45 protein-coding genes and 1 pseudogene are annotated in these 57671 nt (G+C 46.5%); 33 read left to right on the plus strand and 13 right to left on the minus strand.

Annotated features, from left to right (window positions below):
- Positions 1-373: 373 nt before the first annotated feature.
- From PBN151_RS17375 to PBN151_RS17395, 5 genes are all read left to right on the plus strand, one after another.
- On the plus strand, positions 374-1327 hold the full coding sequence (locus PBN151_RS17375; RefSeq protein ID WP_021255485.1) for a nucleoside hydrolase: 954 nt from the start codon (positions 374-376) through the stop codon (positions 1325-1327).
- Positions 1327-2283, plus strand: coding sequence for a nucleoside hydrolase (locus PBN151_RS17380; protein ID WP_072730024.1), 957 nt, complete (start codon positions 1327-1329; stop codon positions 2281-2283). The genes PBN151_RS17375 and PBN151_RS17380 overlap by 1 nt, the downstream gene beginning before the upstream one ends.
- Positions 2284-2383: 100 nt before the next feature.
- Complete coding sequence (locus PBN151_RS17385) at positions 2384-3598, plus strand: NupC/NupG family nucleoside CNT transporter (protein ID WP_072730025.1); 1215 nt, start codon at positions 2384-2386, stop codon at positions 3596-3598.
- Positions 3599-3819: 221 nt separating this feature from the next.
- The gene (locus PBN151_RS17390; RefSeq protein WP_072730026.1) at positions 3820-5169 is read left to right on the plus strand and encodes an Nramp family divalent metal transporter; all 1350 of its coding nucleotides are present in this window, start codon (positions 3820-3822) and stop codon (positions 5167-5169) included.
- A 243-nt stretch (positions 5170-5412) separates the two neighbouring features.
- On the plus strand, positions 5413-5940 hold the full coding sequence (locus PBN151_RS17395; protein WP_072730027.1) for a DUF4241 domain-containing protein: 528 nt from the start codon (positions 5413-5415) through the stop codon (positions 5938-5940).
- A gap of 170 nt (positions 5941-6110) precedes the next feature.
- Here the strand turns inward: PBN151_RS17395 and PBN151_RS17400 are convergent, their stop codons facing one another.
- Positions 6111-6515 carry a winged helix-turn-helix transcriptional regulator gene (locus tag PBN151_RS17400; protein ID WP_021255478.1) on the minus strand — a complete coding sequence of 135 codons (405 nt, stop codon included), beginning with the start codon at positions 6513-6515 and terminating at the stop codon, positions 6111-6113.
- A 195-nt stretch (positions 6516-6710) separates the two neighbouring features.
- On the opposite strand from PBN151_RS17400, the gene ahlS reads away from it, so the two are divergent.
- Entirely contained in the window at positions 6711-7559 is an 849-nt protein-coding gene (gene ahlS, locus PBN151_RS17405; RefSeq protein WP_072730028.1) for an AhlS family quorum-quenching N-acyl homoserine lactonase, read from the plus strand.
- Between the two features lie 106 nt (positions 7560-7665).
- Here the strand turns inward: ahlS and PBN151_RS17410 are convergent, their stop codons facing one another.
- A complete protein-coding gene (locus tag PBN151_RS17410; protein WP_072730029.1) occupies positions 7666-8097 on the minus strand; it encodes a VOC family protein in 432 nt (143 codons plus the stop codon).
- 183 nt (positions 8098-8280) lie between these two features.
- Here PBN151_RS17410 and PBN151_RS17415 point away from each other — a divergent pair, with 183 nt between their 5' ends.
- Together PBN151_RS17415 and PBN151_RS17420 are read left to right on the plus strand one after the other, a co-directional pair.
- Positions 8281-9513, plus strand: a complete 1233-nt coding sequence (locus tag PBN151_RS17415) for a copper amine oxidase N-terminal domain-containing protein (protein WP_072730030.1) — start codon at positions 8281-8283, stop codon at positions 9511-9513.
- A 179-nt stretch (positions 9514-9692) separates the two neighbouring features.
- On the plus strand, positions 9693-9869 hold the full coding sequence (locus PBN151_RS17420) for a DUF3934 family protein (RefSeq protein WP_072730031.1): 177 nt from the start codon (positions 9693-9695) through the stop codon (positions 9867-9869).
- Positions 9870-10118: 249 nt separating this feature from the next.
- Here the strand turns inward: PBN151_RS17420 and PBN151_RS17425 are convergent, their stop codons facing one another.
- From PBN151_RS17425 to PBN151_RS17445, 5 genes are all read right to left on the minus strand, one after another.
- The gene (locus PBN151_RS17425; RefSeq protein WP_072730032.1) at positions 10119-10898 is read right to left on the minus strand and encodes a response regulator transcription factor; all 780 of its coding nucleotides are present in this window, start codon (positions 10896-10898) and stop codon (positions 10119-10121) included.
- Positions 10876-12591 (minus strand): sensor histidine kinase, encoded by a 1716-nt coding sequence (locus PBN151_RS17430; RefSeq protein ID WP_072730033.1) that lies wholly within the window; start codon positions 12589-12591, stop codon positions 10876-10878. The genes PBN151_RS17425 and PBN151_RS17430 overlap by 23 nt, the downstream gene beginning before the upstream one ends.
- Positions 12592-12809: 218 nt before the next feature.
- The gene (locus PBN151_RS17435; protein ID WP_021261118.1) at positions 12810-14465 is read right to left on the minus strand and encodes an ABC transporter permease; all 1656 of its coding nucleotides are present in this window, start codon (positions 14463-14465) and stop codon (positions 12810-12812) included.
- Complete coding sequence (locus tag PBN151_RS17440) at positions 14462-15568, minus strand: ABC transporter ATP-binding protein (RefSeq protein WP_021255469.1); 1107 nt, start codon at positions 15566-15568, stop codon at positions 14462-14464. The genes PBN151_RS17435 and PBN151_RS17440 overlap by 4 nt, the downstream gene beginning before the upstream one ends.
- 103 nt (positions 15569-15671) lie before the next feature.
- On the minus strand, positions 15672-16691 hold the full coding sequence (locus tag PBN151_RS17445; protein WP_021255468.1) for an ABC transporter substrate-binding protein: 1020 nt from the start codon (positions 16689-16691) through the stop codon (positions 15672-15674).
- Positions 16692-17032: 341 nt separating this feature from the next.
- Between PBN151_RS17445 and PBN151_RS17450 the strand changes: the two genes are divergently transcribed.
- The 4 genes from PBN151_RS17450 to PBN151_RS17465 all read left to right on the plus strand — a co-directional run bounded on the left by PBN151_RS17450 (position 17033) and on the right by PBN151_RS17465 (position 18975).
- Complete coding sequence (locus tag PBN151_RS17450) at positions 17033-17575, plus strand: DUF2975 domain-containing protein (protein WP_072730034.1); 543 nt, start codon at positions 17033-17035, stop codon at positions 17573-17575.
- 13 nt (positions 17576-17588) lie between these two features.
- The gene (locus PBN151_RS17455) at positions 17589-17798 is read left to right on the plus strand and encodes a helix-turn-helix domain-containing protein (protein ID WP_044353654.1); all 210 of its coding nucleotides are present in this window, start codon (positions 17589-17591) and stop codon (positions 17796-17798) included.
- Between the two features lie 6 nt (positions 17799-17804).
- On the plus strand, positions 17805-18413 hold the full coding sequence (locus PBN151_RS17460) for a CPBP family intramembrane glutamic endopeptidase (RefSeq protein WP_083545197.1): 609 nt from the start codon (positions 17805-17807) through the stop codon (positions 18411-18413).
- Between the two features lie 184 nt (positions 18414-18597).
- On the plus strand, positions 18598-18975 hold the full coding sequence (locus PBN151_RS17465) for a hypothetical protein (protein WP_072730035.1): 378 nt from the start codon (positions 18598-18600) through the stop codon (positions 18973-18975).
- 166 nt (positions 18976-19141) lie between these two features.
- On the opposite strand, the gene PBN151_RS30775 is transcribed toward PBN151_RS17465, so the two are convergent.
- Together PBN151_RS30775 and PBN151_RS17470 are read right to left on the minus strand one after the other, a co-directional pair.
- Positions 19142-19291, minus strand: coding sequence for a hypothetical protein (locus PBN151_RS30775; RefSeq protein ID WP_175560741.1), 150 nt, complete (start codon positions 19289-19291; stop codon positions 19142-19144).
- Positions 19278-20633, minus strand: a complete 1356-nt coding sequence (locus tag PBN151_RS17470; protein ID WP_072730036.1) for a helix-turn-helix domain-containing protein — start codon at positions 20631-20633, stop codon at positions 19278-19280. Before PBN151_RS17470 ends, PBN151_RS30775 begins: the two co-directional genes overlap by 14 nt.
- 385 nt (positions 20634-21018) lie before the next feature.
- On the opposite strand from PBN151_RS17470, the gene PBN151_RS32005 reads away from it, so the two are divergent.
- The 6 genes from PBN151_RS32005 to bcaP all read left to right on the plus strand — a co-directional run bounded on the left by PBN151_RS32005 (position 21019) and on the right by bcaP (position 32115).
- The gene (locus PBN151_RS32005) at positions 21019-22518 is read left to right on the plus strand and encodes an LVIVD repeat-containing protein (protein ID WP_227774802.1); all 1500 of its coding nucleotides are present in this window, start codon (positions 21019-21021) and stop codon (positions 22516-22518) included.
- Between the two features lie 180 nt (positions 22519-22698).
- Complete coding sequence (locus tag PBN151_RS17480; RefSeq protein ID WP_072730037.1) at positions 22699-23637, plus strand: AraC family transcriptional regulator; 939 nt, start codon at positions 22699-22701, stop codon at positions 23635-23637.
- 30 nt (positions 23638-23667) lie between these two features.
- Positions 23668-24561, plus strand: coding sequence for an aminoglycoside phosphotransferase family protein (locus PBN151_RS17485; protein ID WP_227774803.1), 894 nt, complete (start codon positions 23668-23670; stop codon positions 24559-24561).
- Between the two features lie 98 nt (positions 24562-24659).
- A complete protein-coding gene (locus PBN151_RS17490) occupies positions 24660-25235 on the plus strand; it encodes a GNAT family N-acetyltransferase (protein WP_072730038.1) in 576 nt (191 codons plus the stop codon).
- A gap of 294 nt (positions 25236-25529) precedes the next feature.
- Positions 25530-30254 (plus strand): S-layer homology domain-containing protein, encoded by a 4725-nt coding sequence (locus PBN151_RS17495; protein WP_072730039.1) that lies wholly within the window; start codon positions 25530-25532, stop codon positions 30252-30254.
- Between the two features lie 478 nt (positions 30255-30732).
- Complete coding sequence (gene bcaP, locus PBN151_RS17500; protein WP_072730040.1) at positions 30733-32115, plus strand: branched-chain amino acid transporter BcaP; 1383 nt, start codon at positions 30733-30735, stop codon at positions 32113-32115.
- A 217-nt stretch (positions 32116-32332) separates the two neighbouring features.
- Here bcaP and PBN151_RS17505 read toward each other — a convergent pair whose 3' ends face one another.
- Both PBN151_RS17505 and PBN151_RS17510 read right to left on the minus strand, forming a co-directional pair.
- Positions 32333-33727 carry a tryptophanase gene (locus PBN151_RS17505; protein WP_072730041.1) on the minus strand — a complete coding sequence of 465 codons (1395 nt, stop codon included), beginning with the start codon at positions 33725-33727 and terminating at the stop codon, positions 32333-32335.
- A gap of 155 nt (positions 33728-33882) precedes the next feature.
- Positions 33883-35169 (minus strand): hypothetical protein, encoded by a 1287-nt coding sequence (locus tag PBN151_RS17510; protein WP_072730042.1) that lies wholly within the window; start codon positions 35167-35169, stop codon positions 33883-33885.
- A 221-nt stretch (positions 35170-35390) separates the two neighbouring features.
- Here PBN151_RS17510 and PBN151_RS17515 point away from each other — a divergent pair, with 221 nt between their 5' ends.
- From PBN151_RS17515 to PBN151_RS17560, 11 genes and pseudogenes are all read left to right on the plus strand, one after another.
- Entirely contained in the window at positions 35391-37040 is a 1650-nt protein-coding gene (locus PBN151_RS17515) for a glycoside hydrolase family 19 protein (RefSeq protein ID WP_072730043.1), read from the plus strand.
- Positions 37041-37333: 293 nt separating this feature from the next.
- Positions 37334-38716: a S41 family peptidase gene (locus PBN151_RS17520; RefSeq protein ID WP_072730044.1), complete on the plus strand. Its 1383-nt coding sequence runs from the start codon at positions 37334-37336 to the stop codon at positions 38714-38716.
- Between the two features lie 185 nt (positions 38717-38901).
- Positions 38902-39363 (plus strand): GNAT family N-acetyltransferase, encoded by a 462-nt coding sequence (locus PBN151_RS17525; protein WP_227774806.1) that lies wholly within the window; start codon positions 38902-38904, stop codon positions 39361-39363.
- A gap of 161 nt (positions 39364-39524) precedes the next feature.
- A complete protein-coding gene (locus tag PBN151_RS17530) occupies positions 39525-41201 on the plus strand; it encodes an extracellular solute-binding protein (RefSeq protein ID WP_227774828.1) in 1677 nt (558 codons plus the stop codon).
- A gap of 256 nt (positions 41202-41457) precedes the next feature.
- A complete protein-coding gene (locus PBN151_RS17535; RefSeq protein ID WP_072730046.1) occupies positions 41458-42363 on the plus strand; it encodes an ABC transporter permease in 906 nt (301 codons plus the stop codon).
- Between the two features lie 19 nt (positions 42364-42382).
- A complete protein-coding gene (locus PBN151_RS17540; protein ID WP_072730047.1) occupies positions 42383-43261 on the plus strand; it encodes a carbohydrate ABC transporter permease in 879 nt (292 codons plus the stop codon).
- A 37-nt stretch (positions 43262-43298) separates the two neighbouring features.
- Entirely contained in the window at positions 43299-45029 is a 1731-nt protein-coding gene (locus PBN151_RS17545) for a sensor histidine kinase (RefSeq protein ID WP_072730048.1), read from the plus strand.
- Positions 45030-45043: 14 nt separating this feature from the next.
- Positions 45044-46780 (plus strand): response regulator transcription factor, encoded by a 1737-nt coding sequence (locus tag PBN151_RS17550; RefSeq protein ID WP_072730049.1) that lies wholly within the window; start codon positions 45044-45046, stop codon positions 46778-46780.
- A gap of 360 nt (positions 46781-47140) precedes the next feature.
- Positions 47141-47845: a hypothetical protein gene (locus tag PBN151_RS17555; protein WP_072730050.1), complete on the plus strand. Its 705-nt coding sequence runs from the start codon at positions 47141-47143 to the stop codon at positions 47843-47845.
- Between the two features lie 200 nt (positions 47846-48045).
- Positions 48046-48132, plus strand: a pseudogene (locus tag PBN151_RS30785) (ABC transporter ATP-binding protein); the annotation flags it as partial.
- Positions 48133-48157: 25 nt separating this feature from the next.
- Positions 48158-49102, plus strand: a complete 945-nt coding sequence (locus PBN151_RS17560; RefSeq protein ID WP_072730051.1) for a VanZ family protein — start codon at positions 48158-48160, stop codon at positions 49100-49102.
- A gap of 221 nt (positions 49103-49323) precedes the next feature.
- Here the strand turns inward: PBN151_RS17560 and PBN151_RS17565 are convergent, their stop codons facing one another.
- The gene (locus PBN151_RS17565) at positions 49324-50076 is read right to left on the minus strand and encodes a class I SAM-dependent methyltransferase (protein WP_072730052.1); all 753 of its coding nucleotides are present in this window, start codon (positions 50074-50076) and stop codon (positions 49324-49326) included.
- Between the two features lie 439 nt (positions 50077-50515).
- Here PBN151_RS17565 and PBN151_RS17570 point away from each other — a divergent pair, with 439 nt between their 5' ends.
- Complete coding sequence (locus tag PBN151_RS17570; RefSeq protein WP_072730053.1) at positions 50516-51463, plus strand: serine/threonine protein kinase; 948 nt, start codon at positions 50516-50518, stop codon at positions 51461-51463.
- Positions 51464-51720: 257 nt separating this feature from the next.
- Here PBN151_RS17570 and PBN151_RS17575 read toward each other — a convergent pair whose 3' ends face one another.
- Entirely contained in the window at positions 51721-53778 is a 2058-nt protein-coding gene (locus tag PBN151_RS17575) for a VWA domain-containing protein (protein WP_072730054.1), read from the minus strand.
- Positions 53779-54246: 468 nt separating this feature from the next.
- Between PBN151_RS17575 and PBN151_RS17585 the strand changes: the two genes are divergently transcribed.
- The 3 genes from PBN151_RS17585 to PBN151_RS17595 all read left to right on the plus strand — a co-directional run bounded on the left by PBN151_RS17585 (position 54247) and on the right by PBN151_RS17595 (position 57582).
- Positions 54247-56415, plus strand: coding sequence for a hypothetical protein (locus PBN151_RS17585; protein WP_028531936.1), 2169 nt, complete (start codon positions 54247-54249; stop codon positions 56413-56415).
- A gap of 131 nt (positions 56416-56546) precedes the next feature.
- Positions 56547-56972, plus strand: coding sequence for a hypothetical protein (locus tag PBN151_RS17590; RefSeq protein WP_021255435.1), 426 nt, complete (start codon positions 56547-56549; stop codon positions 56970-56972).
- A 148-nt stretch (positions 56973-57120) separates the two neighbouring features.
- The gene (locus PBN151_RS17595; protein WP_072730056.1) at positions 57121-57582 is read left to right on the plus strand and encodes a J domain-containing protein; all 462 of its coding nucleotides are present in this window, start codon (positions 57121-57123) and stop codon (positions 57580-57582) included.
- Positions 57583-57671 lie beyond the last annotated feature (89 nt).

Genomic DNA, 57671 nt, shown 5'->3' on the forward strand with positions numbered 1-57671 from the left:
AAATCATATACACTCTTAGTGTCCAAGTTCATTAAGGGGCTTATGAGCTATTATGATAGATCATGTACGGATGTCCTCTCTTCGCGGTGAGGACATTTCTTTGCAATAAGCGAGGGATGTACGGGACTGGGGAGAGGAAGTATCGTTTGTTAGATAGGAATAAGTGACAATTCTCCCTATTAATACTTTAGAATCGAATATTTTTTTCTTTTAACTATATATTTTTAAAAGAAAATTTAGTATTATTTATAACGGAATCCGAATAATACGATAAAAATCATTTTTGTTTGTTCGGTTTTGCGACACTTTGTACGGACATAACATAGAATACATTTACTTCACATGAAGTGTTGATGTATGGAATGGAGACAAGATGAAGAAAAAGATTTATTTTAACCACGATGGCGGCGTTGATGATTTGATTTCTTTGTTTTTGTTATTGCAAATGGATAACGTTGAGTTAACAGGTGTATCCGTTATTCCAGCGGATTGCTACTTAGAACCAGCGATGTTTGCAAGCCGTAAAATCATTGATCGCTTCGGAACAGGCGGGCTAGATGTAGCTGCGTCTAATTCGCGTGGGAAAAATCCTTTCCCGAAAGACTGGCGCATGCATGCATTCTATGTGGATGCTCTGCCGCTCTTGAATGAATCTGGCAAGGTCGTAACTCCGGTTGCGGACAAGCCGGCACATGAACACATTATTGATACGCTGCGTGCAACGGAAGGCAAGACGACCTTATTATTCACAGGTCCGCTGACTGATCTTGCTCGCGCATTAGATATGGATCCAACAATTGAAGAGAAGGTAGAACGCCTTGTATGGATGGGCGGTACATTCCGCGAAGCGGGTAATGTGCATGAGCCTGAGCATGATGGAACAGCAGAATGGAACGTATTCTGGGATCCGGATGCTGCTGCTCGCGTGTGGGAGAGCGGAATCGAGATTGATCTCGTAGCGCTGGAAAGCACGAACCAAGTACCGCTTACATTGGATGTTCGTGAACGCTGGGCTGCAGAGCGCAAGCATATCGGGGTTGATTTCCTCGGTCAATGCTACGCAATGGTGCCGCCGCTCGTTCATTTCTCTACGAACTCGACGTACTATCTGTGGGATGTATTAACGACTGCCTTCGTTGGCAAGAGCGATCTTGTGAAGGTACAGACGGTGAATAGCAAGGTAATTACCGAAGGTGCTAGCCAAGGCCGTACGGTAGAAACGGCAGACGGTCGTCCGGTACAGGTCGTATACGATGTAGACCGCGATGCATTCTTCGATTACATGACAGACCTAGCGAAAAAAGCAACAGAGAAGAGGGAGTCATAATGTCAGAGAAGAAACGCGTCATTATTGATACCGACACAGCAGGAGACGATACAATCGCGATCTTAACGGCCCTTCACTATTTCCAAGTCGAAGGCATTATGATTACAGGCGGTAATGTGCAGTTCGATCAACAGGTGGAAAATGCACTGTATACGGTTCAAGTTGCAGGACATAGCGGCAAGGTTCCGGTGTACAAAGGATATGAAGGCCCACTTATGGGACTTGGCCATAAAGAGCATCGTACTGTTGAGGATGTTCACGGCAAGGACGGGATGGGCGATTCCTTTTTCGAAAAGGCGATTCAATCCCCTGCAACTGGACATGCGGTTGATTTCTTAATTGATACGGTGCATAACAATCCTGGGGAAATCCATCTGCTGGCGATTGCGCCGCTGACGAATATTGCGATGGCGATCAAGAAGGACCCGACAATTATACCGTTAATCCCGCATCTGTATATTATGGGCGGCACGAACAATGCGCTCGGCAACATCACGCCGACGGCAGAGTACAACTTCTATGTTGACCCAGAAGCGGCTAAGATCGTGCTTCACTCAGGTATTCCAATCACGATGGTTGGCTGGGAAATGTGTACGCAATATTCCATCATGGACGACAACGACCATGCGGAAATCGAGCAGCTCGGCACAAAGGGTGCGAAATTCTTCAAGGACGTGAACAAGGTCGTCATGCGCTTCAACAAGACCGTTCACCGTCTGAATGGTACGACGCATCCAGATACATTGCTGGCCGCAGTTGCGGCAGATGAGTCGATTATGACGAACTCTCATCTCTATCATGTTGATGTAGAGACGGTGGGCGAGCTGACTAGAGGCTACAGCCTAGTCGACATCAACAATCGATTGGAGCGTACGCGCAATGTTCGTGTATGTGAAGCGATCGATCGCGATGCGTTTAAGGGAATGCTAGTTGATGTATTAAAATCCATAAACTAACATAGAATATTCGAATTCATGCAAGTGAAAATGAAGAGGTCTATCCGACCCTTTCGTATTACAATCTTGGCCATAGACTCGATGAAGAAAGGATCTGTATATGCAATACATTTGGGGGCTTCTAGGAATTTTAGGCATTCTCGTTATAGCGCTGGCATTATCTAAAAATCGCAAGTCGATTAACCCGAGAACGGTCATTGGCGCGTTCGCGATTCAATTCATCTTTGCGTTAATCGTACTGAAGTGGGAATTCGGCAAGACGATGTTGAACTACTTATCCAAAGTTGTACAGAGCATCATTGATTCCACGAATGCGGGGATTCAGTTCTTGTTCGGCGGGATACTCGGGGCAGAGAAGGCGGGCTTTACGTTCGCACTGCAGGTGCTGCCGATCATTATTTTCTTCTGTTCCTTAATCGCAGTTCTGTATTACCTCGGCATTATGCAGTGGGCAACAAGAATCATTGGCGGATTTCTATCTAAAGTACTCAAGACGAGCGAAACGGAATCCATGTCAGCGGCAGCGAATATTTTCCTCGGTCCAACCGAAGCGCCGCTTGTTGTTAAGCCTTATATCGAGAAAATGACCAAGTCGGAGCTGTTCGCGATTATGGTCGGCGGGCTGGCGTGCGTATCCGGCTCCGTCCTTGGCGGATATGCGATGCTCGGCGTACCGATCGAATACTTGCTTGCGGCAGCATTCATGGGAGCACCAGGCGGCTTGTTGATGGCCAAGATCATGATGCCGGAAACTGATCACCATCTTCGAGTGGAAAAGGTTCAGATGGTCAAGGATACGGAGTCCCGTAATGTGATCGACGCTGCTGCTCGCGGTGCCTCAGACGGTCTGAAAATTGCTGCCGGGGTAGGAGCGATGCTTCTGGCGTTCATCTCGCTCATCTTCCTAGTGAACATGATCATCGGCTGGGTTGGCGGCGTGTTCGGCATTGAAGCATTGACGCTCGAGCAAATTCTCGGCTACCTGTTCGCACCGATCGCCTTCTTGATCGGCGTTCCATGGAGCGAAGCACTGCAAGCAGGTTCCTTCATCGGGCAGAAGTTCGTCTTGAATGAATTCGTCGCGTACACTTCGTTCGCGCCTGAGATTGCAAGCTTGTCTCCGAAGAGCGTAGTCATCATCAGCTTTGCGTTGTGCGGCTTTGCCAATCTGGCGGCTATCGCGCTGCTTATTGGAGGACTGGGCGGTATAGCTCCTTCCCGCAGGCAGGATCTCGCTGAGCTGGGCTTCCGCGCGATCATTGCTGCAACACTGGCAAACTTGCTGAGTGCAGCCATTGCGGGTATGCTCGTGTAGTGTGAGTGTGTGCGAGGCTAATAGTCAAATAACAATAACATATCGTTAGGAATCAAGAGGCGGTCGCTTCCCTGGATTGAACCAGGGAACGGCCGCCCTTTTCATATAAAAAGAGTGGCAGGAAGCATGTCTAACACTTGAAATTTTCAGAAAAAGGTATAAAATGATTAAAAGTTGATGTAGAGAAACATTTTTGGGAGTGGAAAAAAGGTGGGCTGATTATGGAGTCAGGAAAAGGCAGATTCTTTCACAAAACACAAAATGGCTCAAGCTTAGAGGAAATAAATAATACGGTTCCGATACCTCAAGATGCAGGTTTCTGGAGGAAGCTGCTAGCTTATTCAGGGCCGGGTGCATTAGTCGCAGTAGGATACATGGATCCTGGCAACTGGGTTACCTCCATTGCGGGTGGGGCGCAGTTTGGTTATTTGCTGTTGTCGGTCATTCTCATCTCCAGTCTGATTGCCATGCTATTGCAGAGCATGTCTGCGAAGCTAGGAATTGTAACTGGAATGGACTTGGCGCAAGTAACCCGGTTGAAAACGGGCAAAAAATGGGGCTTTGCCCTATGGATGATTACAGAGCTGGCCATTATGGCTACAGATATAGCTGAGGTTATTGGTAGTGCGGTGGCACTGAATTTATTGTTCAATATCCCTTTGCTCGTCGGTGTATTTATTACCGTACTTGATGTATTTTTACTATTGATATTAGCGCGGTTTGGTTTTCGGAAAATTGAAGCCATCGTCGTTACCTTGATTGCAACGATTCTTGTTGTTTTTCTGTATGAAGTCATTATCGCTCAACCAGATGTGGCTCAAATGCTTGGAGGATTCATCCCAAGAACGGAGATCGTTTTTAATGACGGGGCATTATTTATCGCGCTAGGCATCGTTGGCGCCACGGTAATGCCGCACAATTTATATTTGCATTCGTCGATTGTGCAGGCACGCCAGTATGATCGTGGAGATCGGAAATCACTCAAAGAAGCAGTCAAATTTGCGACGATCGACTCCAATATACAGCTAACTGTCGCGTTTGTGGTGAACTGCTTACTGCTTATTCTAGGTGCATCCTTGTTCTTCGGTTACAGTGGCTCCTTGGATACACTGGGGCAGTTATACCGTGCACTGAATGACAGCTCGATTGTCGGTGCGATTGCCAGCCCTGTACTGAGCGTACTGTTTGCCGTCGCCCTGCTGGCATCAGGCCAGAATTCAACGATTACAGGAACCTTATCCGGGCAGATCATTATGGAAGGCTTCATTCATATGAAAATGCCGATGTGGGCTAGACGGATGATTACTCGTCTTGTTGCCATTATTCCCGTCGTAGTATGTATCCTGGTGTTCGGGAGTACGGAATCTGTAGTCGAGAAATTATTGATCTATTCACAAGTATTTCTAAGCGTCGCATTGCCGTTTTCCATCATTCCTTTGACCCTCTTTACGAGCGATGAGAAACTGATGGGCGAATTTAAAAATAAATTATGGGTCGTTATTCTCGCCTGGGTCACTTCCGTAGTATTAACGATTCTCAATATCTGGCTTATTATTACGACATTCCAATAATATTGCATAACATGAAGGCTGCAAGCCTATGAACCCGAGTGGTGACACGATAAAGCGTGCTCCTCTCGGGTTCTTTGTGTTTAGGTTGCATAAGAGGAGAAAAAAGAAGGAATAGAAAGGACGAAAGAGTTAATCTCCAACTGAGATTTCCTCATTTTCTTTTGAAAAGGATACGCCTATCAAGTATCGAATATATGACGTAATAACAATATACATACAGAGGAATTTGAGGGAGGAGAAACGATGTACAAATCATTAGGGCAATTTGAAATCACCTCCGGGAAACTGGTTGTATCCGATCCATGCTATGACTTGAATGAGAATACGATCATTATGGGTGTGCTGGACGATGTGCTGAATGGAGCATGGAGCGCATATGTAAGCAAGACGGAGGTTCAAGATTGGGGAGAAGCTTGTGCCAAGCTCATTGCTTGTCATAGCTCGGTTGCCGATAAGCTGGAGACCCTTGAATGGGTGAAAGGGAACTTCATTGTAGGTGTAGATAGCGGACAGGCCGGAATCTTTGACGCAAGCAAATATCGAATTCCCGATGCCGATACAGATAGTACAGAACCCAATGATACGGACAGCGAATGGTATTACGCTTGCTGCGATATTACAGGGAGCGGTGAAGAGGCCGGTGTGCTGGATGGTGGAGTAGTTTCTCGCACAGGATTTGGCGATGGAGCTTATGCGGTGTATTATGCCGTCAACGGGCAGACTCAGGTGATTGGAGTTAAGATTATTTTCATTAAAGACGCAGATTTATGAGAAACAACGGCAGAACTACTTGAACGGGTCATCGAGAAATGTCTGCTGTTAAAGGGTAAGGGTACTAACAAAGAGCAAGCATAATGATATTCCGAAGGAGATGGAATGTCATTATGCTTGTTTTTTCATATCTTTATCTTACGAATCTTCCAGCAATAATTTATATAACTTTAATTTGTGGAAGATTGAGGGGCTTTTTCATTCGCCAGATCATACGCAGCTCTTGACGCTTCGACACTTGCATAATGAGCCCTTGCCCATTGCCTCAGCTCTTTCATTGGCTGAAGCAAGGATTCGCCTAGGGGCGTTAGCGAGTATTCAACGGCTGGAGGCACGGTTGGTGTAATATGTCGTTGAACCAGCCCATCCCGTTCCAGCTTCCGTACTGTCTGCGTCAGCATTTTTTTGGAGATCCCCTCGATTCTCCTTCCCATTTCCCCATATCGGATGCTTCCGTTCTCCAATGCATAAATGACGAGTGAAGTCCATTTGTTCGAAATGATTTCAAGTACTCTGCTATAGCCGCACCCTGCCAACGAGATGTCAGGGTGCTTTGTTGTGGGTGAAGATGTCAAATGATCTCCCTCCTATGCACCTTGAAGTATCCTGGACACCAAAAAGTGCCTACTTTTGTAATTTTAGTTTATAAAATATATTATTGTATGTCTATATCAACGGAATAGGCGTCATTCTTAGTCATAAAGTAATAGGGACTTCGAATGAAAACACATGTAGGTGAAAACTTAGCTGTTTAATGGGAGGAAATGAAGATGACAAATGTGATCAAGGCTCGTCCAAAGCTGTATGTGATGGATAATGGCCGTATGAGCATGGATAAGAACTGGTTGCTTGCCATGCATAATCCGGCTACGGTTCTGAATCCGAATGCGGCGACCGAATTTGTGGAGTTTCCTGTCTATACGGTGTTAATTGATCATCCAGAAGGCAAGATTTTGTTCGATACAGCTTGCAATCCGAATGGAATGGGCAAGGAGGGCCGGTGGGCTGAATCGATACAAATGCTTTTTCCGTGGAAAGCCAGTGAGGAATGTTATCTGCATAATCGACTGGAACAGTTGAACGTATCTCCTCAGGATATCAAATATGTCGTGGCTTCTCATTTGCATTTGGATCATGCAGGATGTCTGGAGTTGTTTACGAACGCGACCATTATCGTTCACGAGGACGAACTGAACGGAGCTTTGCAAACATATGCCCGCAACGAAAAAGAAGGGGGCTACATATGGGCCGACATCGATGCTTGGATCAAGAATAACCTACAGTGGAAAACGATCAAGCGGACAGAGGATCAACTGGAATTGGCCGAGGGCATTACGCTGCTGAACTTCGGAAGCGGGCATGCTTGGGGCATGCTGGGCTTGCATATCAACATGCCGGAAACGGGTGGGATCATCCTTGCTTCCGATACCATTTATACGGCGGAGAGCTATGGTCCACCGGTGAGACCGCCAGGCAATCTGTATGACTCGGTTGGATACCGGAATACGGTAGATCGTATCCGCACGCTTGCCACACGAACAAACTCCCAAGTATGGTACGGGCATGATGCCAATCAGTTTAAGGGATTTCGTAAGTCAACAGAAGGATACTATGAGTAAGTGGTTGCCAATTTAGGATTCATCCTTTAATGAAATGATGAAGGTATCAGTCCCCATAAAAGCTAGTAAAAAAGGAGTTCATCCGCTGATGAACTCCCTGCTTCTTTTAAAAGGTCAACATTGCCCCTCGCTCGTCAAACACGGAATCTGGATTCCAAGCGACTTCCCAATAGTTGTTCTCCGGATCTGCGAAGTAAGCAATTCTTCCTCCCCAGAAGGCATCGCTCGGTTCGCGGAGAATGCGTGCACCTGCAAGTCTAATTTGCTCAATGGTGGAATCGACTTGTTCAGGGGCATCGACATTGATAGCGAACGTGACTCCACGGAATACATTTGTCTGCTTCGGCACTTCAACTCCTGCATCTTCCGCCAGCTTCTCAATTGGGAACAGTGAGAGAATAACCCCTGACGTCTTGAATACGGCATATTCATCCGAACTTATTTCCGTTTCTGCCCATCCTAACCGCTGATAAAAGGCTCTCAGGGAAGGCAGATGATATGCGCCAATCGTGAGAAGACTTACTCGTTGCGGTACCATATGTACGCCTCCTAGCAAGGTAATAGATTTCCTCATTGTATCCCAATCACAAATTCAACTTCAATCCTAGGACCTTAGGTGATATGCACCATACAGAAATGGGTCTTGTTGCCAATTGCTCTGCACTTTATAATCTCCTTGTATGTCAGAACTACAAAGAGAAAAGCCGAGGTCATATATCATATGAAGAGATTGCTTTTGTACATGACAGTTATATGTATAGGGATGAGTGTTGGATTCAATATTCCTAACGTCTATGCTTCTTCACTTCGAGTCGAGGTGGATGGAAGGGAAGTAGCCTTCCCGGACGAACTCCCTTATGTGGACGCTGCTACCAACCTGACTATGGTTCCTGCCAAGTTCGTGTCCGAGAAGCTTGGCGCAACAGTGAAGTGGAACAGGCCGCAGAACCAGATCCTATTTACCTATAAAAATGATACGATTGCGCTGGGGCTTGGAGAAAATCATGCCATTGTAAACGGGGAAACCGTAACATTCGGTGGGGGCGCTCTGGTCAAAAACGGACGCACCATGGTTCCGCTGCGCTTCATTAGCGAGGCCTTTCATGCTCAAGTGGAATGGCAGCCGAAGCAGAATCAGGTCAGCATCATGACGGCCGTCAGCAATGTGCCGAAGGGGACATGGATATGGGACAGCCAAGTGATCGTAAGGGATTCAGACAAGGCGATAAGCTTGGCTAAAGAGCGCAATGTGACTACCATCTACCTTCAAATTAATACTGATATGGCCCCGGCGATCTATGAAAGCTTTGTTCGCAGCGCCAAGGAACAGGGGATTCAAGTAGAGGCACTAGAGGGACGACCCGAATGGGCTTATAAGAAAAACCAGGATAAAATAAAAAAATTCATTGCTTGGGTCAACGCCTACAATGCGTCCGTCGAAGCGGAGGCAAGGTTTGCGGGACTACATTTCGATATCGAGCCTTACCGCTTAAGCGAATGGAAGAAAGACAATAAGGTGCTTTTGGAAGGCTGGATGGACAACTTGCGACTGATCGAGAAGGAAACCAAGGAGAACGATCTCAAAATTACGATGGACGTTCCGTATTGGCTGAATACGATCAAAGTGCCGGGGACGGATTACAGCATGAGCGCATGGCTTTTGGAAAAATTCGATTGCCTGGTAATCATGAATTATCGCAATCATGCGTTAGGCAAAAATGGGATCGTGGAAAATGCGCAGGCGATGCTGAGAGAAGCTTCCACGCTGAAAAAGAAAATTGTCATTGCCGTGGAGACAGTAAAAAGTTCGGAGGGTCCACGGACATCATTCTACTCCATGAGCAGCGAAACGATGGAAAAGGAACTGCAAGCCGCCCATAACCAATTAACACGCTATATGAGCTATGCTGGATTTGCTGTTCATGATTTTAAAAGTTGGCAGGCTATGAAATAAGAACTACCTTTGACAGGGTTATTATTACGTATCACTTCCATATATTTCAATGGCGAGAGAACTTTGATTCTAATGCTTAGCTTTGATATAGTTAGCTCTTAGGTCGCAAATTAAGGATTAAGGATTAAAACCACCCAGGTACAGGGAACTCTATATACAAACAATCGTGGAGTGATTATATGAGCAAAGCTAAGGGTAAGGGCGGAACAGGTAGAGGAACGGATAAAAAGGGTTGGACTAGATGGCAAGCTAGTGAAAGAAGAGCAAAAAACAAACCAAAACCTTACACAAGCAAAGGTACTAAAAAAGCGAATGGGCCAAAGTCGGATGGCGCAAAGAGCACAAGCAGTAAGTAATAAAGGATAAAGGGTATGGTTCGTTAGACAGAAACGTGCACTTTTATTAGAGTCATCAGCAATTTTCAAAATGTGATTACAACATCTAAATGAAAAAATGAGAGAACACCTCTTTTTCTAGCATGGTTTGCACGTAGCAATTCCGAGCTGGCTGAATCACTCTCTCCTGAGTGGAAGAGAAGCAGCGCGTGCCTGTAAGAACGGCATGCGCTGCTTCTTTGCTTGTTATTCGTCATTCTTTGATTCAGCCTAACTGCCATAGAATTCTTGATACTGGCTCGGCGTGACGTGGGCGTACTTTTTGAAAATGCTGATGAAGTACTTGTAGTCGCTGAAGCCAATATCGTGAGCAATGTTGTAAACTTTGTTGTCGCCTGATTTCAGCAGGTCGATTGACTTTTGGATACGATAGCGATTCAGGAATTCGTTGAACGTATAGCTCGTCTCAGCTTTGAATTTCTGATTTAAGTAGTAGGCACTCAAGTCGAGCTGCTCCACAAGATCGTGGATGCTGATTTTCTTCGCATAATTCTCCTGCACGTACGCGATCATTTGCGATACATACTTCGAAGTCTTCGTTTCTTTCTCCATAAATTTGCTGTTCAGTATCTCTTCGGTTTCTTGCGGATGATTCGAAATGACCTCATATTTGCGCTGCAAATCGACCTTCGTCTTGGCCGATTCTAGGGCGGCGATCAATTGATCATCCTCCAGCGGCTTCACGAGGAACTCGGTTACCCCCAATTGCAGTGCCTGCTTGGCAAGATGGAACTCATTATAGCCGGAAATAATAATGCTGCTGAACGTATGCTGCTGCAAACCCTCGCGAATCATGGAGATGCCGTCCATAATGGGCATGTTGATATCCGTGATGACGATATCCGGCTTCAGCTCGCAAATTTTCTCATAACCGTCCTGTCCGTTCAGCGCTTCTTCCATCACGATGCAATCATACTGCAGCCAATCAATGCTGAAGCGTATGCCTCTGCGTATCATATCTTCATCTTCAACTAGCAGAACCTTGAACATCGTCTTCACTCCATTCGTAAGGAATTGTTAGTGTTATACAAGTGCCAGTCCCTTGCTTGCTGTTGATGTGGATGCCGGATTCCTCGCCGTAGAGCAGCACTAAGCGGCGGTGAACATTGTAGAGCCCGATATGCTGTGTCGTATTGTTTTGGCTGTGTAGGATTCGGTTCACCTTCAGCAGTGTCTCCGCGTCCATGCCTTGTCCGTTGTCGCATACCTCCAGCATCAGCTTCCCGTCAGAAGGGTAGATGCGGATTTCGATAAGCACATTGCTTTGATTTTGGTAACCATACTTGATAGCGTTTTCAATGATTGGCTGCAGCAGCAGCTTAGGTACGTATACATGATTGGTTTCCTCTTCGACGGTAATGCGGTATTCCAACCGCTCATTGAACCGGATTTGCTGCAGCTTCAAATAATCCCGTACATAATTCATGTCATCCTTAAGCTGAACGCTCCGATCATTGCCGATGCTGTATCGCAGCAGTCGCGACAGCAGAATAACGATTTGCTGCGCTTGATTGGCGTCCATCTTAATGGCGTATCGCAGCGTCTCCAAAACGTTGAAAATGAAATGCGGATGGAACTGCGATTGCAGCTGCTTGACCTCGATAATCGTGCGTAGCTCGGACAGCTCTTTATTTTTCATCATCAATTCCTTCAACCGATCCAGCATCACATTGTACTCATCGCCGAGTATCTCGAACTCATCATTCGTGTGAATATCGACATAGCCGTTGAAATTCCCTTCGCGAAGTTGGGCCAAGGCCAGAATTAATTTATCGACGGATTCAGAATTGCGGGCAGACATTTTGTTCGATAGGAAATGAATGATGACCCACAGCAGCAGGCTGGCAGCGAGAATAAAGACAGACACCGTGTAGTAGGTGTATTGCTCTGACTTGTAGGAATTGAGCGTGACCACTTGAATCGGTGTGCCCGGTATGCGCTTGGTATACATGTAGTACGTACCGTCGTTCAACAGAACATGTCCTTGCTTGTCCAGCTTAGGACTGAATTTGTTCAATACGCCCTTGGTGACATTGCTGGTAGTGGCAATGATCGTGTTATGCTCGTCCGTGATCATCGCAATCTCATTGTTCTGTTCGAAAATGAGCTTCTGCATGTCAGATTCGTAGAGCTGGTAGATGATATAGCCAATCGTCTGCTCATCCTTGACGATCGCTTTGCCGAACGTGTAGCTTGTGTCGCGATCATGGGAATAGCGGAAGCTGTTCATTTCAGTCAGCGTGTTGCCGGATTTCTGATCAATCCGGTTGATGAGATTGCCGAAGGCGAAGCTGTTGTAGAGTGCATCCGGCGAATCGGAGCTGGCTCGGAAGATGCCGTCCGTGTCGACGATATGGAAGATGCTCTTCACCTTTTGCCGATTATTGAAGTCATAGAATTCGGAATACACCTTGTCGCTGCCTAAGCGTGTAGTCACATATTTCGTCACGGCAGGTGAGATAGCCATCCGATTGATTTCCTCGTGATACTGTTGAAACACCTCCGCCATAGATTTACTGATCGACTCGGCGGCCTCCGTCGTTTTTTGCGTCAAATTCATCCTTCCGTTAATGATCGTAAAGATGAAAAACAGCACAATCAAAATCAAAAATGGAATCACCGCATACAGCTGAAATAAGTGACGGGTTGACTCCTTGAAGGTGCGAATCTTCTTCTGTTCCATGTCTCCCTCCAGTGTCGGTAAGCCCTTTCATTCCATATTATACTGGTTCGTTGTTGAAAGAAGATCATCCAAATACAACCAAGCCGGCCCTCCAGATGAGGTACCGACTTGGTGTGGATGAAGCATTCAAATATGTTGTTCAAGAAGTTTGGTTTTCAGTACCGAGTTACTTCCTGTGCAACTTCGTGATCAAAGGCGGACTTTTTGAATTTCCTCTCTTATAGGGAGACTTCTTTTTGTCCGGACAACTTCAGGAAGACGAGCAGCGATATGACTGTGATGACGGTCAGGATTGTAGATAGTGCTGCTGCCACGCCATAGTTACCGCGAATAACTTCGGTATAAATGGCTACCGTAACGGTCTTCGTCTTACCTGTATACAAGATGATCGAGGTACTTAATTCAGTAATGATTGTGATCCAGCTTAGAATTGCACCAGAGACAACGCCCGCGAGCATCATCGGCAGTGTAATCTTGAAGAATGTTTTCATCTGGGAAGCGCCCAAGCTGATTGCGGCTTCCTCAATACCGCCGTTAATTTGATGCAAAATGGCTGCACTGGAACGAATCGTATAAGGCAAACGCCGAATGACGAACGAGATAATCATAATGAATGCTGTTCCGCTCAGTGCCAGCGGCTTATCGTTGAACGTAATCAACAAGGCGATACCTAAGATAGAACCAGGAACGATGTAAGGGAACATCGTGAAAATATCGATTGTGTTCGTTAATGCATTCTTTCTGCGAACGGTTACGTAAGCAATCAGAATCGCAAGCAGGATAATGATGACGAGCGACACGATAGCTAGGATGAACGTGTTCGTAATGACACCACCGATGCTACTGAAAGCATTCTGATAGCTTTGCAGTGAGAAGCCATCAACGAAGACGCGGCCGTTCGATTTCAAGAATGAAGTATAAATGACGTACAATTGCGGCAGCAGCGCGATTAACGTATACAGATAGATGACAGCATGCGCCGCGATGTTGCCGATGCCTTTCTTCTTCTTCGCTTCAAGCGGGTGCAAAGCACTCATTGTGATGGATTTGCGATTGGCGATAAACTTTTGCATCAGGAAGACTGCTGTTGCGAACAATACAACGATGACACTGATTGCGGCAGCAAAGCCGTCGTCGCCGCCGACTTCACTGATGAACTCGGTAAAGATCAGGACAGGAACGGTCTTGTAGCCTTCACCGATCAGCATCGGCGTACCGAAGTCAGCCAGCGCGCGCATGAACACGAGCAGACCGCCTGCGAGCAGGGTTGGTGTGATGAGCGGGAGCAGTACCTTGCGCATCTTGTTGATGCCCTTATAGCCCATGCTCTCTGCTGCTTCCATAAGCGATTGATCCACATTTTTGAGTGCCCCGGATACGTACATGAAGATAAGAGGCACCATTTGCAGGGTCAAGACAACTAAAATACCGGTAAATCCATATATGTCAGGCATTTGGAAGCCAAATGTATTGCTGACGAATTTGGTAATGACGCCGTTTCTTCCGAGTAGAAGAATCCAAGAGTAAGCACCGATGAATGGGGCCGACATGGACGAGAGCAGAATCAAAATCCGAATCGTTGAGTCCCCTTTAATCTTAACGGTAGCCATTATATAGGCTAGCGGTGTTGCGATGAGCGCCGCAAGGGCGGTTACGCTGACGGTAACTTTAATACTGTTGAATAGTGCATTGGTGTAATACGGCTTGCTGAAAAACTTCACGAAGTAGGCGAGTGAGAAATCGCCTGTTGTACCGTTGAAAAAGCTTTTGAACAGCATCGTAAACAAAGGCAAGGCTAGGAACAAAAGATAGAAACCAAATATCAGGAACGAAATGTTAGTCCAGACGTCAAATCGTTTGCGCGTCCCCCTCATAGTTGACCGCCCCTTGTATAGTTCAATTCACCTGCAGCATCGTATACATTGATTTTTTCCTTTTTCACCTTCAAATGAACGACTTGGCCAGGATCAAGAATCTGTGTTGTCTTCGATTCCTGTGTAATTTCCACGCGCTGACCGGATTCCAGATCGACGAAGTAATGCGTGTTCTGACCCAAAAAGACGCTGTGTACGATGGTTGCCTTCATACCCGTCTGATCCTCAGTAATGACGAATTCCTCTGGTCGAACCGAGATTTTGACATTCAATTCATTTTGCTTCGCTGAAGCCGGAAGCTGAATGTTAGGAAGCTCCTCAGCATAGCCGGAACCGAAGTTCACCTTATAGTTGTCGCCCTGACGCGTTAAGCTGCCTTCGATAATGTTCGTGCGGCCGATGAATGTAGCTACGAATACGTTGGCTGGACGTTGGTAGATTTCCTGCGGTGTGCCCAAGTGCTGAATGACGCCTGACTTCATAACGGCGATGCGATCGGATACAGCCATAGCCTCTTCCTGATCGTGTGTTACATACACCGTTGTAATGCCGACTTCGCGTTGAATTTCCTTAATCGCGTTCCGCATATCGACGCGGAGCTTCGCATCAAGGTTGGACAACGGTTCGTCCATGAGCAGTACATCCGGGTGGATGACGATTGCACGGGCAAGCGCGACGCGCTGCTGTTGGCCACCGGACAGGTTCTTCGGCATGCGATCTTTATATTGCTCGATTTGTACGACCTTGAGGATATCTTCTACTTTGTCGTTGATTTCGGCCTTGGACAGCTTCCGGTTCTCTAGACCGAACGCAATATTTCCCTTAACGGTAAGGTGAGGGAAGATCGCATAGCTCTGGAACACCATCCCGATATTCCGCTTGCCTGGCTCAACCTGATTAATGACGCGTTCGTTGAAGTTGATTGTTCCGCCTTCAATGCTGTTGAAGCCAGCAATCATGCGCAGAAGTGTCGTTTTTCCGCACCCGGAAGGACCGAGAAGCGTGAAGAATTCGCCTTTCTTGATCTCCAAGGACAACTCTGGGATGACGGTCGTATCGCCGTATTTCTTGACTAGGTCTTTTATTTTTATTGTTACGCTCATTGTTGTCACCTAACCTTTTTATAGGTAGTCAAAAAGTCCGATAATCAAAAGTGGTGCTGAGAACCGGACTTTTTGACACGCATATTTTGATTCTGAAAACCGATTATTTGCTTGTGAATACAGAGATGTAGCGCTCTACGATTTCAGATTTATGTGCACTCACGTAGTCTGTATCTTCGTCAATCATGTTTATCTTGTCGAGTGGCGTCATGTAGTCGCCGAGCTGTGTATCTTTGCGAAGCGGACGGTTCGTCAATTGCGTGCCGAATGCATCTTGCGCTTCCTTGGACAGGATGAAGTCGATAAATTTCTTCGCATTTTCCATGTGTGGTGCGTCTTTAATAATGGCGGATGCTGCATCCAAGAATACTGCGCCTTCCTTCGGATACACGACTTCTACCGGTGCACCGTTTCTGACATATGTGCTAGAAGGATCTTCGTATGTCAAGCCAACGATGTACTCGCCGTCTGCGACACTCTTATGAACCGCACCAGAGCCGCTTGCAATTTTGCCGTCGAGATTCTCAATCAGCTTGCTGACATAATCCCAGCCCTTTTGATTTTCATAGTCGCCGCCCATAGCTTTCAGCATGTTCGTAAGCTGAGCGAAGGCGGAGCTGGAGCTTGCCGGGTCAGCGGATGCAATTTTGCCTTTCAGCTTCGGATTGAGCAAATCTTCATAACCCTCAATTTTGATATCGCCGATCAGGTTCTTGTTCACGAGCAGCACGCTGCCGTCTGAAACAAACGGAGTTGCGAACCCTGTCTTATTGCGATGGCCTTCAATCAAGTTCGCATCTTCTGGAGATACGTAAGGCTCATACAGGTCAGCATGCTCGCGGTAGCCCGCCATGGAGCCGCCGAACATAACGTCCGCGTAAGGATTTTTCTTTTCGGACTGTAGACGCTTAACAATTTCGCCTGTACCGGCTGTTACGAGCTCAACCGTAATGCCTGTCTTCTTTTCAAACATTGGGATGATCGTCTTGATGATTTCTTCGCTGTTCGGACTGTAAATGACCAATTTATTGGATGAACCCGAATCCGATTCACTGCCGCCACAACCGCTTAACACTCCGACAAACATCATGCAAGCCGCTAGCATCAAAGAAAGCCTTTTCATTTGTATATTCCCCCTTGAGCAATGTTCATTGCGTTGTGAGTCTATTGTAGCAAGTATGGTACCGCTTACAAATCCTATAATCCGCAAACATCGTCTAAAATTCGCAAGTGTATTTTGGAGGGGAGGACCTAAAGTAGAAACAGCGAATAATGCGTTTTCTTTGACTTCGAATGAAAAAAATAGAGACTATGATTAGTTTAATTCGAGACATGGTTAAATCCTTTCATAAGTATTAGTTGTTAATTATCAATAATAATTTAACGATAAACATTAAATTATTATTGAAATACATAAACATCCCTGCTATGCTCTAGTCATCATAATAAAGGAGCAGGAAACATATGAGCACCCTTAAAATTCAGAAAACGAGCAAAATATTGGCTGTTTGTTTACGAATGCTGTGTATCATGCTGTTGCTAGTAACGATTGTGGAAATTGTCGCAATCCTATGGCTTTCTCAGATGTCAGGGGATGAAATTCCAGCAGCAATAAACACTATGAGCTCTATATTCTTACATATCGACCATAGTGATTACGCCAAATCGGATCTGATTATTACATTCAGTGGGGATGTAGTGAGGCTATGTCTAATCATGGTGATACTATTTATTGCCGGGGGGATTTTTAAAGATATTAGTAAGGATTATACACCGTTTGTTGCCAAGCATATGAAGCGTTTGAAACGGATATCCTTGCTCATAGCTGGGATCGCCATTATTCCTGGATTTGTTGAAATAGCAATGATTCAAATGGTCACGCCAGCGGCAAGGGTTAATGTGTCGTTTGAGCTGTTTTATATTTTGGTCGCGGTCGTATTCTTTTGTCTAGCTCAAATATTCGATTATGGTAGAATGCTGCAACAGCAATCCGATGAAACTCTGTAAGGATGTGTGTATTATGGCTATTGTTTTGAGGCTGGATCGTGTGATGGCAGACCGTAAGATATCTCTGAACGAGCTTGCGGCTAAGGTAGGAATATCAAATGTTAATCTCTCGAATATAAAAACGGGGAAAATAAGTGCGATTCGTTTCTCTACACTTGATGCGATTTGTAAAGTCCTTGATTGCCAGCCTGGCGACATTTTAGAGTACAAGGGAGAGGAGTAATAAGAGATGACTGTTCCCATGTTGGTTTCATCACTTATTCAAGTAATCTTATTTAGTGTAATTCCACTGGTATGTTGGTTCCTATTCGCCAGAAAGAAGCAGTCTTTTTTTGAATGGATTGGATGTAAACTTCCTGTTATCGAGAAAAGAAACAGCTTTTTCATCCTGTTCTTCTTAGCGCTTCTCTTGTTCATATCTCTTGGGTGGATAATTATTTTGTTTTTCACTAATGACACCGATGTTGCTGCATCGCAATTTTATGGAGTAGGCGTTTCAGGTATAGCTGCGGCTTTGTTGTATGCTTTCGTACAGACCGGTTTATCTGAGGAAATTTTATTCAGAGGTTTTATCGGGAAGAGATTGATTTCTGCGTTTGGATTTGCAACAGGGAACACGGTTCAGGCGTTATTGTTTGGTTGTTTGCACGGAGTTATGTTTTTTTCAAGAACCGGAATTATCAATGCTGTTATCATAACGTTATTTACTGCTTTAATTGGCTGGTTTATGGGGTACATAAACGAGAGATTAGCAGGAGGATCGATTATTCCAAGCTGGATGATGCACGGATTGGCCAATTCGTTCTCAGCGATGACGATGATGTTCCAATTGGTGTAGTAAGATGATATGCCATGCGGCTCTTCCATTGGATGGATTCTAATCCCTAGATACTCTTGATATTTTGGATATTATCCTAATTAAGAAAGCGACCCTTGAACTCAAGAGTCGCTATCTGTATGTTTTGAACCTATACCTTAATATTACGCAGTTTAGTAATTTTCTACATAAAGGAGGGCTGTGTATGAAATCAGTAAAACTTCTCATCATCATGCTTTCATGCGTATTACTTATTAGCTGTTCTAAAAAAGATGCCGTGGAAGGAGTTGATTTTACAAAGGTATTTGATGAGGTTATTGGTTATTTATATATAGATGATAAGCTCTACAGTCTGAAAACCAGAGATAATTTCCCGGAAGAGAATTTAGGCGAACAAATCGGTGAGGTTCATGAAATCGTTGAGAAGCCCGTAACTGAAGGAGATGTGGTGTATCCGGAGGCCACTCGTACCTATGAAATTCGCAAGGGCGATAAAATATTCAGGGTAAAGGATGGCGATAAACTTCTAGTTGTTATCCAAACGAAGGATGGCTATATATTAGGTGTCATTTTTCCCACTTAAGTTGCTCTCTATTATTATGTGCCAGATTGGGTACCTTTGATCACTGAACAAAATAGGATAGCAACCCTTGAACTCAGGAGTTGCTATCCTGTATTACCTTGAATTTATACACCATTCCTTACTTCTACAACGCTGCCCGACGGGCTCTATCTCGAGCCGATGTTGCTTACCACCCTGATCCAATGTCCAAAGTTGACCATCCTGACCCGTTGTCACTTTTCGCTGGAGACCATCCCGAGCCGATGTCACTGACTGACCAGCCTGAACCAATATCACTTAACGGAGACCATCCTGATCCGATGTCAGCTAGATTCACTCCCGAAGATGCTCCTGTAGAACCGAACAAGAAAAGAGCCATGGACATCGTGATTAATATTTTTTTCATTTGAATCCACCTCATTTAATAGAATGTGTGTGAAACGACTTTTGTGCTCTTCAGAAGCATGGATCTCATACTCTTGAAAGGTGAGAACAGCCATTCCGACATACTGCATATTTTTAAGTGAAAGTGCCAGTTCCAACGATAATGCATTGTAGTCAAATCCTAATTCATGTTGGGTTGTTTTCAAGTAGTATTGCGCCATTGCATGTGCAAGGCGTAATTTATGCTTTTCGTGGAAAGGATCTTTTCTAGATAATAGATCGTCGATCTGAGCTTTGTATTTCTCGATATATATTGTGGCGGCTTGGAAAGCTTCATTGCTGACATAACATTCTAAAGCAACAGGAACTACAAGAAGGAGTTGGTCACCTTCGAGCATAGCCATGAGCTTCTCAATAGACTCTTCTTGCTTCATTTCAATAGATATATATAGACGATTACATTGAGACAGCCATGCATAATGATCTCCATATGAGGCATATTGCTGTGTTGCTTTTAAAGCGACTTCAAAGTTTTTCATTCCCTTAAGTGCAAACGATTCATACAACCAGCCTTCTGCCACGAAGTCATTTTGCCCTACCTCAAACGCAACAGCGCGCAATTCCTTGGCATACTGGAGCAGCTTTGCCCAGTTCTCTACGACATTGTAGTATGTAAGAATACGATAATAGGCGTCGAGCCTTAGTGAATCAGGCAGTATAGGCAGATATTCAATCAGCTGGCATAAGGCTTCGTTGCCGGCTCCACTCGTATCCAAGTCTCTCAAGATGAGGAATCTTCTGAAGTAGGAGATGGCTATTTTCTCGCTGCGGCTGTATCCATTGCGAATGATGATGTCGTAGAACGGGAGTGAGTAGTTGCGTTTCGGTGACTGGAAGATGCGTTCGGCGATTTTGAAGGCGGTGTCGATCAGTTTGGAACGATTGGTTTCTTCATAGAGGAGTTGTACTAGCTGTTTGACCAAGTCATACTTTTCTACTTCAATACAGTGGAGAATAAAATCGCTTGTCTTATCAGGCCGCAATCGGCCCAGTTCGTTGCAGCATTCCCCTATGAATTCTTCATAGAAGGTGTCTATTGGTAATCCGAATGCATGATTGATCGCGTGGAGCTGAGGCAGCATAAGTGATTGCTTGTTGTTGAAAATGTAACTAATGGTTGAACTGTCGATGCCGGATGCCTCTGCTAACTCTTTCTGCTTCCACCCCCTTATGCTCAATTCATCTTGTAACCTGTGGCGGAGTTCCATCGGAGCTACATGAAGATTGCTTGTCATGTCGAATCCTCCTTATTTAGTAATTCAGCATAACAATTCGAAATCCTTCCTGAATTGACAATTTATTTAAATTTCTGTTGGTTTTTAGTATAAATGAAGATGAAGTAAATGGCAAATTGACATCTGGTTGAATTTCTATACTATTTTTGTCGAAAAATGGAGAGTCCTACTTCGATCAGGTTGGCACGCAATAATTATCTATTGATGGCATATGCACAAGCAGCCTCACCTATAGGTTCATAGGATAGGAGGACAAATTACAGATGAAGCATTTATCGGGGAATCCATGCTGTAAGCGGTACTAAGTATAAGGGGAGTAGCGTTTGCAACCGGGCGTCCCTTACACTCTCTTGTACCTCCTATCTTCTCACAAAAAGGTGATGACATGTCCATAGAAGCGTTTCAAAGGCTGGTCAGCAATGCGACTTCTGTCTTTGTGGGTACGAACATGGATCAAGCTGCGCTGAATGCGGCCAACGGTACAGGCACGAATGCTGACCAAGTAGCCCGCACCCTTGCTCCTGTAGCGTGGCCACTATTGGAGAAGTACGATAATGATAACAGCCTGCAAGCGTATTCTCCATTCGGAGGCGTTCCCAATCCGGAATACGTATGGAAGCTGCCGGTATCTGATGGTCAGACATCGGCTTTTGCAGCAGCTTCCGCACCATTTCTGATTCCTGCGGGTGCAAGTGTCTCGTTCAGCTTGTTTCTCAATGCCTTTGCCGACAATGCGATGGAGGCGAGAATTGAGCTTTTTGAGGATACGGGCGGTGCTGGGACCGGGCCCTTTGCGAAGTCTGCTGAGCAGCCTGCGGGGTTAGATGACTTCTTCTTGATCGCGGGAGATCCCAATATGCCAGCACTCGGACTCCTAGAGACGCAGCCGTATAACTGGCAGGATATCCGCGTATATTCTACTCGCTGCCTCGTTTCTGGTTCGCCAACCGCCTCTCGAACATTCAAAATCGTAGTTTCCTTTCATGTGACGAATTATCTTGTCATGAATCCACCGAATCCAGCCGGCTTGCAATTTGCTGTCGATATGTACGCTGACGGACCTGATTATCTGTATGTATCGAATGTAGGCGATAAGACGGTAGAAATCTATAATATCTCAAACCCTACAGCTCCTGCGCGTATCGGGCAGTTTAATGGAGGCAACTTGAACAATCCAAGAGGCATGGCGATAACCGGAACCACGCTCTATGTTGCGAATGCAGGCAGTTCCACGGTGTCTATGTATAATGCAGCTAATCCAACAGCTCCTCTGTATATAGGGGAATTTAATGGAGCCAACTTAAGCTCTCCTCATGGCTTGGCGATAACGGGCACTACACTGTATATAGCCAATCGGGGGGATGGTACAATTGAAATCTATGATATTTCAAATCCTACGAATCCTGTGCATGTAACCGAGTTTGGCTCAGGAGATTTGCACCGACCTGAAGGCCTCGCAATAACGGGCACTACGCTGTATGTAGCCAATCAAAATGATGGTACGGTCGAAATATATGATATTGCGAATCCGGTAGCTCCGGTACGCGTAACTGAGTTTGGTTCTGGAGACTTAAGCGAGCCTGTAGGACTGGCGATAACGGGAACCACGCTGTATGTCGCCAATCAGGGCAACAGCACGATTGAAATTTATAATATTACGAACCCAATCGCTCCGGTGCGTATAACTGAATTTGGTTCAGGCGAGGTAAGCGAACCTGCTGGAATGGCGATAACCGGGATCACGTTGTATGTAGCCAATCAACTTGATAACACGGTTGAAATTTATAATATTTCTACTCCAACGTCCCCTGTGCGGGTGGGAGAGTTTAATGGAGGAAATCTAAATCAACCTTACGGGTTGGAGATAAATTCGTTTGTAGGCTAAAGAGTCCGGATGAGATACAATCAACATACAGACCAATGTTTTCCGCGACCGGTATGAACCTTTGTATGTCAGCCACTTGATTTGACGGAGAAGTCAAGCCGTCAATGACGGCGGCTTTTTGTTCCCTTTCAAGAAGAATCGAAATCCTATTAGAACCTAGCAGATAGAGGGATTTTTCCAATGAACAATGACTATCAATCCAGAATCGATAAGATCATCTCTTATATAAAAGAAAACAGCCATCAGAAGCTTAGTCTCGATCAGCTTGCCAGCATTGCGAACTTTTCCAAATATCATTTTACGAGAGTCTTTGCGGCGCATGTCGGCATAACGCCTATGGCATTTGTGAATCAAGAGCGCTTGCAGAAGGCAATTCACTTATTGGAGCAAACGGATCACACCATACTGGACATCTCAAGTCTGTGCGGTTTCGAGTCCATATCCACCTTCAATGCTGTATTCAAGAAGCACCAAGGAAGTACACCGAGCGCGGTTAGGAGCAAGCTGCGAGATACCATTCAGCATACAAATCGGGAAGAACGCAATTTGTCAGCAAATCATAGCAATAAGCAAGAAGAGTTATCTTTCTCTCCAGACTACAATAGAAGTCGCAGACATCCATTGCTGCAGAGAGCGTGGGAGAACATGATTGCGATCAAGGATATTCCGGAAGTCGAAGTGGCGTATGTGCGGCATGTCGGGAGTTATTTGGATACCCGCAGTGCATGGGACAAGTTAGGCAACTGGGTACGAGAGCAGGGGCTTGCCGCAAGAGAACTGTCATTCATTGGCGTTTCGTTAGACGATGGAAATGAATTCGAGGAGTATGCCTGCCGCTACGATGCTTGTGTCACGCTGCCGCCAGGATTCACCAAGCAGGAGCACAAGGACATCTCATATGGAACCCTGCCCGGTGGTAGGTTTGCGGTCTATTCGTATTACGATACCGTTCCGAATTTCGTTCTTGCTTACGAGACGATGTTCAGGCTGTGGCTGCCAAGCAGCGGCTATGAGGCAGATGATCGACCATGTCTTGAACTTTGCCTGAACGATCCCAAGCAGGATAAGGAAGGCAAGTGCAGAGTGGATTTACATATTCCGATTCGTCAAAGAGCATGAGAAGCATAAACAGAGGGGCGGTATGAAGGTATGATGGAACATGAACATAAGCACAAGCAGCATGAGCATGATCTGGTAGCAATAGAGTGGCAGGACAAGCATGATCATCTTGATCGCATCTTGCAGCAAGCGGGTACGATTACGATCACTCCCTTGATGCAAGGTATGGAAGCAGAGACCGTTAAGGTGGTAACCGATACGGACAGCTATGTGCTGAAAATATGGAGCAGAGATTCCAAACCGGATATTCGTCTGCAATACCAGTCTCTCAATTTGCTGCATGCGCAGGGAGTATCCGTATCGAAGCCATTCGGTTGGGGGATAAATGCGAACGGTGACAATGTGCTGCTGACTACCTTCGATGGCGAGCCGTTGGGTGATGGCAATGATCAGACTATAAAGGAGATTGCGAATCTATTAAACCGCGTACACCGCATTTCTCCAGAAGAATTCCATACTCAGGTACAACTGCCTCGGCATGATTTCAGCGAATATTTCTTCCCGGGTATGCAGGCGCATTCGGATCTGCATCCTCACCTAGAGCAATTGGTCGAGCTGGCAGCACCGAAGCATGAGCGAATCATCCACGGGGATTATCATCTTGGTAATCTCGTTGAGAAGGCGGGACAATTAACGGTCATCGACTGGACCAATGTGCAATTGGGAGATGCAAGATATGATTTCGCTTGGTCGCTCACGCTGCAGCAGATCTATATACCGGAGCACTTTGCCGAAGTATTTCGTGATACGTATTTAGCTATAAATGATATTCCCCAAGAGGAACTTGATATGTTCCAAGCGCTGGCATGTCTCAGATGGATACTTCTGTATCGCAATGGGGGCATTCCAATGGGGCCAGATACCCTAGACAGGGTACAGCGGTTGCTGACTAGCAATCCACATCTACACGGGATTACATGCTAAAAGGCTTAAAAGGTGGAACAAGACGGTCAAGGTCAAGGCAGTGATGTTACGATCATACGACGAATACGATTAAGCTGAAAATATGGAGCGGTGATACGATGAACCTGGACGCCGTGTTTGGGCAATTTCCGATATTGAAGTCAGATACACTTATGTTGAAGAAAGTCGAAGAGCATCATCTGGATGAGATTTATGACATTTACAGCAACGATACCGTTTTTGAATATTGCGGCATTATTCCGAAGCATAACAAGGCGACCGTCAAGAACATGATCGGACATTTTGAGAGAGACTTCAATAAGAGGTCGCGCATCAAATGGGGGATATTCACCAATGAGGACAGCAAGAGATTGGTAGGTATCATGGAAGCGTTCGACTTTAATCAGAAAGTGAATATGGTGATGATCGGGTACTTCTTGGCAGAAACGGAGTGGGGGCAAGGCATTGCTGCGGAAGCGACGCGAATTGTTGTGAAGTTCTTGTTCGAGGACGTGGATGTAAACCGAATTCAAGCCGAAGTTATGCCTGCAAATGAACGATCGAAGCGGGTGCTGCTGAAGAATGGCTTCATCAAGGAAGGGACGCTGCGGCAAGCATCGCTCTGGTCGGGCAAAGGAATCGTAGACTTAGAGATATATGGACTATTACAGAGAGAGTATAAGATCGAGGTTTAGTGAGCAGTCCTCACTTTGTGTTGTAATTTCCTAATAAAAAGGTTCGAGGGGGTGCGGCTTCTCGGACTTTTTGTATTGTTACGAGCCAATTTGGACAATCTGCTTTCTCTACTAAATAAGTACGATTCTCATAAAAAAATGATGGAAACTACTAGATTTAGAGAGCATAGGCTATAGTACAATCAAAATTGTAAGCGATTACCATATCTGCAACAGATAAGACGACTACATAAGCAAAGGAGGACAAACGTAACGCGTAACGAAGAACAACAATCTTTTGTTGGGAGGAATGAGATGAAGCGGTCAAGCAAGAATGTAGTGATTTTCATGCTATTCGTGCTAGCAACTTGGATGCTGGCACCCTATTATGCAATGGCTTACGACGATGCTAGCAATGCTGTCATGCTCGATGTTGTACAGGAGGGAAATTCGATCCAACAAGACACTCCTTCGGTTGTTGATTCCACATATGGTGGAGAGCAGCTCAAATCTGCATCCATGCCTACTGTCATTGATGTTACTTACTATGGAGCAAAGCCGAATTCGCATGAGGATGCGGTAGTTCCCGTCCAGCGAGCGATTGCTGCTGCGGCGGCTGTGGATGGCCCTGTCGTTCTACATTTCCCGGAAGGCAGATATGATTTTTATGCGGAAGATGCGGAGAAGCGGCCCTATTACATCTCCAATACAGCTTCCGAGAGCGAGAATCCAGATGTAACGAAGACGATTGGCTTGCTGCTTAAGGATATGAAGCAGGTAACGGTTGAAGGCAACGGGTCATTGTTCATGCTGCACGGGAAAATGACGACCTTTGTCATCGATCAAAGCGAGGATATCGAGATTCGCAATGTGCGAGTCGACTATGAGCGACCGACGATGTCGGAAGTGAAGGTGCTGGAGATTGGCAGTGACTATATGGATGTCGAGGTTAATCAGGATTCCTTATATGAGATTCGCGGCGGTCAAGTCTATTGGGTGAGCGAACCGAATAAGACTGGAGCGCGTTATTGGGAATTCAAGGACGGAATCGCCCAAGAGTTTGATCCGGATCAAAATATTACATGGAGGACAGGCAATCCCGTATCCAGCGCGACAAGCGTGCAGGAGTTGAAGGCCAATACGCTGCGGCTGCATTATAATCAGGCTCCGAATACGACGGTAGGGCATGTATTTCAAATTCGAGACGGGGTTCGCAGTCAGGTGGGCTCCTTCATTCATAAGAGCAAAAATGTCACGTGGAAGCATGTGACGATGCACTATACGCATGGGCTGGGGATCATTGGACAATTCAGCGAGAACCTGACATTCGAGGACATGACGTTCGCACCGCGCGCAGAAACGGGACGTAGCGCGACCGGATTCGCTGATTTCATCCAGGCATCAGGCGTGAAGGGCAAGCTAAAGATTATGAACAGTACCTTCCGTGGGGCTCATGATGATGTCATTAATGTGCATGGGACTCATCTCGAAGTGGTGCGCAAGCCGGCACCGAATCAGATCGTCGTTCGCTTTATGCATCATCAGACGTACGGATTTGAGGCGTTCTTCCCTGGTGATGCGATCGAGTTCATCGATAATAGAACCCTTACGTCTGTAGGCAGCGGCAAGGTCGCTCAGGCAGCCCGGATCAACGACCGTGAAATTACCCTCACCCTTGAAGAGGATGTACCTTCGAGTATTGGAACAGGCGTTGTAATCGAGAATGCCACCTGGGCGCCAGAGGTCGAAATTAAAGGAAATCACTTCTCGCGCATTCCGACGCGAGGAATTCTTCTATCCACGCGCGGCAAATCCATCATTGAAGACAATGTGTTCGAGCGCATGCAGATGAGCGGAATCCTCATCGCTAGCGATGCGCAAACCTGGTACGAATCCGGGATGGTTCAAGATGTAACGATTCGCAATAATACGTTCATCGAGAACGGGAATCCGGTGATTCAGATTCATCCGGAGAATACGAAGTATGCAGGGCCTGTTCATCGCAATATCAACATTGAAGGCAATACGTTTCAGATGCTAGACAATACCGTACTGTTCGCTAAGAGCACGGACGGCATTCGTTTCTCCGACAACAAGATTACGAGAACGCACCCCAACATGAACCCCAATGAGCAAGTCGCATTCCACCTCTTAGAGAGCAATCATATTTCAATAGAAGGCAATCAATTCGAAGGCGAAGGTGTAAATCGAACCGTTCTTCTGGACAGGACGCCTGCGGATGAGGTCACAATCTCCCCAGAGCAGCAGTTGCATGTGAATGATAAGGGAGTGCTGAAGAGTATTTCGATTGCAGCGGGCAACGACCAGATGACAGTGAAGGCAACAGCTTCAAGCGAGGCGACGCAGTACAATGGTGATGCTAAATACGCGATCGACGGCAATCCATCGACGTTCTGGCACAGCCAATGGGTTCCGTACGCACCACTTCCGCAATCGATTACGCTTGAGCTCAGCATGAAATCAGTCGTTAGCGGTTTAAGCTATCTTCCGAGACAGGAAGGGTATAACGGGAACATCACTGCTTATAAAATATATGCAAGTACAGATGGAGCCCAGTTTACCGAAATCGCGAGCGGCAACTGGTCCTCCGATTCTTCGGAGAAATCAGCAGCATTCCCTCCTGTGACAGCTTCGTTCATCAAGCTGGAGGCTACTGAAGGCGTCGGCGGCTTCGCATCGGCAGCGGAGGTTCACTTAGAGAGCCGAGTGGAGCGGGATTATACAGTTGGGCAGAGCTTTCAATTAGGGGTAAAAGGCACGACGGTTGGCGGATACGCTGCAGATCTGACCAAGGCGGTCATTACCTACTCAAGCGACAACCGTGCCATTGCCCGAATCGATAACAACGGTGTCGTGACGGGCTTGCAAGCCGGAACGGCTAACCTTACAGCGACCGTAAATTTACGTGGAAATGTGGCGGAACAGACGATTCCCGTGACGTTCAAACCGCAGCAGGGAACTCCTGTGGAGCGAATTATCGTAACCGGTCACAATGGCATGCAAGAGATTACGGATCCATTCGGTACGCTGCTCATGCAGGCGAAGCTTGAACCGCCGCATGCTGATAAGCAGGCGGTTGAATGGAGGGCGTACAATCCAGGCACGACACAAGCCTCGCACGTCGCCGCGATTGACAGCAATGGCCTGTTAACAGCGAAAGCTAACGGGATTGTTGAGGTTCGTGCTGAAGCAACCGATGGATCAGGTGTGTATGGCAAAGCGCTCATTGCAGTAAGCGGCCAACTGACACTCAATTCCGTATGGACATGGATCAGGGAAAATAAAGAGGCTTGGGCGCTTGATGCCGAGCACAACAACATGAAGATCAAGACAGAGAAAGGGAATCTGTGGAGGGACGCCAATTCGAACAAGAATATACTTCTTTATGCGCCATCTACCAAAGATGTTACGTTGATTACGCGGTTGACCTTCAAGCCGACGAAGGCGTATGCCGAGGGAGGACTGCTGATCTACGGCGATGATGATAACTACTTCTATGTGGCCAGAAAGAACCATCCGGGCTATGGAGGAGCCATATTCTCCGTTATTTCTGAGTCGAATGGAGCTCCGCAAGAGCAGGTAACGGCAGATCAGATTCAGAGCGATACGGTATATCTAAAAGTAACAAAGGAAGGCAATCGGTATGCAGGCTACTATAGCACGGATCTTACGACATGGACGCAAATAGGGGGGGCATATGAAAATGCAACGATTGCGAATCTCCATGTCGGATTGTTCGCCAATAATGCAGGCGGAAGCCCAGGTGAGTATGGGGATACTGCTGAATTCCAAGACTTCCGACTGAACGATAACATCGTACCGTTCACAGGCTATGCCGTTGATCCGACTTCGTTGAACGATACGATCATGCTAGCGAACAAGATCTATCATGCAGCGAAGGCTGGAACTGAACCGGGGCAATATCCGCAGAAGGTCATTGATGAGCTGCGAGCTGCTATCGAAGCAGCTGCTAAGGTTGCTCATGATGCAGGAGCGACGCAGCAAGAAGTGAACAGAGAGGCCGTAACCTTGATGGAGGCTCTTGATACGTTTCATAGCGGCGTCGTTCCGGGGGAAATTACAGCAATTCGCATGAACGATCGACTCCTTACGGACTTTGCGCCAGAGAAGACATCCTATCATATCGAATTGCCCGTAGGGACGGCAGAAGTGCCTATTGTCAGCGCGGAGGCCAATGATCCACGCTTGCGGGTAAGCGTCATTCAAGCCTTGGAGCTGCCGGGAACGGCTGTGATTCGAGTCATGAATGAGGATTTCAAATTACTGCGCAGCTACTCGCTCCATTTCAAGATGGCGACGGTCCCCGAACCGGGTTCCCCATCCGGAGGATCGTCTGGAGGTTCTTCTTCCAGTGGATCTAACGGAGCAACTACTGGCAGCAGCGGAGCAAATAACGGTTCAGGCAATCAAACGGGCACAGGTGAAGGGTCTGCCAGTGGTTCGACCGGGACGAAGAAGATCGCCCTCAAGGATATTTCCGGGCACTGGGCCCAAGCTGCGATTGAGCAGGCTGTAGCACAGGGGATCGTTACCGGATATGTAGACGCTACCTTCCGTCCGAATGAGCGGGTCACGCGGGCCGAATTCGCGGCAATGCTTAGTCGCGCCTTGAAGTTGGATGGAGATGGTTCGAAGCTTCTGGATTTCGCCGACCTCGACAAGATTCCGGTCTGGGCTCGGACTTACGTGGTGAGTACGGTCACTGCGGACATTATTACGGGGTATCCGGATCATACCTTCCGTGCAAGCCATCCGATCAGCCGTACGGAGATGATCGTGATGATCATTCGTGCATTAGGATTGAAGGCAGATTCGCAAGCCCAGCTTCCATTCGCTGATGCGGAGCAGATACCTCTGTGGGCCAGGGAGCATGTATCCGCAGCATATGCGGCAGGTTTTATTCGCGGTCAGCAGGGCAACAAGCTGGCTCCGAATAACCCGGCGACGAGAGCGGAAGCGGTAACTTTACTTGTTAAGGCTATATCAAGTAAACACTAGCTGTTCGCGTATTGCATGCAAGCCGGATCTCTTTTAAATAGTAGTGTTAATAGATGAAGAAGCAGCCTTTTAATCTTAGAAGGCTGCTCCTTTATTTTGATATACGCGAATCAACGACGCTACATCTCCCATTGCTAGCATTTTCAGCATATCTATCAGGCATTTTTTCAGAAAAATTTGTTCTGGATCATATGCATAAAAATTGGTAATATTGGATAATGATAAATAAGTTTGTTCTGCTTTGGAATACATGAATGCTTGATTTCTTCTCCTACAGTACAAACCTCTCCGTCGATTCTCAGGGAAAGGAAGAACGGTTAGCTTAGCAATAATTACCTATATCTCAGGATTCAATAGACATGTTAAAATCGTTCTTAACCTAAACATAGATAGCATAAAAATTGGTATGGGATGTAAATGTTTTAAATAATTACTGATTGTGTTTGCTTTTGCGTACCAGAGCATAGGGGGAATAATATTGAATAAGCTTTTCCGAAAGAAGTCATTGAGCCTCATGCTTGCGCAGAGCGAGAAAAAAGAATTGGCACGGGCGATGTCTTTGCTCGATTTGATTTTTCTTGGCGTAGGCTGCGTGATCGGGACAGGGATTTTCGTCGTTACGGGCGTCGTGGCGGCAGAATCTTCGGGGCCAGCGATCATGCTATCATTTGTTATCGCGGGTATTGCCTGCGCGCTTGCTGCATTTTGCTATGCGGAGTTCTCCTCGGCAGTGCCCGTCTCGGGAAGCGTATATACATTTACGTATGCAACATTGGGAGAATTGCTAGCTTTCCTTATAGGCTGGGATCTCATGCTCGAATATGTAATCGCGGTTTCCGCAGTCGCTACGGGATGGTCTGCGTACTTTCAATCTCTGCTTGCGGGCTTTAACCTGCCGATTCCAGACATTATATCCTCTGCTCCTAGTATGGGGAAAGGTGGCCTTATTGATTTGCCGGCGGTTCTCATCATTTTGGCAATCACAGCGCTCGTCAGTAAAGGAGTTAAGGAAAGCATTAAGTTCAACACGGTCATGGTGTTCGTGAAATTAGCTATTATCTTGCTGTTTATCGCAGTCGGGATATGGTATGTAAAGCCTGATAACTGGACGCCGTTCATGCCTTTTGGATTTAGTGGTGTGATGACGGGGGCGGCTACCGTGTTTTTCGCCTATATTGGGTTCGATATCATCGCTACGGCATCGGAAGAAGTGGAAAACCCCAAAAGAGCATTGCCAATCGGGATCATCGTATCTCTGCTCATTTGTACGATTTTATATATTACGGTATCCGGGGTATTAACCGGGATGATTCCATATACCATGCTCAATGTCGGTGCGCCGGTTGCATTAGCATTGGAATCCGTAGGGCAGAACTCGATAGCGGGGATCATATCAATCGGAGCGGTATTTGGCATTACGACCGTAATCCTTGCCATGATTTATGCACAAGTCCGCTTATCGTTCGCTATGAGTCGTGACGGCTTGTTGCCGAAAATGTTCTCGCAAGTGAATGCCAAGACCAAAACTCCAATCGGCAACACATGGTTAACCGGGTTCGTTGCGGCAGGCATTGCAGGTTTTGTTGATCTAACCACGCTTGCGCATTTGGTGAATATGGGGACATTGGCTGCGTTTACATTAATCTCGGTCGCTATCATTGTCTTGCGCAAGAAGTTTCCTGAATTGAAGGCTTCATTCCGTGTTCCGTTCGTACCCGTGCTCCCTATCATTAGTGCGCTGCTTTGCCTGTACCTTGCATCCAGCTTGCCTTATATGACGTGGATCTCATTTATGATATGGATCGGCATTGGCACGATTATATACTTTATGTATTCGCGTAAGCACAGTAATCTGAATTAATAAATCATATGTTATGTCACAAAAGAAGCAGCCTTCTATCCAGAAAGCTGCTTCTTCATTATGCCAATTTCCGTGTAGCAGCCGCCGCTCCCTCTGGGTGAGAAGGACGGCCTTTCACCCTCCTTCCTCACCAGCGTACATGCTGTAGGGAAGATGGCCATTTGACAAATGGCGGCATTTCGACGTCACCGTCCCTGTTCAGGATGAACGGCGTATGTCAGTGGGACAGGGCTTCTGTCTTGACGGGTCGAAGGCGCGCAGTGAAATGCCGCAATATCGGCGGTTCGTAGGTGAATTCTAATCCTGTTAGTGTTCCTGCCCGATCCTTGATTGCAATCAAGGCATCCGCAATAACATCCATATGGTTATTCGTATAGACACGGCGCGGAATCGTCAAGCGCAGCAATTCAAGCTTGCTCTCCAATTGCTCGCCAGTCGCAGCGTCACGTCCCAGCAGAAAGGAACCGATCTCAACCCCCCGTATCCCTGCTTCAAGATATAGCTCATTCGCCAGCACCTGGGCCGGGAATTGGGCCGCGGAAATATGCGGCAGCATCTTCTTCGCGTCTACGAAGACGGCATGGCCGCCCGTTGGCGTCTGGAACGGGATTCCGCCTTCCTCGAGGCGTCTGCCGAGATATTCGATCTGGCCGATGCGATAAGCAAGATACTGCTCGTTGATGCCTTCGCGCAGTCCGCGGGCAAGAGCTTCCATATCGCGGCCGGTCAAGCCGCCGTAGGTCGGAAAGCCCTCCATCGGCACTGTCATCGAACGCGCTTGCGTAAATAAGGTTTCATCCTCTTTAAAGGCCAGCAAGCCGCCGATATTGACAAGCCCATCCTTTTTAGCGCTCATCGTGAATCCTTCGCCATAAGAGAACATTTCACGGACGATATCAATAATCTCTTTATCTTCATAGCCTTGCTCGCGTTGCTTGATAAAGTACGCATTCTCGGCATAACGCGCGGCATCAAAGAAAACGCGAATCCCGTTCTGCTTCGCAATGGCGGATACCTCACGGATATTTTCCATGGATACGGGCTGGCCGCCGGCGCTGTTGTTCGTCACGGTAATAAGAATAAATGCGATATTTTCTGCTCCTTTTTCAGCGAGCGCATGGCGCAGCTTATCCACATCAAAGTTTCCTTTGAACGGGTAAGGCGTCGTCGTGTCATAGGCTTGTTCGGTAACAAGATCAACCGCAATCCCGCCAGCCAGATCGACATGCGCACGCGTTGTATCGAAATGCCAATTGCTCAGGACATACTGTCCTTTTTGAATAAGCAGCGGAAACAGCACCTTCTCAGCGCCTCGTCCCTGATGCATGGGAATTACATGCTGATAGCCTGTAATCTGTTGCACCGCGTCGCACAGATGATAATAGTTGCGGCTGCCTGCGTACGATTCGTCGCCCAGCATCAGGCCTGCCCATTGGTTGTCGCTCATCGCGGTCGTACCGCTATCGGTCAACAGATCGATGTACACTTCGTCCCCGCGCAGCAGGAATGGATTATATCCCGCCCGTTCAAGCGCCTTTTCCCGTTCTTCCCGTGAGATCATGTTCAACGGCTCTACCATTTTGATTTTAAAAGGCTCTGCGAATCGCGCCATTCCAACACCTCCGTCATTGAAAAGTTTTTATTCAACGTACAGCTTGGAAGTCCTCTCACATATATCCAATATTTTGAAATCAATTTTATTATACTGGGAAAATATAACGCTTTCAATCAGAGGATCCGGCACGATTCGGGCAAAGTGTTCGCTGTTTATATGCTGTTCAACTCCATAATCTCGCCATTTGCAGCGTTCACAGCGTACGGACAGTCCAGCTTTCCGCACAATACATACTTCTTCAGTTCCGGATGATACACGTAGACCGGCGTCAGCTCGATGAATCCCTTTTCATTCAGCTTCACATAGGCTTCATCCTGACTGATGACAACCTCATCTGCTGCCTGAAAATCATCGAACATTTCGATAAATGGCAGGTTGTCCATTGCATTTACAGTCACAAAGCGCTGCGCATCAATAAACAGAACCAGCTTGCGCTGGAATACGCGTTTGCTTGGCGTCTGCTCCCGCAATATCGCTTCCAAATATCCCTGATGACGATGCAAATGCAAAGTCTTCAACACCCATTGTCCGGAGTCGCTCGGGTATAGTTGGCTCATTCCTTCAACAACCGCTGCGACCGCCTTCTCTTGCTCTGCCTCGGTAATCGGGAAGGAGTCGGGATGCGGCTCACACGCTACCGCTTGTTCGACAGTGACCGTCTTCTGCCACTCGATGTCCACCTTTTCCAAAGGCTGTGTTTTAGCCTGTTCCCATTCGATGACCTGATCGATATTCAGCCACGAACCCGCATGGATAATGAATTCGAACGGAATGATGGAAGCTCTGCCGTTCGTCACATAAACCTCTTCGATTCCATAGAGCGGAAGAAGGCGTTGTTCCTCGTACACCGGATATTCGAGCAGCTTCAGCTGCTGCTTGGCAAGCTGCTCGACTTGTACTTGTTCAAGGGAGAGGGTGAACGCTTCCTTTTGAATCAATGACTCGGAAGCATAGAATCCATACTTGGAATACTGTACGAGCTTGTTGGCTTCATCGATGTGGATCTCGATACGTCCGCCAGGAGACAGAGGGGTTCCATCGACGCATTCATGGAAGATATATTGGCCATTCTGGTGGTGAGAGAGCTGAAACTGCTTGCCATAGACGAGTTCGGTATCTCTCTCAATCCACGCAATGATCTCTTCTAAGTTGATGTACGGAATAGAGGGGCTGTTCGCATACGATTTCCCTTGTACAAAAATAACACTCGTATATTGACCAGCAGTCAGGTCATAGGAAATAACGGCTGTCCCTTCGGGATTTGTATCTTCATCAACGGACTCCTTCACATAGGGCGGATACCACTCCATGCTGAGATAATAGGTCGTCTCATTGAATGGATTCACTTCCCGGTACAATTCTTGTGTGTGCAAGCGGTAATTCTCTAATCCGAACTTATGCTGTGTGGCCTGGATGATTTCTTGTATATTAATAGTCATTCTTGTTAACTCCTCTAAATATTGTTGCTGATATCATACCATTTTCAATATAAAAGTAGGTGAATGAAGCATAAGCGAAAGTGAGAAAGTTATAGCGCTAATAAGATAGTATCAGAATCAAGATTCGACAAAGGAATGGTTCGCTGTACCTATTGAGCGAAGTAGACGCAATTTCCTATACTAGAGTCGTTATCAATAACAATCTGAATAGGAGGCGTATAATGAATCGCAATTTTCCGTTCTCGCACAAGCTTCTGCTCAAAAGTTTAAGCGCTGTTCTTGGTGCGGCAATTCTTACAGCAGCGCCACTCGGATCATCCTCTACAGCTTATGCGGCAAGCAGCACGAATTCGTCTCAGGTACAAGCTTGGCAGACCAACAAGGCTTACTCTGCAGGCGATATTGTTTCCCATCAAGGCAAGATTTATGAAGCGAAGTGGTGGTCCTACAATAGTAGACCTGATGCAAAAGTAACGAACGAATGGGACACCTCATGGAAGTTATTGAATGACAACAACGAAGATACTACACCTCCTACCGCTCCAACGAATCTCGTATCAACCGAGCAATCCTCCACCTTTATTACACTCACTTGGACAGCTTCAACCGACAATGTAGCCATTTCTCATTATGATGTTCTCCGCAACGGTGCGAAAGCAGGCAGCACCATCGCCAAGAAATTCACAGACTATGAATTGGAAGCGGATACAGGATATCAATATGTCATTCGAGCGGTGGATACATCGGGCAACTATACTGACAGTTCAGCGATAAGCGCAACAACGAAGGGCGGTGGTGGCCCAGTCACTGACATTGGCGTAGGAGAGAGCCGTGTGCTGTCCGACGACCAGATTAGTCAGCTGTGGAATGGCATTAATCCTGCCTTCCTGCCGGATGCGGCTGCAGCGGAGGTACAAGCAGCGATTCCGAAGGCGGAATATGAGTCCACGTTCCCACTGCGCTACGGTACACCGGAATGGGATGCAAAAGCGAAGGGCAACTACTATTACAAGCCGAACCAGTCCGACTATTATTCCTATGACAATCTCGTAGCAGCAGTACGCGAGATTGCGAATATTAAGTATAAGGAAGTCGTCCGCGAGGGCTATCCGAACGTGAAGCAAATTTACCGCCTGGACAAGCAGGCGAAGACCGAAACCTTGCTCTTCCAAGCGCCAGACTTCAATGATGCCAGTCATTCGAATTTGCCGAAGCTGACGCAGATCGTGGATTTCGGCAGTTTCCTGGGTGAGGGGAGCAGTAATGACCGCAAGCGTGAGCTTGCTGGGTTCCTAGCGAACATCGCTCATGAGACAGGCGGCGGCTGGTCTACGGCACCAGGTGGCGAGCTGCGCTGGGCGCTGTTTTTCAATGAAGAACTAGGCTTCGTCAATACGGACAAAATCGGCTATGTAGATGAGGACAACCTGTTCTGGAAGCCGGTACCGGGCAAGTCCTATCATGGGCGCGGTCCGATTCAGCTTAGCTGGAACTATAACTATGGCTTGATTAGCTCCATTGTATATCGCGATCCTAGTGTACTGTTGAACGATCCAGACAAGATTACAGCAGATGGGAAGCTCGGATTCATTACAGGGCTGCTCTTCTGGTTGACCCCACAGGATCCGAAGCCTTCCAACCATGACATCATGACAGGGCAATGGACACCTACGGCAGATCAGTTGGCGAAGGGGCTCGTGCCGGGATTCGGAGCTACTATTATGGTAATCAACGGCGGTCAAGAAGCGAATTTGCCGGAGACGGCCGATCCAGTGCGCCGCCGCGTTGCGCACTATCGTGATCTTACGACACGCATGGGTGCGAACATTGATGGCGAGAAGCTGGATACTGCGGGAATGCAGCCATTTTAATTTGGAAATAGCGAGCCACAATTTAAGAAGCTGTCTGACGGGTGGAGATTTCTACTTGTTGGGCAGCTTTTTGTATGTTTTGCAGGTAATGAAATCCATGTGATGTAGAAATGACTTATAGCACGAGGGTATTACCAATTTATTCAAATGAAAACGTTCGATTGTATGATATATTGTTGTTTGTATCTTCCTTATATAGCTAAATTATTGAAGAGTGTCGAAATGATGGGGAAACGTGACTGCATATAATGAATAGCTCGTTAAGAGAGAGAATGCAGGGGGAATGATATCAAATGAAAATCCGATTAGTAGGGTTTCTATTATTTATCGCCATTATCGGGATTGTGATTGTTACGGCACTAACGTGGAATGATAGCGTTACGGAAAAGGCGATTAGCAAGAAAGAAAAGCAGCTTCACGAACCTGCGGTTCTAACGAAGGAGCAGCAAAAAGCGATCAAAGACATCGAATTTCTGTATAACAAAATTGCGGACACACATCCTGCCACCGTAAATGGAATACCAGAGGAACTGAAGGCCCAATACGAACAAGTATTGAAGGAAATTAAAGAAAAGAAAGATCAGATATATCGCAAAGATATTTATTTCTGGGGACAATCCATTATCGCCCAACTGCATGATGCCAATTCAGGGTTTGTAACCAATTTAAGCTTTCGAAAGCGCAACATTCCCATTCTATATAAATGGTATGAGAATGGGGTGTATATCTATCACAGTAATGAGGAAGATTTGAAGGTTGGAGATAAAATCATTTCTATTGGCGACAGAACAGTCGAAGAGTTGGCCCAAGAACTTAGCAAATATATCCCTAGTGATAATGAGATGTTTTTGCTCGCTTCGTTGGAGATATCACCCCTTTTGGCTGAAGAGGTGTATTTGGAGAAGTTAGGTTTGATTGAAAATAAAGATTATGTTGTCTATACCATCATGAGGGATGGGAAAAAGCTGCGGCGGCCGATTAGGTTGCAGGTGAAGCCTGTTTCAGTGGGATATCCTTCGAATTATTCTCAAAATATAGCTAAAGACAAAAACATAGCTCTATTAAAAATGAATATGCTGAAGTCAGATGATGTGTATGATGCTGAATTAAAAAAGTTCTTCTCTTCTGTTAAGCACAATCAAATCGACAATGTCGTGCTAGACCTCCGTGATCATAAATTCGCTGGGAATCCGAATGCTATCGTGAAACTGCTCCAATATGTGAATGTGCAGCACTATCAATCCTTTGGGGTAACGCATAATTCACAAGTGGCGAACAGTGGAGGGAACATGGAAGGAATGACAGAAATAATACGTTCAACACAGAATAATAATGTTCATAAAGAGCTTGTATTTAAAGGGAAACTGTATGTACTTACCTCCAAAAATACATATGGCGGAGCATCATTGATGGCGGCGATTTTGCAAGATAATAAGATTGGGCAGGTGATTGGCGAAACGCCTGGAGGAAATGCGAATGCATACATTGCTTCCGTAAAATTCGATCTGCCAAACAGTAAATTTTCCATGTATTTGTCAAGTAGACAACTCGAAAGACCGGATGCTTCCAAAGGAGCAGCGCTTGTTCCTGATTATGTGGTGCCGTCAACCTACAACAAAACAAAACATGTGGATGAGCAGCTCGCCTTTGTCGAACAACTCGTGAACAAAAAATAAATAGTGCGTACACTTGTCCCCAGCGCTTCCATGCGTCTGGGGATTTTCATTGCAATGGGCGAGAAAAGTGGAGTCTGAACAAACGTGAATAGGTGATTCGAAGCTTCCGCCCATGGATCTTGTCAGGTACAATGAATGCAGCAGCACTTCACAACAATTACCATTCATAAAAGGGGAGACAAGGGATGGTGTATATACGCCAAGCCGCAGTGCAGGATGTTCATATACTTAGTGAGCTTGCTTATGCATCCAAGGCGTACTGGGGTTATGATGAAGCATTTATGGAAGCTTGCCGGGAGGACTTGACGATTACTGAGGCGCATCTTACAGCCGCTCAATTATTTGTCGTCGAGAAGAATCAGCAGATTCAAGGATTTATTGCGCTCGAACAGGATATTTCACAGCAGGACAAGGGCCTAGTAACCTATTTGTTCATTCATCCGAATGCTATCGGACGAGGGTATGGACAAGCGTTATGGAACCGTATGATCGATGCTGCTAGGGATCAGGGAATACGCGCGGTACTCGTACATAGTGATCCGCATGCGGAACCTTTTTACATACGAATGGGGGCTAGAAGAATTGGTGAAATAGCCTCAACGGTATTCCCTGGCAGGGATCTCCCTGTACTAGAAATCATAGTCTAAGCTTCCATTTAGATGGATGCGGAGCAACGGGCGACAAATCATGTGCACCACAACAGTTGTATATAGAAGTAAAGACCAGTATATGGAACGCCTTAGGAACGATATCTACAATTAGAAGTGGGTCTTCAATACACATATTAGGAGGGTCAGACGTGAAAAGAATGCGGAATATGTTATTATCGCTTACGCTTATCTTGAGTCTCGTCGCAACAGCTTGCACAAGCAATACAGCTGATACATCACAGCCAACAACGGATAAACCAGCAGAAAACACAACCGCAGAGAAACCAGCTGAAACACCAGAAAATACAGTAATTGAAGTATCTACGGTTCGTGCGAAGGATCCGTATTTGAAATTTGATGCAGGTGAAACGTATGATAAGAATGCCGTATATGATGCTCTTGAAAAAGACATTGGCGTTAAAGTGACGAATAAGTGGGTTGTAGATGGAGGGAATACCGGTCCGCAGTTCCAAGAGAAGCTCAAGATGGCGATTGCGACTGACGACTTGCCTGACTTCTTTGTGGCTACACCAGCTCAACTGCAGCAGCTCATCGAGGCAGATATGATTCAAGACTTGACCGAAGTATATGACAAATATGCTACGGATGAAACGAAAGAGTTCTTAATGCGCGATGGCGGTTTGCAGATGAAGTCTGGTACATTTGACGGTAAATTGATGGGAGTTCCAGAGTCGGGTACTGCGTTCACTCCTCAATTTGTATGGGTTCGTACGGACTGGCTGAAGAAGCTGAACCTGCCTGAGCCGAAAACGATGCAAGACCTGATTAAAATTATGGAAACGTTTGCAGCAAAAGATCCAGGGGGCACTGGAAAGTCCTATGGTCTGGCAGTGAATAAAGAATATTATGAACCTACAGGTGCACTTGGTCTCGTAGGCTTCCTGAATGGATATCACGCTTACATGAAGCAATGGATTGATGATGGCAAGGGTGGATTGATGTACAGTGATATCCAGCCAGAGATGAAGGAAGCTCTCCGTTCCCTGCAAGATATGTTCAAGAAGGGGCTAATTGATCCAGAATTTGCAGTTAAGGACATGATGAAGGAATCCGAATTGATCTTCAATAACCAAATTGGCGTACTCTATGGTGCGGAATGGACTCCGGCTCATTTAGCTCAAGGTGCAGTCAAGGACGGCAAGGTTATTCAAGAATGGAAACCATTCCGCCTTCTTTCCATTGATGGTACGGAAGCGTCCACGCAAACCGAACTGGGTACCGAAAAATATAATGTTGTCTCCAAGAAAGCGAAACATCCAGAGGCAATGATTAAATTGTTGAACAATTGGATCGTGGTTGACAACCATCCAACAGAGGAACAGAAGGTATACGAGTATGGTAAGAGCAGGAAAGAGAGCGGCAATAACTACTGGCAATTGAGCCCGGTTATGGCGTTCAACCAAGGGAACAACAATGGCGAAATATTGCCAAAGGCAATCGAAACGAAGGATGAAAGCTTGCTGCAAACGAAAGACCAAAGAAGGCGCTATGAACGTGCTATGAAGTATTTGAACGGTGAAGATATTTCGATGTGGTGGGAAATGTTGATTTCCGGTCCAGGCGGAGCGGTATCTAACACTCCATACTTGAAAGAGCACAACCTGTTCCATCGCAACAAATTCTATGGCGCTCCAACGCCTACGATGGTCGAAAAGCAAGAGCTGCTCTTGCGCAAGCGTGACGAAATCTTCGTAAAGATCATCATGAACCAAGCGCCGATCGATGAATTCGACAAATTTGTGGAAGACTGGAAGAAGCTTGGCGGCGATGACATGACGAAGGAAGTAAACGAATGGTACGCAGCAAATAAATGATTTCACGGGGAGAGCGGATATGTTCCGCTCTCTTTTTTTACTGTGTCAGTCACTGTGAATAATTGCAAATGCGCTCATCGGACATGATTCTATTGGATTAAGGCCCAAGAGCATGAGGAATCGCAACAGCTGTATATAGAAGTAAAGACCAGTATATGGAATGGGATTTGAATGGTATCTACAATAAAGGTAGTTCTTCATTCATATATAGGGCATGCCCTTCTTTTTACATTTTACTACAAGTAGGTGGAGCAGAATGAATCGATTATCTCGGATGTGGAAGCGTGAATGGCCGCTGCACTTGATGCTCATTCCCGCACTAATTTTCATTATTGTATTCAGCTATATTCCGATGGTAGGCATTATGATGGCATTCCAGAAATATATCCCGTCGAAGGGATTGCTGGGATCGCCATTCGTGGGATGGAAGAACTTTAAGTTCCTGATGGATTACCCGGATATCGGCCGCATCTTTTTCAATACCATTTACATCGCGGTCATGAAGATTCTTGCTGGATTGTTTGTTCCCATAACGATCGCAATTCTCTTAAACGAATTACGCAAGGAATGGGTGAAGCGAACGTTTCAGACTTTGGTTTATTTGCCGCATTTCTTATCTTGGGTCCTGCTCAGTGGTATCGTTATCGACGTACTCTCTCCTTCTACAGGAATTGTGAATCATTTACTCAGTCTGTTCGGAGTGAAGCCGATCTTCTTCCTTGGTGAAAGCAGCTGGTTCCCTTATGTGATGGTCGTTACGGACGTATGGAAGGAATTCGGCTTCGGTACAATCATTTATTTGGCGGCGCTTACAGGCATTAATCCTGTGCTGTATGAAGCTGCGGAAATTGACGGAGCTGGGCGCTGGAAGCAGACCTTGAATGTAACCTTGCCGGGCATGCTGCCGATTATCGTACTCATGCTTACGCTTAGCATCGGGAACGTGCTGAATGCCGGATTCGATCAAATATTCAACCTGTACAGCCCGCAGGTATACGAGAGCGGAGATATTATTGATACATTCGTATATCGAATGGGAGTCGTGGAATCACAGTATGGGTTTGCAACAGCTGTTGGACTGCTAAAGTCGGCTGTTTCTTTCATACTAATATCCGTATCGTATGTCATGGCCTATCGCTTCGCCAATTACCGCATATTCTAGTCAAGGAGGACGAAACGTTATGAAAAAGTCGTTAGGCCGACGTATCTTCTTAGGTTGCAACTTTGTATTTCTAGCTTTTATCTCGATATTATGTCTATTACCGCTTGTTCATATATTAGCCGTGTCCTTCAGTTCAGGGTCAGCGGCATCCGCAGGCAGGGTCATACTGTGGCCGGTTGAATTCACGACAGCAGCGTACCAGAACGTATTCGGCAAGCCGGAATACTTGCGCGCGTTCGGGATCACAGTTGAGCGTGCCATATTGGGCACGGCCTTCAGCATGTTCTTGACGATCATGACCGCATATCCATTGTCGAAGGATACATCACAGTTCCGTTTGCGAACCGTGTATGTATGGATATTTGTATTCACAATATTGTTCAACGGCGGCTTGATTCCATGGTATATGACCGTTAAAGCGGTCGGTATTATAGATACGATATGGGCTTTAATACTACCGAATGCTGTTCAAGTATTCAACATTATTCTCCTGCTTAACTTCTATCGCAACTTGCCGAAGGAGCTGGAGGAATCTTCGAAGATTGACGGAGCGGGACATTTCACAACCTTGTGGAAAATATATGCACCCTTATCCATTCCGGCACTGGCAACGACTGGACTCTTTACGGTTGTCTGGCACTGGAACAGCTGGTTCGATGGTATGCTGTTAATGAACCATCCTGATAAATATCCGCTGCAAACCTTCCTGCAGTCGATAATAATAAAGCTGGATCTGCGCTACCTCAAGCCTGAGGAAATTCAGCTGATGCAGAAGCTGTCCGACCGTACAAGTAAGGCTGCACAGATCTTCGTTGCTGCATTCCCAATATTAATTATATATCCATTCTTACAGCGATTCTTCATTAAAGGAATTGTGATGGGAAGTGTCAAAGAATAATAGTAGCTGAAACCTCCAAATGTAGGGAGAAAATACGATGAAACTATTATTCCGCATAAAAGATTCTTCCATCTTCATGAAGATTATGGCTGTATTTCTAATCGTATTGCTCCCCCTCATGATGATTACGTTATTCATCAATGAGCGGGGAGCTAATAGCATTCAGCGGGAAGTATCACGTTCTACCTTAAATACGACAAGCTTCTACCTGGACTCGCTCGATAAGGAAGTTGAACGAATTAACCGTTACTTGCCGAACTATGTAACGGACAACGATTTGCTGGAGCTGGCGGCACTAGGGACAGACTTGACCGCCTACGAGCGGGCCAACAACATTACGCTAATTCAGAAGCGATTGGAGCTCATGAAGAATTCGAGTCCGTTTATTAACGAAGCCAGGGCATACGTACCGAAAATTGATCGTACGCTGCTCAGTCAGCAATATGACACGACGCTCAATCGAGAGGAATTTGATGCCATGCAGCATGAGAGTCCTTTCTATAGCAAGCCATTCATATACTGGAACAATCGACTGTTTATTACCCTACAATACCCGACGACTACTTTCAAGGACCCAATCTATTTGGTTGGTGCAGAGTTGTCCGTTAGAAAGATCAAGGAAGCGCTTGATCAGATTGCAGGTTCTCTGAATGGAGAGACGATGCTGCTGAATGTGGAGCACGGATGGGATATTCGCAGCAATGAGCAGTCTACACTGTATGAATCGATGAAGGCATTTATTCAGCAGAAATGGAAAGAAGAAAAGCAAGAAGGCTACGATATCGTAGAGTATAACGGAGAGCGATATTTGACTGTTTACAAGTATTCTGCCGTTTGGAGTTCTTACTCTGTAACCTGCATACCGGAATCAACCGTTCTGGGGCCGATTCAGAAGTATCGGCAATGGTTCTGGTGGGCATGTGGATTGGCTGTTGTGGCAGCGCTGTTTTTCTCTTACTCCTTGATGAAGCTCATGTATCGACCACTCATGAAGCTCATTCATGCGTTCAGGCGGGTGAAGCAGCTTAACTTGACGCCTGTTCCGATTGATCGAGGTCATGATGAGTTCGGATATTTGTATCAGGCGTTCAATGATACCGTGCACTCGTTGAAAACACTCATTGAACAGAACTACGAGCAGCAAATTCGAAGCCAGCGCTCGGAACTGAAGCGGCTTCAATCGCAAATCAATCCCCATTTCTTGTACAATTGCTTCTTTGTACTGTGCCGGCTTATTAAGTCGGAGGACAAAGAGAAGGCCTACCAATTCTGCTTGTATATCGGCGAGTATTTTCATTTCATTACCCGGAACGATGAAGATGAAATTCCGCTAGAGATGGAAGTGAAGCATTCCTCGACCTATGTAGAGATGCAATCAATCTGCTATGGGGATCGGATTCAAGTGTTCCTCGACATCGAGAGCCAGCCAATACGTGTACCGCGTCTTGTGCTGCAGCCGATCATTGAGAATGCCTATAAGTATGCATTCGGCAATATGCGTGGAGCAGGAGAGTTGTGGGTTCACAGCGAACAGGTTGAAGATGGAGTTGTGATCAGTGTCGAAGATAATGGAGATGACTTGGACGACGAGAAGCTGAATGAGCTTTGCAATCGCCTTGCCAATTGTACCAATCACATCGATGAGACGACAGGGCTTATTAATGTACACAGACGGATACAGCTTCGCTACGGAGATTCATATGGATTGAAATTGTCGCGTTCTGAACTTGGCGGACTGAAGGTACGTATACATCTGGGGCTTGAATAAAGGAGGAGATCGGCATGCGACGAATGCTCATCGTGGACGACTTGCCTATTATTGTAGATGGGTTGTTGGAGTTATTTCAGGGCATGGAGCATCTTGAACTCGATATTTTGAAAGCGTATTCGGGTGAAGAGGCATTGGATATGATGCGCAGATCCGCTTCGCCCATAGATATTGTTATCTCTGATATTAAAATGCCTGGCCTGGAAGGGATTGAGCTGCTTCAAAATATTAAGCAGAGTTGGCCGAACTGTAAAGTGATTTTCTTGACGGGCTATAATGACTTCCATTATGTGCAAAGTGCTATGGTTCTTGGCGGATTCGACTATATCTTGAAAATTGAGAGCGATGAGAAGATTATCGCTGCTGTTGAACGGGCCATTGCTCAGCTTAACAAGGAATGTGAGCAGATGCGCAGACTGGAGCAGGCGCATTATCGGATGCGGCAAGCGCTACCGCTGCTGCAGAGAGAATATGTATGGGAGCTTCTAGAGGGCAAGGCGGAGGTGCTGAGAGGGATTGAGCGGCATTTTCAAGAATATGATATTCCGCTGCGTGCCGATCTGCCTGTCATGATGGTGGTTGGTAAGGTGGATGCTTGGAAGAATTCCTTCAGTTCACTTGATAAATCCTTATTGCTGTATGGCGTTCAGAATATCGTCGAGGAGTATGTCACCCCGTATATGGAATGCTTCTCCTGCCCATTCGAGCATTCCAAGCTTGTATGGCTGCTGCAGCCGCGAATGACGAAAGACGGCAATCATAGCTATTCCTACTCCAGTTATGAGTCTCATGAAGATGTGATGTCCGAGTCGGAAGTGTGGAAGTCATCACAGGCTCGCTTGAACGGAGTTATGGGCATGATCCAACAGACCTGTCAGCGCCTTCTGCAAGTAACGGTATCCTTCGCATTCAGCAGTACATCGACGGAATGGGCGAATGTAGCAGAACGATTCCAGATGCTGAAGTATTGCTTCGTGTCGGGGGAGCGGCTGCCTAACGAGGTTATTTTGACGGATTCCGATATTCTGCAAATGCAGGAGTGTGGAGACGGCACAAATACGCAAGATTACTTTCAACATAACCGAATTCAACTGCTGCTGAAATGTCTGGAGAACAATCATCGCAAGGAGTTTTATGAATTGTTCCTGCGCATTACGAAGGATTGGAACAATGAGGAGGAGAGCAGCTATGCTCGGAAGATGGCGTTGTATCATTCCTTGTCGGCGTTGTTTCTGTCCCATTTGGGAGAGAATCCGAAGTTGAAGCAAGAGGTCGGCGCGAAGATGGATATTAGTTTCTTGTACCAGAAGAAGGAGTCATTCACATGGCTTGATATGAAGAAATATTTCTGGGAACTCGCTGATCATTTATTCGAGCGGCAAGAAGGAAGAGAAGAACAAGTTCCAGGTGAACTGATCAAGCGAGTTCATCGTTACATTGCCAATAATTTAACCCATGATATCTCGCTGATTGCGATTGCGAACGAGGTAGGGTTGAATCCTTCCTACTTATCTAGACTATATAAGCAAATGACAGGCATCGGGATATCCGATTACATCAACGATTATCGCAATCTGCAGGCGAAGGAATGGCTGCTCAATACCTCGAAGAGGGTCAATGAGATCGCATCCGCGCTAGGTTACAATTCGGCGCTGGCCTTCATTCGCTTCTTCAAGAAGCAGAATCAGATGACACCGCTTGAATATCGGATGAAGCTGCAGGAGAAGAACATTAAAGAGGGAATGTCCTAAAGCTCAAGAGCGTAAGAGCGTAGAAATTGCCAAGCAGTGCGGCAAGTGAAGTTCGCAAGTTTGTAAATTCGGAAATCGTTGGCCGGATACAGCTTCCGGCCGCGCATTCGCAATCGGATGCATGTTCATTTTTGCAAGTTCTCTAGACCTTCAGTCATGGCAAGCTTGGCTGGAGGTCTATTTCTTTTTGTTCTGCAATTCTTTTTCCACAATTAGGTTGGCCTCTCCATTGGATGTTATTTATAATGAGTGTTATGCCCGTAAATGGCGGGCCATATGAATCGGAATGCCGTCTTTAGCGGATATGAGCTATACGGAATGTGATGGTTTGGTGTGATAGGTGATAGGAGGTTTAGCGGAATGAGGGGAAAGATCGGTTCTTTTTTGAAATTTTGCGGCGGTTTTCTCATATTTGCGCTTGTACTTAGTATCCTTGGGATGCTTATGGATCGATCTATGTTTCGGAAGGATTATCTAATGATATGTCTGCTTGTATTTCTTCTTCCGGGATTGGTGCTCCGAAAAATTGGGGGCAGTATGAAGAAAAAAGCAGATGAACGCGAGCAATTGCGACAACTAGGGCTTAATCCGCCTAGCATGGCCTTCCAATCATTCCTGCGATTTGCAGGAGGATTTCTTATGTTCTTATATGGGATCGTATGGTTTGGTATGATCGTGAACTGGTCGACGCAAGGAGATAAGTTCATGTTGGCTGCTCTTTTTGCGCTGCTCTTTTTCACACCGGGGGTATTGCTCTGGTGGGCAGCATCAGGATTGGAGAAAAGGTCACAGGAGCGCTTTAGAAGAGAGCATCTAGCTTATTTCGAACAGGAGCCTGTGCCAATGCCTTCGTATGCGCCAACAATTGAGGAGATCGTTAAGGAAGCTCCAGCACAGCCGATTCGTCGTGCAGAAATGGAAGCAGCAGCTAGCTCGACCGTACCACAGACTGCACCACAGCTGCCCAAAATGATTGCATGTTCTAGCTGTGGCGCACAAACGAGCGTATCTCCTAGCTCCACCTCAACTTGTGAGTATTGCGGTTCAACGGTGTCTTATCGGTAAGCTTATCATGACGTAAGATAGCAGCCAGGGGATAAATTCCTTTGGCTGCTTTTATTTATAGGCGATTATTATTTGCATGTATAGTGAATAGTGTTTTATTAGCGCTCTGCAAGTGACTAAATTGTCACCTTCACTGTCACTTGAAAGTCATGTTAGGCAGATAAAATGATATCCATCAGCATAGCTATGGGGGTTTGACAATGGATATTTTAAAAATCGAGCATCTGTCTGAAATATACGGTAAAGACGAGTCGGTGGTTAAGGAGCTTGACGATGTTTCTTTTTCGGCAATCGCCTATAAGGGAGTAAACCATGACTAAACAGCAGCGTAAGATTATATTGGGCATAACCATATGCTATACATTTTTGATTCTTTATTTTATATTTCTAGCTTTCGGTAGAGTAGGTACCATAGATCAAAAGGATGGTTACACCTTTATTCTTATACCAGACAGTTTTTTTAGGCTGCCAAGTGTATCAGATCTTCTACATCCTACTCTAATGGACTTGGTTGGATTTGGAAACATCGCAGCTTTCATTCCTTTTGGCATTTTGATTCCGTTGTTATATCGAACGGGCTTTATTCGATTCATTGCATTGTTCATCCTATCCATTCTCGTGATTGAAACGATTCAGGCACTAACTTTGCTCGGCAGCTTCGATATTAACGACGTAATTGAAAACTCATTAGGCGCAGCAATCGGATTCTGGGCGTACAAACTTGGCTTTCGTACAAATAATATCCGGAAAAGTATAGCTGCCACGGGCATTTTCATTGTTGTCCTTATGACTGTGGTTTGGGGAAGCTTCGGGATTGTTGACAAGGCGTTCACCCAAGAAATGGGTCCCTTTGTGGCGTTGAACGAACTGATAGACAGCACCGGAAATACATCAACGGGCACAAAACCATACCGTTTCAAAATTGGCGGTCAAACCGTAGAGCCCAAATATAATGTGTATAGTATCGAAGGTAAAAATAGGGAAACATACACGTATTCGTTAGGAAGTAAGGAGCTTTATCTCTCCTTGTTTTATGGAGTTCCCGATCAAAAGGAATTGAAGGGGAGAGTAAGTGTTTCCGTTGATGGTCATGAGTTCCTGTCTGCGTCTGCAGAACATCAACGCCAAGAACCGGAAATATTCACTGTTTATCTCGAAAAGGCAAATGAGCTAACGATAACCATTGAAGGAAATGAAACGGTGTGGGATGTTGCGTTTAGAGAGATGAAATATTATTGGAGCTGGGAAAAGCGCTAGCAATAAGGCGAAATCCGAATGCTGTACAAGATAAGGTGATTCATGTTCTTGATTGAAGATCGATAGAAGCTTGCCGATCTAATAAGCAGCCAGGGGATAATTGCCCTTGGCTGCTTTAATTTATATGACGAATTGTATATGAAGTGCGACAGTTACCATTAAATAATCCTTACATGCGCAAGGATGGTCTATAAGATTCATCGCTCAATTCGGATGATGGATTAGCGCTTTCTTGCAACGATGGCGAACCGTTGTTCATTTGTACGAATGCCTTTGTCCGTCCTATTGTCGGCAACGAATTGCTTGAAGATGCGCATATCATCCTCGAATTGCCCGAAGTTCGGTATCGTTGGCGTATGTGTAAGAATGAACATCAGATCTTCTTCGGTCTGATAATACTGTGTCAGATTGATTTCATAGGATTGGATATTCATGAATCCTGCTTCGCCAAGCTCTTTCTGATATCGACGCAGCAGGGTGCCGGATTCAACGCCGTTGCTTTGTCCTCTGCCGAATGCCTGCTTCAGGTTGAGCTTGTTGCCTTCACTGATTTGTTGGGTTAGGAACACGCCATCGTCCGTCAATACCCTAGCAACTTCTGTGGAATTGAATTCGGAATGTCGACATGTGATGATGTTGAAGTGTCGATCTGGGAACATAAGCTGCTCTGCATTCATCTGCATAAAGCGAACATTGGACTTCTGCGCTGCTGCCAGATTCGCTTGTGCCATACAGACCATGCTTGCAGAAGCATCGATTCCAACGAGCAGAAGCACTTGACCTGCGATCGGCAGCACAGATTCACCGCCACCTGTACCGATGTCGAGCAGGATGTCCGACTTGGCGCACAGCTTGCCAGCCTCATGGAATAGCTCCCAATTCGTCCCCTCTGTAGTTGATTTCACTTGACTGAAATCCCAACCGTTCAGCTTGCCTACTTGATTATAAAATTGTTTGTAATCGAAAGAGTTCATATTGATTCCGCCTTCCAATAGTATGTGAAATTAATGGGGCATACGAGTTGTCAGAACGGCAGGAACTGTACAACTGCATATCCTTCTGAATGGATTCCATTTCGTTGCGCGGCTCTCTGGTTCCGTTAGGCTCAAAAGGGCAGACTATCCCCTTGATAGCTGGTACGCGTTTTGACCCAGCCCGGAACCTACATACCTCGAACGTTGCGGAATGACATCCATTTCACCTCATTGGAAAGAATGACCGAATTATATCATGGGAAAAGATTGAAGGTCAAAGCATTATCTCTCTTGATCGTTATCTCATAGAATTCAATAAACCATATAAATCTTATATAGCAAATATTGGGTATCGTGTTACAATAATAGATACTACGTGTCTGCTGGCGGACGATGCAACTTCCACGTCCCAGTCAGGCCAGAGCTTCTGGAGGAAACCGTGAAACCGGATTATGCTGGCATTTGTTTGAATCGAAATGTTGTGCTTCATCATTCCTATAAAGTGAAGAAAGTAATCGCTTGCAGCGAGCTGGCCAATGTATATGCGGGACGGAAGCTGGCGGACGGAGCGGCGGTCATCGTGAAGGAGTTCTACCCGAGGCAGGTAGCTCTTCGCGATCTGGACAAGCGAACCGTGCTGTGCCGTGTACCCTCTGTTCAACGGCAGTATGATGAGCTGCGGGAGGCCTTCCTGATGGAAACGCAGATGCTGCAGCAATTGAGCCACTCGAACATCGTTCGCCTTGTGGATTATTTTGAGGAGAACGGGACGCATTATATGATAATGGAGTATTGCAAGGGCATCTCGCTTGAGCGGTTTGTTGAAGAAGGCAGGCTTGTTTCCGTGGCCGATTTCCTGCGCGATACGATACTGCCGCTTGCATCTGCGCTTGAATATGTCCATGCGCAAGGCATCATTCATCGCGATATCAAGCCAGCGAACATTATCATTGGAGAGGACGGTCAGCCGAAGCTGCTCGATTTCGGTTCTGCTATATACTATGAGAAGACGGGTCATCGGATTTTTACGAGCACGGGATATTCACCGCTTGAATTCTATTCCGAAAAATCGCAGCAGGGAATCACGTCCGACGTATACAGCTTTGCAGCTACGATGTATTTTTGCCTAAGCGGCCGCACGCCGAATGATGTGACTAGGCGCTTGTTCCAGGATAATCTGGAATCGGTCAGAAGCCTAAACCGCAGCGTCAGCCCGCTGATGGAGCGCACTATTCGCAAGGGACTAGCGGTTCGCCCAGATAAGAGGCATGCTTCTATGAAGCAGATGAAGGCCGCGCTGCATGCGGAACGAATTCTGCTGGCAATGGTTGAGCGCTTGCTCGGCAAGCACAAGGCGCGGCAGCAGGATGATCGCAAGCAGGCTTAGAGGTAGGTTGGATACAACTACGTTCGCAACAGGCCATATGTTGTACGATTTACAACAATATAGTGTGTTAGGTAGCATTTATAGGATTTGCTGCATAAAGCGCAACATGGCATGACGATGCCTTATTAATAAATAATGAGAGGCTGTCCGAATGTGGGACAGCCTCTTTATTTACTTATTGAAATCTAGGTTCTAATGAACTGAATCGGCCCCTGATTTGTATTTACTTCCATTGTCCTACCGGTTGCCCATTTCATTTAGCGTGACATTGCAGACGGATCCGCATACGATACAGTGCCCTGTTTAACAGCTTTGAAGCGCAGCTCGATCTCCGTTATCCCATCCTCGAACGTAATGTACAGCTTATCATTGTATTCAAGCGTTTCCGTATCGTTCGGCTTAATAGGCGTACGTCCCTTGGCCACCGTACAGTTGGTACGGTGCTTGATTCGGAGCGTGCCGTTCTTGCCAGCCTCGAACAGGATATGGGCGGCTTCCGGCAATGGCTCATTCACATCCAGGCGGGCAAACAGCTGCTGCAGGCTCACCTTCCGCGTTTTGCCGAAGGAAGTAAGTGGCCAGTATTTAACGGGAACCTCATTGCCGCTTGCCGTATTTAAGAAGTACCCTTCCAGTCTCCCAGTGAACGTCGGCTTTGGACGCAGCAGCACGTATAGTGCGAATAAGGCAATCAATGCAGCCAACGCACAGCCTCCGATAATCCAATAACGTTCCCACACCGAAGAAATCTGCACGTTCAGCTTTCCAGTAACCGTTCCCCCCTCAGGGTCAGTTGCCGTTACGGTTATTTCCGATGAGCCGGAATGCAGCGGGGACAGGTAGAGCGTCGCACCGTCGACACGTGCCTCCATTCGATTTTTATGATCGCTGGAGACAATCTTGTACGTCAATTCATCTCCGTTCGGATCGGTGAAATAATCCCCGAAATTCAGCTTCGCCTCGCCATCTTCCTTCACGATGCCAATTTGATTCTGTCCGGACAATACGGGCGCTTTATTGACGATTTCGAGCATACTGCCAGCAGTTTCTCTGAAGAAGTGGGGCCCATTCATGATGATTTTCCAGTCGTATTTTCCTGATATGCGGAAACGATGCTCCGCCGAGAAGCCTGTCCCATTGTTCGTCATCTGCACGCGTTCTTTCTGCTTCGTCTGACGATTGGTGATAACAAGCTCTGCCTGTACGTCCGTGTATACATCCTGATCTTCCAATGGCTGCTTGTTCGACAGGGAATACAAGCGAGCCGCGAAGGCTGTCGGCAGTCCTTTCGTCGCTTCCTTGGAAGTCAATTCTCCGCCTGCCCGCATGTTATAGCTGCCAAGCAGGTTCACCTTTATAACATCCCCTGTCATTCCCCTGAACTTCAATAGCAGCTCGCCTTTGCGCGGCTCGGGAATCTTCATCAACGTATATTTGCCGGATTTATAGAATCGCGCATTCTTGGTGCTGTTATAGAGCTGAGACTCCAGCAAAGGGCTCTGAGACAGCAGAATGAGATTCGCCTCTGACATGCTGGAGTTCGGAAGTGGAACCTTTACTTCCTGCAAGTCTCCAGTCGCAGTTAACGCGGCGATCGGAACGAGAACCGATTGGATTTGATCGGCGAAAATGCGGTTGAATATATCAGGCAGCTCCTCTGTGCTTGTCGTGACATACGAAGTGCCGCCGGTCTTTGCGGCAATGGTCTTCAGCTGCTTCTCATTCACCGAGCCGTCCTGATTCAGGCCGATGGTGTAAATACGGTATCCCTGCTTCTTCGCCTGCTGAATGACGCGCTCTACGTCCTGGTTCGAGTCGGCGATCGTTCTGCCCGTGTAAGCATTGCCGAAGTCGGTGCCTCCGTCGGACAGCAGAATAATGAATGGCTTATGGCCTTGTCCAGTTCCTTTCCCAGCGATCTCGGCTCCCTTCTTCAAGCCGAGGCCTAGATCCGTGTACCCATAGCGGCGCAAGCTGCTGATCTGACGCTTCAGCTTCTCCTTCTGCCTGGGCTCGGCGAGCGAAGTTAGCGGCTCCGAGGCCACGATTCTGTCGTTATAGGCAACGAACCCAATACGCGTGCGTTCCGAATCGCTCATGTCCATGAACATATTGACGACTTCCGACGCAATGCCTTCCTTGTCGGTCTCGTTCATGGAATAACTGACGTCCATGACGAATACGGCATCGATTCCTTGTGCTGAATCGGCCTGAGCTAGGGAAGTGCGAATAGGTATTAGGGATGATGACGTTAGAAATAACAAGCAGGTCGTAAGCAGGAAAATCATAGATTTGAAAATATTTCGTCTACACATAAAAGCTATATACCCACCTTTTAACAAAAAATATAAATATTTTTTGTTTCGATATAAAGTATTTGTTAGATTCTACCGAAATATTTGGGAAAAGGAGGAATGGTGTCTGGGATACTGGGCAGTTGGTACTGTCATCCTATCTCAAATCATCGGAAATAAGTACCAAAAAGTGAAGGGCTAACGACAAATTTTTTTCTTGATTTGGGTAAATCAAGGGGATTTATAGCGAATTTGAGCGACAAATAAATAATATTGACAAATTTGGGATGTTCTCTCTAAGATTTAAATAGAACTAATCACCCAAATTATAGAAACTGTATTTGCGAAGGAATGACTTCTCTTGCATATCTAGTGCGAGAAGACTATAGCAACGAAATAGAGAGGAGGAAGCATAAAGTCGTGCATGCCAGTCCTAGCTTATGCGTTCCAGCGTAAGCCAAGTTGGCTGCCGTTTTTTGTGCTGACATTATGGACATTATCAGTCAAACGAACCGAGCCATGCTTTTCGAGGAGATTAACCCGGAAATGCTGGATCTGCTGACCATCGTAGGCGATGTCAAAGGAATTGACAGCCTCAGTGACGACAAGATCAAGGAAGTGAACGAGCACCTGCTTGTTCGGAGCTTTGATGAGTTCCTCGACAAGTTCTCCCCGAGCGTGTATTCGTTCTACAATGCAGCCAATCAGAAAGTGATGTATACGCTGAAGAAGCCGGAGGGAATCGCCGAGGATTGCATCTCAGAAATTAAGATCGACCAGAACAATGATTTTCTGAAAATGCTGTTCACCCTGATCGATACGAAGCGCAGTCAGGGAATTACGAACGTCGATTTCAAGTTCGAGAATCTGCTCGACATGATTTCGCCGAAGAAGGTGATGGACGATATTCGCCAAGTGCGCAAGGAAATCCATTACTTGTATGGCCAGTATGACAAGCTGGATGAAGGGGATCCGAAGAAGCTTGATTTGGGCGATAAGCTGAACGGGATGTTCGAGGACGCCAGCAAAAATTACAACAACGTGATGGCAATGCTGCCGCTCGCGATTGAAGATATCAAGACACGGCTCTTGCTGGGCGGCTCGCGGGAGGAGAATCAAGCCGAGGCGATCCAAATCGGCATGCTGACGATCGGCGAGTCGGGCGAGTTGAAGATCATTGAAGCGCCGAAGAGCGATAATACCGAGCTGATGCTCTTGGATGACAACAGCGGTACCGAGCTTTCGAACGTGTTCGGCGAAGATTATGAATCCATTACAGAGACGCCGTCTTCATACGTGAAGGATTTGGTAGTGCGTACATTCTGTCCGCTGCCAGCGGTACATAACGAGGTCGATACGGAGACGGAAGTACAAAACTATAATACGTATTTGGAGTTCTACAAGAATGCGAAGGATGACTTTGTAAAAACAGTCAAGCCGCTCGTGGAGAAGATACTGGGCGTACGGATGTTCTTCGATCAGTATGCGACCAAGAACAAGGGAATGCTTCCGTCCATGCTCATCACGAACGCGAAGCTGGATATGACCGTGAAGAGCAGCAATATTCCGCGCTTGGAGACGTATCTGAACACGGTGAACTCGAAGAATGAATTCTCCGACACGATCTGGTTCGGGATTGTGCCGTCCGTCGAGTTGGAATCGGCCGGCAAGGTGAAGGTGTCCCGCGAACGCTTCCGCGGCAACGGCAAGACCGTGAAGCAGGAGGGCAACACGATGGAATCGCTGTCGATGCTCCTGCAAGTCGTGAAGGACTATAAGGTGCAGGTATTCTTCAACTTCGAATCTGGAGAAGAGACGACCTTCAACAGTCTGGCAACCACCGGTCTCGACAAGTATATCGACAAATGCAGCAGCATGGTTCGCAAGGAATACAGCGAGTTCGCCATTCCATGCATCCCGAACTTCACCATTATTCCGAAGGATAAGTCCGGCGTTGTCATCGATAGCCGCATGCTCCACACGGAGGACGGAGTCAAGCTGTCCCAAGATAAGGAAGACATCTTGAAGCTGTGGATCGAGGGCGTGTACGTAGGCGCCGCTTATGTTGCTGCAGGGGTCGTTGCTGCCTATCAGTGTCCGGAATATTTGCGCGAATCGTTCAAGAACGTCAGCCGTGACTATCCGGGCGTACGCTTCGATATTGAAGCAAGCGACCATGCGCTGCGCGCGGTTACGACGATGGCGAAGGAGATTACTGGATTTACGAACAACATCAAAGACGCGATCAACTATAAAAACTTTGGCTTCGTCTTCTCTTCCGAGAATGCACAGCTTCAGGATAAAGACATCAAGCGAATCACGGTATACAAGGCCAGAAGCATGGCATTGACCGAGAATGGCTTCGATTCCATATACAAAACGCTTGTCAGCACCTATATCGAGCGGATTCTCCGCTTCCAGACGGGTGACTTCAAGCATGAGAACATCGTGAAATTCTTCAGCAATAATCCGAGCAGCCAAAGGAGCAAGTGGCTTGGTACGCGCGGCTTTGTCAACTCGATCATTCAAGACGGGGATGACATGTCCTATGTGATAGACGACAAGAGCAATCTATGCCATATCGATCTTGTGTTCAACGGCAATGTGAAGAATCTCGAAGTCATGATCACGAAGGGCACTACGCCTGTTAAAGCCTAATGATTAGAAGCTTGGCTGGCATATGGAAGCGTATGTTAGAGGCGTGCTTCAAGCGCGCCTTCCAACATAAATCCCGTAAGCATTCCATGCTTGCGGAACCTAAATTATTTTCATTCAAGGAGGCAAAATTCATGGGATTCATACTTAGAGTAGAAGGCGCAGAAACGATCGAGCTCGGCATGGACAACATTCAGAAAGTTGTGTATGACACGGACACACCGAACGATTCCAACGCAAGATCGACGGACGTGGGTGCGACGCTGCGCATTTCCGGCAAAATCATCACGGCGACTGACGGTGACAACGCTGACGACACGAAGAAGCTGGCATTGTGGTCGCTCGTTCCTGCCGAGAAGGCGGACTGCTACCGCAAGGTAACGCTTGAGGTTGTAGCTGCGGATCAAGTGGTACGCAAAGTGTATTTCCCGAACGCATTCGTGGTTGACTACTCCGAAACTTACGGGGACACGGAAGGCGTAGGTACATTCACGCTGTACATCAAACAAAAGAAAGACAAAACCGAACTGGCTACAATCGACGGCGGTTACCCGGTATAAGCAGGTACGGCCTGTTCTGGTGGCAGTGCGGACAACAAATATTAAGAGGCTTACAGCCTCTTAATATTTTTATCCGGTACACTGGGAAATTCATGAGAAGCATTGCAATATTTTGTTGAAAACCGTTAGAAAGGCAGGGGCGAGGCGAATGACGAACTATTATGAACTTCTGGGCGTACAGCGGCATGCATCGCCTGAAGAATTGAAGAAGGCATATCGGCGGCTCGCCAAGCAGTATCATCCCGACGTAAATGGGGGAAGCAGCGAGGCTGAACAACGGTTCAAGCAGATTCATGAAGCCTACGCGGTGCTTCAGGATGAGGCTGCACGGAAGGCTTATGATGATAAGCTGGACGGCATGGAGCGCGGCTCCGAACGAAATCATGATAATCAGTCTGCTCATTCAAGAGGGCGCAATTCAGCTTCCGGAGAAGCGGCAAGAGGAAGAGCCAACTTCGATCCACAGAACGTGGAAGCCAATTTCGCGCGATTTTTCGGCTTTGATCCAAAAACGAAGAAGCCAATGCAGAACGGCGGCAAGGACGCGGGGAATCCGATAGATACGTCCGAGATGTTCCAACGCTTTTTCGGTATGAACAAGAAAAAATAGAGTGGCTCTGCCGATTGCCCATGCAATTCGGGTACGGCTTCGGCGACTATACGCACGCGGTATGGTATTTTCGGACGAATGACAAGGCA

Source organism: Paenibacillus sp. NAIST15-1, from assembly GCF_001894745.1.
Taxonomy (GTDB): Bacteria; Bacillota; Bacilli; order Paenibacillales; family Paenibacillaceae; genus Paenibacillus_B; species Paenibacillus_B suaedae.

What these genes read in the sequence shown, in the direction of transcription:
- PBN151_RS17375 (WP_021255485.1), top strand. Translation starts at nt 374, where the DNA reads ATGAAGAAAAAGATTTATTTTAACCACGATGGCGGCGTTGATGATTTG.
- PBN151_RS17380 (WP_072730024.1), top strand. Translation starts at nt 1,327, where the DNA reads ATGTCAGAGAAGAAACGCGTCATTATTGATACCGACACAGCAGGAGAC.
- PBN151_RS17385 (WP_072730025.1), top strand. Translation starts at nt 2,384, where the DNA reads ATGCAATACATTTGGGGGCTTCTAGGAATTTTAGGCATTCTCGTTATA.
- PBN151_RS17390 (WP_072730026.1), top strand. Translation starts at nt 3,820, where the DNA reads ATGGAGTCAGGAAAAGGCAGATTCTTTCACAAAACACAAAATGGCTCA.
- PBN151_RS17395 (WP_072730027.1), top strand. Translation starts at nt 5,413, where the DNA reads ATGTACAAATCATTAGGGCAATTTGAAATCACCTCCGGGAAACTGGTT.
- ahlS (WP_072730028.1), top strand. Translation starts at nt 6,711, where the DNA reads ATGACAAATGTGATCAAGGCTCGTCCAAAGCTGTATGTGATGGATAAT.
- PBN151_RS17410 (WP_072730029.1), bottom strand. Translation starts at nt 8,097, where the DNA reads ATGGTACCGCAACGAGTAAGTCTTCTCACGATTGGCGCATATCATCTG.
- PBN151_RS17415 (WP_072730030.1), top strand. Translation starts at nt 8,281, where the DNA reads ATGAAGAGATTGCTTTTGTACATGACAGTTATATGTATAGGGATGAGT.
- PBN151_RS17420 (WP_072730031.1), top strand. Translation starts at nt 9,693, where the DNA reads ATGAGCAAAGCTAAGGGTAAGGGCGGAACAGGTAGAGGAACGGATAAA.
- PBN151_RS17425 (WP_072730032.1), bottom strand. Translation starts at nt 10,898, where the DNA reads ATGTTCAAGGTTCTGCTAGTTGAAGATGAAGATATGATACGCAGAGGC.
- PBN151_RS17430 (WP_072730033.1), bottom strand. Translation starts at nt 12,591, where the DNA reads ATGGAACAGAAGAAGATTCGCACCTTCAAGGAGTCAACCCGTCACTTA.
- PBN151_RS17435 (WP_021261118.1), bottom strand. Translation starts at nt 14,465, where the DNA reads ATGAGGGGGACGCGCAAACGATTTGACGTCTGGACTAACATTTCGTTC.
- PBN151_RS17440 (WP_021255469.1), bottom strand. Translation starts at nt 15,568, where the DNA reads ATGAGCGTAACAATAAAAATAAAAGACCTAGTCAAGAAATACGGCGAT.
- PBN151_RS17445 (WP_021255468.1), bottom strand. Translation starts at nt 16,691, where the DNA reads ATGAAAAGGCTTTCTTTGATGCTAGCGGCTTGCATGATGTTTGTCGGA.
- PBN151_RS17450 (WP_072730034.1), top strand. Translation starts at nt 17,033, where the DNA reads ATGAGCACCCTTAAAATTCAGAAAACGAGCAAAATATTGGCTGTTTGT.
- PBN151_RS17455 (WP_044353654.1), top strand. Translation starts at nt 17,589, where the DNA reads ATGGCTATTGTTTTGAGGCTGGATCGTGTGATGGCAGACCGTAAGATA.
- PBN151_RS17460 (WP_083545197.1), top strand. Translation starts at nt 17,805, where the DNA reads ATGACTGTTCCCATGTTGGTTTCATCACTTATTCAAGTAATCTTATTT.
- PBN151_RS17465 (WP_072730035.1), top strand. Translation starts at nt 18,598, where the DNA reads ATGAAATCAGTAAAACTTCTCATCATCATGCTTTCATGCGTATTACTT.
- PBN151_RS17470 (WP_072730036.1), bottom strand. Translation starts at nt 20,633, where the DNA reads ATGACAAGCAATCTTCATGTAGCTCCGATGGAACTCCGCCACAGGTTA.
- PBN151_RS32005 (WP_227774802.1), top strand. Translation starts at nt 21,019, where the DNA reads ATGTCCATAGAAGCGTTTCAAAGGCTGGTCAGCAATGCGACTTCTGTC.
- PBN151_RS17480 (WP_072730037.1), top strand. Translation starts at nt 22,699, where the DNA reads ATGAACAATGACTATCAATCCAGAATCGATAAGATCATCTCTTATATA.
- PBN151_RS17485 (WP_227774803.1), top strand. Translation starts at nt 23,668, where the DNA reads ATGATGGAACATGAACATAAGCACAAGCAGCATGAGCATGATCTGGTA.
- PBN151_RS17490 (WP_072730038.1), top strand. Translation starts at nt 24,660, where the DNA reads ATGAACCTGGACGCCGTGTTTGGGCAATTTCCGATATTGAAGTCAGAT.
- PBN151_RS17495 (WP_072730039.1), top strand. Translation starts at nt 25,530, where the DNA reads ATGAAGCGGTCAAGCAAGAATGTAGTGATTTTCATGCTATTCGTGCTA.
- PBN151_RS17505 (WP_072730041.1), bottom strand. Translation starts at nt 33,727, where the DNA reads ATGGCGCGATTCGCAGAGCCTTTTAAAATCAAAATGGTAGAGCCGTTG.
- PBN151_RS17510 (WP_072730042.1), bottom strand. Translation starts at nt 35,169, where the DNA reads ATGACTATTAATATACAAGAAATCATCCAGGCCACACAGCATAAGTTC.
- PBN151_RS17515 (WP_072730043.1), top strand. Translation starts at nt 35,391, where the DNA reads ATGAATCGCAATTTTCCGTTCTCGCACAAGCTTCTGCTCAAAAGTTTA.
- PBN151_RS17520 (WP_072730044.1), top strand. Translation starts at nt 37,334, where the DNA reads ATGAAAATCCGATTAGTAGGGTTTCTATTATTTATCGCCATTATCGGG.
- PBN151_RS17525 (WP_227774806.1), top strand. Translation starts at nt 38,902, where the DNA reads ATGGTGTATATACGCCAAGCCGCAGTGCAGGATGTTCATATACTTAGT.
- PBN151_RS17530 (WP_227774828.1), top strand. Translation starts at nt 39,525, where the DNA reads ATGCGGAATATGTTATTATCGCTTACGCTTATCTTGAGTCTCGTCGCA.
- PBN151_RS17535 (WP_072730046.1), top strand. Translation starts at nt 41,458, where the DNA reads ATGAATCGATTATCTCGGATGTGGAAGCGTGAATGGCCGCTGCACTTG.
- PBN151_RS17540 (WP_072730047.1), top strand. Translation starts at nt 42,383, where the DNA reads ATGAAAAAGTCGTTAGGCCGACGTATCTTCTTAGGTTGCAACTTTGTA.
- PBN151_RS17545 (WP_072730048.1), top strand. Translation starts at nt 43,299, where the DNA reads ATGAAACTATTATTCCGCATAAAAGATTCTTCCATCTTCATGAAGATT.
- PBN151_RS17550 (WP_072730049.1), top strand. Translation starts at nt 45,044, where the DNA reads ATGCGACGAATGCTCATCGTGGACGACTTGCCTATTATTGTAGATGGG.
- PBN151_RS17555 (WP_072730050.1), top strand. Translation starts at nt 47,141, where the DNA reads ATGAGGGGAAAGATCGGTTCTTTTTTGAAATTTTGCGGCGGTTTTCTC.
- PBN151_RS17560 (WP_072730051.1), top strand. Translation starts at nt 48,158, where the DNA reads ATGACTAAACAGCAGCGTAAGATTATATTGGGCATAACCATATGCTAT.
- PBN151_RS17565 (WP_072730052.1), bottom strand. Translation starts at nt 50,076, where the DNA reads ATGAACTCTTTCGATTACAAACAATTTTATAATCAAGTAGGCAAGCTG.
- PBN151_RS17575 (WP_072730054.1), bottom strand. Translation starts at nt 53,778, where the DNA reads ATGTGTAGACGAAATATTTTCAAATCTATGATTTTCCTGCTTACGACC.
- PBN151_RS17585 (WP_028531936.1), top strand. Translation starts at nt 54,247, where the DNA reads ATGGACATTATCAGTCAAACGAACCGAGCCATGCTTTTCGAGGAGATT.
- PBN151_RS17590 (WP_021255435.1), top strand. Translation starts at nt 56,547, where the DNA reads ATGGGATTCATACTTAGAGTAGAAGGCGCAGAAACGATCGAGCTCGGC.
- PBN151_RS17595 (WP_072730056.1), top strand. Translation starts at nt 57,121, where the DNA reads ATGACGAACTATTATGAACTTCTGGGCGTACAGCGGCATGCATCGCCT.